This is a genomic window from Bacteroidales bacterium (genome assembly GCA_013141385.1).
Lineage (GTDB): Bacteria > Bacteroidota > Bacteroidia > Bacteroidales > Tenuifilaceae > UBA8529.
The window spans coordinates 1-51,051 of record JABFRB010000051.1 but is presented as its reverse complement, the minus strand read 5'-3'; the positions used below and the strand labels follow the sequence as shown (position 1 = coordinate 51,051).

The window sequence follows — 51,051 nt, the reverse complement described above, 5'->3', positions numbered from 1 at the left end:
TGCGTAGGCGTACTTTGCGCTTGCGCTTGTCGTTCAGAATTTTCTTTATACATTGCCATTGGCTATTGGTTAGGCTGGTTTGGTATTTTATCATCGCTTGTTCAAATTGGAGTTTGTGCAAGCTCAGAAAAATTGATCGGATTAGCTAATCAATAGCCTTATTTCTAGTAAATTAAATTTAAACAGGCTCTAAATTCCATTGAACTTCAAACCGAAACTTAAATTAATGGGTTATTTTTGTATAATAACTTGAATAATATGACGCAGGATACGGCAATAAAACTATTCAATGACAAGCAAATACGCACTCTTTGGGATGATACACATGAGAAATGGTATTTTTCTATTGTGGATGTTGTGGGTGTATTAGCCGAAAGTAGTAATCCTCAAACTTACTGGAGAGTACTCAAAAAGAGACTTTTAGATGAGGGAAATGAAACCGTTACAAATTGTAACGCTTTGAAAATGCTCGCTGCTGATGGCAAAATGAGATTGACCGATGTAGCTGACACAGAACAACTATTCCGCTTGATTCAAAGTATTCCATCTCCTAAGGCAGAGCCATTTAAAATGTGGTTAGCACAAGTTGGAAGAGAACGAATAGACGAAATTGAAGATCCCGAAATTGGCATAGACCGATTGATGGAAACTTACCTTCGAAAAGGGTATAGTAAAGAGTGGATAAATCAACGACTCAAAAGCATCGAAATTCGAAAGGAACTTACAGATGAATGGGATAACAGAAATGTTAAGAAGGGGCAAGAATATGCAATTTTAACAGATGAAATAACAAAAGCGTGGAGTGGTCTTACAACAAAACAATACAAGGGCTATAAAAACCTAAAAAAAGAAAACCTTCGTGACCACATGACCAATCTTGAATTAGTATTGAATATGTTAGCGGAAGCTTCTACCACCGAAATCTCAAAGAAAAAAGAACCTAAAACCTTTCACGAAAACAAAGTAGTTGCTCAAAAAGGCGGGAATGTTGCAAAAGCAGCACGTTTGCAATTAGAAAAAACAACAGGGGAAAAGGTAGTAACAAAGTTAAATGCCAAAAACTTAGATAATCCTATGTTGAATGCCAGTAATGATGAGGAATAAACAACGAAGCACATCGTATTTGACTGATAACGCATTTGGAGTTCTTATCACTTTTTGGTAGTTTTACTAACATGTGATAAGAAAGCAGTTTCAACCTTACAAACACAACAAATACGCGGAACGTTGTACACAAACATCTGAACAAGCCATCATCGTTTATTAGTATTTTTAGAAATTGTTGTATATTTGACTCAAGTTCAGATTGATGAAATGAACAAGATACTGACTGATAGGATAACTGACTTAAAGAAACTTTGTGAAATTTACAAGGTAAGGACGATGTATGCCTTTGGCTCTGTATGTACTGACCAATTCAATGAGAGCAGTGACATTGATCTTTTAATCTCTTTCGACAATTTATCAATCGACCAATACACCGACAACTATTTTGATTTACACTACAAACTTCAGGATTTATTTAAACGCCGCATCGATTTACTTACTGAAAACTCTCTTTCAAACCCATATTTCATAAAAGGTATTGAACAAACAAAACAGCTAATTTATGCAGCTTGAAATCCAAAAATTTTTGTTCGACATCAAAACCTCGATAGATTCGATTAATGAATCTTGGTGAGAATAGAGATTTCAACGCATACAAAACCAATAAACTTCTTAAACGGGGAATAGAACGAGAGTTTGAGATTATTGGAGAAGCAGCTAGTCGAATTCTAAAAATTGATTCCACCTTCCCGATTGACGATGCAAGAAAGATAGTTGATTTGCGAAATTGGGTAATCCATGGTTATGACAGAATAGATGATGTAATAATTTGGGGAATAATCTCAAAACAACTTCCAATCCTTCAAAAGCAAGTTGAGTCCTTATTAAAGGACGAATAAGAGCTTGTGTACAACAGTGTATTTATTGGCTCCACCGAACTCACACAAAACGCTCGGTTGCATTTGGGCAGATGCCACATTTGGAGTTCTTAACGCTTTTTGGTAGTTTTATTAACGAAAGTTAAGACACCAGTTTCAACCGAAAGTCCTTTATAAGTTCAGCAAATCTAACAGACCGAAGGGAACTCAACAAAGTCAAACTCTAAACAAAACAATTAAGCAAAATGCTGTGTTTAATATTATGGACATAATCGTTACCACGAAATATTATCTCACTATTTAAAAGAAGCATTATGACAATTTTAGATGAGCAAATAAAGAATTGTTTAAACCTTGGATTTCATAAACACCTTGGTTTATCGGAGCAAGAGTATAAGGATTCTTTTCGCACAAAAGCTATTCAACCAGTGGAATATAAAGGAATATTTGATTATCCTGTATTGGTAGAAACTCGTATTCCGGTAAAGGATCTGTTAATGCTTTCAAAAATAGGTGATTTTATAAATGTTGGAAATATTAAGCATCAAACTGATGAAAATAAAACTCCTTACATATTCTGGACTCATGATTTAATGCGATATAAAGGCAATACAATATCCGAAACACAATCAAAATGTTTGGATTTTGAAATTGGATGTAGCATAATCGAAGTAGTTTCCTTTGCAATCCAATACCCTCATTTATGTAAGGGTAAAGCAATAGACTCTCCAATAACAATTTTCAAAGGAGATTATTTTGCAAGTTTGATAGTTCACCAGGAAAAAACAGAACTTGCATCTCACTGGATAAATGATAGAACCGAAGGTTTTTATTCTTTAACCCGTGGTAAATAGATAATTAGCCTAACATTTGTGCTGACTATAAGATTTAAAAGAAAAAAAACTACATACAGCACGCAACCATAAAACATTACCAGTAATTTTACGAATCGGAATAAAATTAAAAACATGAAAAGAACATTGATTTTTATAATAATTGGATTTATTCAATTTTATGGGTATTCCCAAGGGTTTGATACAATTAAAGTTACAAAGGATATTGAGCTAATAAAAATCTCACCATCAGCTTATGTTCATATTTCATATAAGGATGTGCCGAGTTATGGCCGAGTACCAGCAAATGGTATGATTTTAATCAACAATAATGAGGCTTTTATATTTGATACGCCTTGGACAGATTCATTGACAAACGATCTGCTTCAATGGATTAAAAATAAAATGCAACTAAAAATTGTTGGATTTATACCAAACGATTGGCATTGGGACAGTATGGGAGGTTTAAAGCTAATAAATGATTTAGGTGTGCCGACTTATGCAAATGAGATGACTAAAGAACTCGCCCAAAAGAAAGGATTACCAGTTCCCAAAAATGGTTTTATAGATTCATTGGCATTAAAATTTGGCAAGTTTGATATATGTTGTTATTATTTTGGAGCAGCTCACACTATTGATAATATTGTGGTATGGATACCTTCCGAAAAGATATTATTTGCAGATTGTATGATAAAAGAGTTAAAAGCAAAAGACCTTGGGTTTACTGGCGATGGAGATGTAAACTCTTATGGGATAACAGTAAAAAGAGTTATGGATAAATTTAAAAGCATCAAATATGTTGTTCCGGGACATGGGGATATAGGGGGAAAAGATTTGATTGAACACACATTAGAGCTAACAAAAAAGAAATAAACACAGCAACTAACAAGCGATTATAAAATATATAGATTCTATTGAGCTTTCGAGCATTCCGTCTCGCATGATAACAGATGAATCCTCCCGATTCAGCGCATTTCGCACCACAAAACATTAACCATAAGATCAATAAATTTTTGAATGAAATGAATCAAACTTTTAAAATATAAAAATGCAACTGAATATTGAAAAATTACAACATCTGATAGGGAAAAACTCCCAGTCATATGGCTCACCAGTAATGAAGTGGCTTAATCCAACTCTTATAAGTGTTAACGAAAAAGGGCTAACATATAAATATCTTATCCGGAATGAAATGACAAATCCATCTGGAAAATTGCACGGAGGAATATCCGCTTTAATTATCGATGATGCTATTGGAGCAACTATGATTGCTTTTAATGAAAATTTTATTTTTGTTACTGTCAATAATAATATTGATTATAAAAGTGCTGTAGATGAAGGGGAAACCATTATTGCTGAGACCTCAATATTAGAAAGTGAGAATAGGATAATAACTGTTCAATGTGATATTTGGAATGAAGATAAAAGCAAAATAGTTGCAAAAGGCACATCAAAACTATTAAAGAGGCCGAGATAAATTAACTTGAAGGGTTTCACAACAAAACATATAAAACAAAGCAACAGCGATGGATTTTCAAGCAATCCTGTCTGCATCAATACAAACGTAGCTCCACAATCCGTTTCATTTCAAATAAGCAACCCTTACCAAGTCAATAAAACTCCTACCTAATCCTGTCAATGTAAATTAAACTGGTAAACCAGCCCCACATTAACTCCAAAACACTTGGGTTTAAATGGGGTATCACCAACCCCTTTCAGGTACCACTTAAAGTAAGGCTCTATCCACAAATTCCAACGTTCCCCTAAACGATATCGATATTCAAGACCCAATGTCAGGTTTCCGAAAATATTATAATCTGAATAAGGCTTGGGTTCTTTCTTCTGAGAATTTGTTGTTTGGCCAATTATCCTATCGTACTGATATTTTTCACTCTGCATAATAACAGCCGCAATTGAGGTATTTAGAATAATTTCCGATCTATCCTTATGCAAAAAATGTAAACCAATCTCAATTGGTACTTCAAAGTAATTCCAAGTACCTTTATTAACATGAATTGAATCAATCACATATTTTGACGTGTCCGAACCTCCTATTTCTAAGGATTGAAATACCTTTTCGTTTTGCCAATTGTACTGTCGTTTATAAAAACCAATCCCAACCGATAAACCTTTAGAAATTGGCCCCTCTAGCATTATACCAGCACCTTGGCTAATACCTCTTTTGCTTTGAAAACTTCCAAAAACCAATTCGGGGGAGTAACCCAATTTTACCCTGTCTGGTCCAATAAAATTCTTATATAAATCATCCTGCATATTAAACGATAAGTTGAGTTTTCCCCAATCAAACAGTTTTCTTCTCGATTTATCCTCATTCTTAGCCAACCTAATTACTGAATTATTATGATTTCGATTAATCCTTAATTCCTTCTCATAAACTGGTTTTATAATAATACCTGTACTTGAAGTTCTTAATGGTTGAATTGGTTGAATGTCTGTATTTACAAATATGGCAATTGAGCCTGAATCATTAATGGGAACCTTTGATTGTTCTTCCATTTCATCAACAAAAACTTGTCTAGTCTGATACTTAGCAATAATCTCAGGTTCAATATTAATTTTCTGAGCAATACTTGAACTATTCGAGGAGTTCAAATTCGATTCTGATAATTCAGGAATACCTGAGTTTGCTAATTTTTGTTTTTTAAAATTTGGTCTGGTATTAGATTGAAAAGTATTACTTGTTGAATTAGTGGCCGTATAGATCTTATTTTGCTCAATTGTGTTAGAATTTGAATAGAAGAAAATATAATATGAACCCATAAATATTATTGATATTATAATACCACACGTAAACCCATTGAGCCAGGTTTTCCATTTACCAGATTTTGGAATAGCTGTTTGCTGATCGAGCAGGGCAGACATTCTTTCCCAGCTCTGATGAGTGCATTGAGGTTGATACTCCTCAAGCGTCGATCGTATTTGATCCATTATATGTTTATCGTCAGGATTTTGCATACAAACGGTGCTTTTCAACAAGTTCAACAACTCTTTCTTTAGCTCTGCTCAAATTTGAACGGGATGTGTTAATGCTAATATCAAGCATTTGAGCAATCTCTTCGTGTGAGTACCCCTCCATAACGTAAAGGTTAAAAACCAATCGATACATCGGGGACAATTTCTGAAGTAAATCTATTATCTCTTCTGCATGAGGAAATTCAAAACCCTCATCAACAGCATCGTGCTTTTCCTCAATGAGTTCAATGGTGTCGAAATTTCTCAACTCTTTCCTATTATAATCAAGTGCAGTATTCACAACTATTTTTCGTACCCAAGCTTTAAAACTTTTATCGGTATTGTGACTTTCAACCTTTGTAAAAACCTTTAGAAATGAATCATTCACTATCTCCTCAGCCATTACACGTGATCCTGAGAAACGAAGGGCAATACTCATAGTATAGCCATAGTATGAGTAGTAAAGGTGTTCCTGCGCTTTTCTATCGCCACGGGAACACCTTTTTAATAATTTATTTAGCTGTTTCTGCTCGTCCAACCCCTCGTTTTTTACTTATAATCAGTCTATTTCATCTTTTCTAATGCCTTAATATTGATAATTTCAACAACCTTACCTTGCCATGAACCACATATATTTGTTGAATCAGCAAGCCAAGTACGTTCATAGGTAATTTTAAGTTTATCATTTAAAGCAGGTGTATAAACAATGCCACTCTCAATGATCTTCGGAAGAAAACAGGTATCACTGCTAACGCCCTTTAACCATAAACTACCCCACGCACCCTTATCGCATTCTTGGGATACAACCTGAACCTCTTTTTTGAACCGGGTTGGGTTAGTGATTGTTCCCCCATTGTTTCCTCCATCATTAGAGTATACAGCAGGAACTACTATAACATTAGATAAGTCTGATGAATTTATTACATTAAAATACAAACTTTTATCATTCCTCAAACCATCTGAGATATTTAAACTGCTAATATCCAAAAGTAAAGAATCTGCAATAAGTGTTGTTCCATCGTCAACAGTATTTCCATGAAAAACCTTAAGATCGATAAACTTCTTGGCATTAATATCTTGAACATTGCCATCCCAAGTTACAAAAAACTCATGACCAACCTTACCCCCTGTATATGTTATTCCCATATACAGGTACTTATCATATACACCTGCATAGCTGATTGTAAAAGGTTTTGAATTAACATCAGCAGGACTTGGGTTAACTACCGAGAATCTTAAACTCGATTCATTCTTTTGATTTACATCGTTTTCTTTTTTGCAAGCAGATAAGAAAACAAAAACAACGAGCGTTGTTAGTGGTAATAATGCTAAACTTTTCATATTGTTTGTTTTTATTTACCTGCCAAGACGTATTATTTTTAAAAAACGATGCGAGTGAAATAATATTTTTATAAAAAAACTTAAACTCTATTTTTTTGATTTCACTATTTTGATAGCTTTAAAAGAAAATATTAGAATTATAAACCAACTCCATTTTATATTAGCAATTTAATTGATAAATGTAAAAGCTATGGAACTCCACTCAATACACAACAAATCTGAAATTCTTAAATTCTTAATGTCCAACCCTGAACTACAGGTATATTCAATTGGCGACTTGGATGAATTTTTCTGGCCCAAAACAATTTGGTACTCACTTAAAGAAAATGACGAAATAAAAGCATTGGCATTGCTTTACATCGGCATGTCAACTCCTACCCTACTTGCTATATACGATAAAGATTTTAGTGCTTTCAGAGAACTTATTGAGAGGTTAAAACCTATACTTCCAACAAAGTTCTATGCACACCTAAGCCCTGGTTTAGTTGATATTTTCGGCAAAAACAATATCATTCAGAATTTTGGAAACAATATTAAAATGGCTCTTAGACCCCCCCCTTTGCAGATAAATGATAATAACATTCGAAAACTAGTTGTTGATGATATCCAATTAATCGAAGAATTCTATAAAAAATCTTATCCCGATAACTGGTTTGATAAAAGGATGATAGAAACAGAAAAGTACTTAGGCTATTTTATCAATAATATGTTAGTTGGAATTGCTGGGATTCATGTCTATTCAAAGGAATACAAAGTAGCAGCATTAGGAAATATTGCCACGCACCCCGATTATAGGGGAAAAGGAATAGGGTTTAAGCTAACATCAGCCCTTTGTTCGGATTTGAAAAAAACCGTGGATCATATCGGATTAAACGTAAAATCAAACAACGATACGGCAATTAGCTGTTACAAAAAGATTGGGTTTGAAATCATCGGAAACTATGATGAATGTTTAATTAAAAATGGATAAGCATACCCAAGTATAAAACTTAATAACTTCGTTCATCACTATTATTTCATTTAAACTTTCATAATTCATTAAAATTTACTAAGAATCCTTCTTTTAAATTGACAATTCTATCCCTTTAAATTCTGCTTGGTATTATTGTTGTGCTAAATTATGCTAAATTCTTACAGTTGGAAATAAAAACCTTTTCAAAAATCATTCGTAAATAAATCATTTTCTTATACCTTTGAACCCAATAATTTAAAATTATCAAAACCATGAAAAAGATATTACTTTCACTATCAGCACTTTTTATTGCCGGAATGCTACACGCACAAACCACTGAGGTTCAACAAAAGGCAGACAAAGCAAATATTACATTTACAAGTTTGGAGCATAACTATGGTACTGTTGAGTGGGACTCTAACGGCACATGTGAGTTTGAATTTACAAATAATGGCAAAGAAGTTCTTACTTTAACCAACGTTCAAGCTTCTTGCGGTTGCACAGCTCCCGAGTGGTCAAAAGAGCCTATTAAACCAGGAGAAAAAGGGAAGATAACCGTTAAGTACAATACAAAGATTCCTGGAGTATTCCAGAAACATATAAGAGTTTCATCCAACGCAACTGAAGAGCCTATTGTTTTAACAATAAAAGGAGAAGTTAAGCCACAAACTCAACCTCAAGAACAACCAAAGAAATAGTTTTTCTAAAAAAACTTTATAATGCCTATAATCTCCGATAAAGGTAAAGCGATGCCAGCTTCACCTATTAGAAAATTAGTTCCTTTTGCCGAAGAAGCAAAACGTAAGGGTCGTAAGGTATATCACCTAAATATTGGTCAACCCGATATACCAACACCAAAAATTGCTTTAGATGCAATAAAGAACAATCCTTTAAACGTAGTAGAGTATAGCCATTCTGCTGGTAACGAGAGTTATCGTAAAGGGCTAGCAAACTACTACAAAACTATTGGCATAAACATAACTCCAAACGATATTATCACAACCACGGGCGGTTCAGAGGCTATCACAATTGCCTTTATGACCTGTTTAAATCCTGATGATGAGGTAATTATCCCAGAACCCTTCTATGCAAATTATAATAGTTTTGCATTACAGGCTGGAGTTGTAGTAAAACCAATAACATCATATATCGAGAGCGATTTTGCTTTACCTCCAGTTGCCGAATTTGAGAAGTTAATTACTCCAAAAACAAAGGGAATTGTAATTTGTAACCCCAATAACCCTACTGGTTATCTATACTCTCAGGCAGAATTAGAGCAGTTAGCAACCATTATCAAAAAACACGATTTGTACCTATTCTCCGATGAGGTTTATCGTGAGTTTTGTTACGATGGGGAAACCCATTTCTCTGCTATGATGCTTAAGGGTCTTGAGAACAATGTAATTCTTTTGGATTCCGTTTCGAAGCGTTATAGCATGTGTGGTGTTAGAATTGGAGCTTTAATATCGCTCAACAAAGAGGTAGTTGCCTCGGCATTAAGATTTGCACAGGCAAGACTTTCACCACCATCATACGGTCAAATTGCAGCGGAAGCCGCATTAGCAACTCCAAAGGAATATTTCACCGAAGTTTACAACGAGTATATCGAGCGTCGTAACTATATGGTTGATGCGCTTAACAGGATGGAAGGTGTTTACTGCCCAAAACCAAAGGGTGCTTTCTACACTGTAGTTAAGCTACCTATTGATGATTCCGATAAATTTGCTCAATGGTTACTCGACAGTTTTGAATACAACAATCAAACTGTTATGCTTGCCCCTGCTACAGGTTTTTACTCAACATGTGGTTATGGCAAAAACGAGGTTCGTATTGCATACGTTCTTAAGATTGACGATTTAAAGAACGCTATGAAGTGTTTAGAAGAAGCATTGAAACAATATCCGGGTAGGACTATTTAGTAAGACCAAATATTAATTTAAAAAAATGTCATGGTATTGGCCATGACATTTTTTATGCCCTTTTATCTCTTAAAAAGTTACCCGATTTGGTAACTTTTATTATCTTTGCAGAGTATGGGAATAGTAAAGGAGAAAACGTTAACCGAGTACTGCAAACTTAATAGATACAAGCAAGCTGAGGAATCTATTAAGGCTTGGATCTTCGAGGTTAGATTCTCAACCTGGAACAACGCTAATGAGCTTAAATTGAAGTACGGCAACGCTAGCATAATTAACTCGAAAAGGGTTGTATTTAACATCAAAGGCAACGATTACCGATTAATAGTTGATGTAGAGTACAAACTAAAGGTTGTTTTTATCGTGTGGTTCGGCACACATAAGGAGTACGATAGAATAGACGCTAAAACAGTGAACTATGAAAACTAAAATACTAAAGACGAAAAAGGAGTACAACGCAGCCTGCGAAAGGATTTATAGTCTTATCCACAGCTCCGAAAACCCCATTGAACCAAATAGTTCGGAGGGTGAAGAGATGGAACTCCTATCATTGCTGGTTGAAAAGTACGAGCAAGAGCACTATCAGCTTGGCACACCCAACCCCATTGAGGCGATTAAGTTCAGAATGGAACAGATGAACCTTAAGCAAACTGATATCGCCCCGCTATTTGGAGGAAAGACAAGGGTATCAGAGGTGTTAAACGGCAAAAGACCGTTAACACTAAAGATGATAACCTTACTCAACAGATATCTAGGAATTCCATTGGAGTCATTGGTTAGTGGTAATAAGGATATAAAACTGGAACCTGCAAAACGGGAACGAATTCTAGGCATAGCCTCTATTAGAGACTATGTAAAGGGTAGTCATGTAGCCATGATCTAATCCACCACGTTCATCGGAAACTGTAAGTAAAAATAAAAAATGAATGGGTTCTGCTGTCAACTCCCGCAAAAGTGTGGAACAAGTTGTATCGCCATCGGGCTATAGTAAACAGGCTGTGCCTGCAATATAAAGGATTAGAAAACCCATCTCACAGCGAGTTTTGCTTTTATATGAAGATAAGTTGATTGCGTTGGTTAGAATGACTATATAGTGATTTGCGGCAATAAGAATCTTTTTACAACCCAAAACCAGAGATGTCTTCTTTTTCTTAAAAAACCATTTTCTACCCCAAATTGCTTTAATTTGCATGAATTTGTATACTTTAGTAAAGAATATTTTACAAGATTGATGAAACACACTCTATATGCTATAGCAATTGTTCTGCTCCTTGCTAATCCCATTTATGCACAGCTAGATACAATTTCGACTGGGGCAGAACAAACCGAATTGTACATCCCTAAAATCAGCCATAAGAAGATTGCAGTGGTGGCAAATCACTCCTCAACCATAGGAAAGGTTTATTTAGTTGATAGTTTAATATCCTTGAAAATCAGAATCAAAAAGATTTTTTGCCCCGAACATGGTTTTCGTGGTGAGGGCGATGCTGGGGAATTCATTAGGAACTATACCGATAAAAAAACTGGTTTACCAGTTATATCGCTTTACGGAAGCCATAAAAAACCATTGGTTAAAGATTTAAAGGGTATTGAGATTGTAGTATTCGATATGCAGGATGTTGGAGTTCGCTTTTATACCTACATCTCCACAATGCATTATGTGATGGAGGCTTGTGCCGAGCAGGGCGTCACATTAATTATCCTTGATAGGCCAAATCCCAATGGGTTTTATGTTGATGGCCCAATACTCGATACCACCTACCGTTCCTTTGTTGGACTTCACCCTGTTCCACTGGTACACGGAATGACCATTGGTGAATATGCTCAAATGATTAATGGCGAAAAATGGCTAAAAAATGGCATTCAATGCAACATTGTGGTTATTCCTTGTAAGGACTATACTCATAAAATGATGTACTCTCTGCCAGTACGACCATCTCCAAATCTACCAAACCAAACCTCCGTTTTACTATACCCATCACTTGGATTTTTCGAAGGAACACGTATAAGTGTTGGGCGAGGAACCGATTTCCCTTTTCAAATTTTTGGACACCCCTCTCTCCCAAATACTGGATTTTCTTACATTCCTGTTGAAAAAATTGGAGCTAGTAAAAATCCTCCATTTAAAAACGAACAGTGTAATGGGTTCGATTTACGTGAATATTCAGCAAAGTACTTTAAAGATAATCCAAAAATTAATCTTGATTGGCTTCTTTTCGCATACAAAATGTTTAACGATAAAAAATCATTCTTCAATAACTTTTTTGTTAACCTTTCGGGAACACCAGAACTAAAGAAACAGATTGAGCAAGGGCTCGATGCTGATGCAATTAGTAAAAGTTGGGAGAAACGGCTTAATGACTTTAAAAAGGTTAGAAAGAAATATCTTTTGTATCCCGATTTTGAGTAAAACAACAAATCAAAAAAGATAAATGCCTAAAGTAAGTAAGTTTTATGTAGTGTGGTCGGGGCTAAAACCGGGCATTTACGAATCGTGGGATGAGTGTCAAAAACAGATAAAGAACTACCCCAACGCAAAATACAAAGGGTTTCCGACCCGAGTTGCAGCCGAAAAAGCCTACGATGGAAACTATGAGGAGTTTAAGAAAAAAACATCGAAAGAGCAAACACTGTTAGGTCTTCCAGAAGATCAGCCTAAGCCTGTTTTCCCTTCAATTGCAGTTGATGCTGCTTGTAATACAGTAACAGGTGATATGGAATATCAGGGGGTAGATGCAAAATCCAAAAGGTTAATTTTCCATCAGGGGCCATACCGCGACGGAACCAATAATATCGGCGAGTTTTTAGCAATAGTTCATGCGCTCGCAATACTAAAACGAGAGAAAAGTAGTTTACCCATCTACACCGATTCAATGACGGCCATATCATGGGTTAGAAATCGAAAAGCGAATACAAAACTTGCAAAATCACCCGAAAATGAATTTCTTTTCGAATTACTGGAAAGAGCAGAAAAATGGCTAAAGGAGAATATTTGGAAAAATCCAATCTTGAAATGGGAAACTACCATATGGGGCGAAATCCCTGCCGATTTTGGAAGAAAATAGTTAGAATTAATCAATAACATTTATCTTAGCATGCGAATTGAGTGGCAAACAAAAAGCGGCAAGTGGTGTACGAAAAGAGAAAAGTATTGGGTAGCATATTAACTTACTAACTTATTAACTTGTCAAAGTGAATCTTGAGAATTTCATAGCAAAGCGTTTGATGAGTAAGGATGGCGGAAATGGAACCCTATCTCGACCGTTCATTCGTATTACCACCATTGCCGTGGCGTTAAGTTTGGCTATTATGATTATAGCTATTGCTGTGGTTACAGGATTTAAAAAGGAGATAAGCGAAAAAACAATAGGTTTCGGTAGCCATATCCAACTCATAAATTACGATAGTAATCGCTCATACGAAACCAAACCAATTAGCAAAAATCAGGATTGTATTCCTAAGATAAAAGCGATTAAAGGCATTCGTCATATTCAAGTATTCGCTTTAAAACCAGGAATCATAAGAACAGATACTGATATTCAAGGTGTTGTACTTAAAGGAATTGGTCCGGATTTCGACTGGAGCTTCTTCAAAAAAAGTCTTGTTGAAGGAAATATCTTTGAACTCTCTGATACATCAACAACAAATAACACCCTAATTTCGAAATCCCTTGCTCGCTTACTTAAATTGAAGGTTGGCGATAAGATCGATATGTTTTTCGTGCAAGAGCCCCCGAGAGTAAGAAGGTTTACCATTTCTGGAATTTACGATACAAAAATGGGTGAATTCGATAAAACATTTATACTTGTTGATATTAGGCATATTCGTAAACTGAATAACTGGAAGGATGATCAAATATCAGGATTCGAGATACTTGTTGATGATTTTGATCGTATTGAGGATTTGGCTTTACAAGTAGATGATATCTCTGGATTTATCTTTTTTGATGATGGTTCCAAACTCAAAGTGCAAAGCATAATTGAGAAATATCCCACCATTTTCGATTGGCTCGGGCTTCAAGATATAAACGCGGTTATCCTAATAGTTATAATGATTCTAGTTGCTGGAATTAATATGATTTCTGGTCTTCTAATTATAATTCTTGAACGAATTAAAATGATAGGTATTCTAAAAGCAATGGGAGCAGCAAATCCTTTAGTTCGAAGAATCTTTCTTATTCAATCGGGTTTTATTGTTTTACGTGGACTATTTTTCGGAAACCTTATTGGCTTAGCAATTTGTATTGTCCAAAAAGAATTTGGAATTATCAAATTAGATGAAGCAAGTTACTACCTATCAACCGTTCCAATATACCTCAACGCTATCCATATTCTCCTACTTAACATTGGTACATTTCTGGTTACCATTGCAATGCTTGTAGTTCCATCAATGGTTATTTCTAGGATAAGTCCTGAAAAAACAATCAGATTCGATTAGAAGCTATTATCCAAAATTACTTTTGACTCTTTGGACGGATTCTTAATTTTCCTATTAATTTGGTTGATATCAATCTCCTGATCAAAATTCTTAATAAACTTCAGCCTTGTATCCGTAGTTACACCTGTTGAAATATTCAAAATCTTAACCCTGAATGGGTTTGAAAGGAATAGATAAATCTCATTATCGCTCTTCCATGTAACAAACTCTGGCACAAAATTTAGCAGATAAGAGAAAAGAGTATTTTTAGAAGCGTAATCATCAATCACTAATTTATTTTTAATACAATATGCCATCAACAATCCATTCTGTGTAAATGCAGGCAAACCACTCTCTTTTGAATACCGTTTGAATTTATTGTTTTTTAAATTATACAGATAAATTCCATTAATGGAATCGACTTGAGTTACATTTATTATACCAATGCCAATGTAGGAACTATTCTTATCCAACCGGGTTGAATACCTAGAAGGCCATCCAACTACCTTTCCAATTTTTGTAACTAAAATAGTTGAATTGGTTAAAGTATCTGTTTTAAAAAGTCCAAAAAGATAACGAACATCTCTTGACATACCTCCATCAGGGAAAGTGCTAATGCCTTTTGGCATCTGAAACTCTCTTGCATTGGCAAGATAGTAGTATGAGGAGCCAGAAATAACTCCTCCAGAGGATGTATCAAAGGAATAATGCAACTCCCTATGGTAACAAGATGAAAGTGCGCATAAAGCAATTAATACAAAAAGGTTTTTTATGATATTAAACATAGTCAATAGTTTATCACAAAATACTTCGAGTCAAATTTATGAAAATTAAGTAATTATGTCTTTTTTATCAAATAATATTTCAATGAATTAACAATTAGTTGATAATTTGTTTTTTGTCTTCCGTTTCACATTTTGGAATCATCGGAAACAAAGCTAATTTAGGGCTGCCATTTTAAGGGCATTTTTACAGGATTTACTTTGCATTCAGCATATAACTTTTGTGCCACAGACATTAGTATTTTAGGGCACGATAAGCTAGATATTGAATCATAAGATTAAAAGTTTGCTATAGTTAATTTCTTTAATTTTGTTGGTTTCGCTGAACCCATAAGGGTTCATCAGATCTGAAAAATAACTAAAATTTATACGCGTGAAACATCCATGATATTAGCCTTAACGCACAAGAGAATGACTATCCTATGGATGTTCCATCTGCACCTTATAAAAACAAAAGAATAGACAGATGAAAAAAGGTTCAACACCAACTAAGAAGTTCGATCCACATAAGAACTACCAAACCACCATGAAATCTATCGGCTACGTAGTTCGTAAGAAAGCTACAGTAGAAGATTATCAGCGGATAGGCTTCAAATCAGGCCTTGAGGTACATCAGCAACTTAAAACAAAAAAGAAACTCTTCTGTCGTTGCCCTGCGGGCATATTTCACGATAGTAACGACTACCATGCAGAACTAATCCGTCACATGCGTCCAACTCTGAGCGAGATGGGTGAATATGATGGTACTGCGCTAATGGAATTCAAAACTCGCAAGGAGATTACTTATCGTATTCACAACCAAACTACCTGTACATACGAAATTGATGATACCCCACCATTTCCAGTTAACCGTGAGGCATTAGAAATCGCTTTAGAAATCTCACTACTTAGCAAACTCAACATTGTTGGTGAGGTTCATATCACCCGCAAACAATACCTTGATGGTTCAATTCCAACAGGATTTCAACGTACAGCCATTTTAGGAGTTGAGGGTGCAATTCAACTTAAAAACAAAAAGGTTGGTCTAATTCAGCTAAGTATTGAGGAAGATTCTTGTAGAGAAATCTCCGATATTGGTCATCAACGTATCTATAAAACCGATAGGTTGGGAATGCCACTTATCGAAACTGTAACTCACCCTCATTGCCTTACCCCCGATGAACTTCGCGAAGCAGGTGAATACATTCGTTTTCTAAATCGCAGTACTGGTAAGGTTCGCACTGGAATGGGAGCAGCCAGACAGGATACAAATGTAAGCTGCGAGGGAGGTACAAGGGTTGAGATTAAAGGTGTTTCGCATCTAAAATGGATTCCAGAATTATCGCACAATGAGTGCTTCCGTCAATGGGCATTATTGAATATTCGTAAATTACTACTTGAAAAAGTAAAAACATCTGCCAATTGGCAGTTAAGACATATTGAGATTGATCCACGTGACATTGGACTAGAATATCAGTCAGCAATCAATTATGCTGATGTTGGTTATAAAGTTTATGCTATTTGCTTACCAGAGTTTAAAGGTATCCTATCACATTTTACGCAACCTGGAAAGAGTTTTACCAATGAGCTAAGCGATAGGTTAAAAGTTATTGCAGGGATAGAAAAACCTAACATCACTAGCACTGAGGACTTAGTTGCGCCTTTAAATGCAAAAGATTTCAATACCCTCTCAATTCCACTAAAAGCTACAGAGGATGATGCAATTATCCTAATTTGGGGGCCTGCAGATGATATGAAAACTGCATTGGAAACCATACAGGAGCGTTGTATGATGGCATTTGATGGAGTTCCCAGAGAAACACGTAGACCATTGGAAGATGGAACTACACTATTTGAAAGGGTTTTACCGGGTGCTGATCGTATGTATCCTGATACCGACTCTGCTCCTATTCCACTGGAAGAAAGCTATATCGACATGCTTAAAACGCGTATCCAAATGGATATTGCCGATAGGTATAAGCAGATGAAAGACTGGAAGATTCCTTCTGATACTTACACATATCTCCTAAAGAAAAACCTTGTTCCTGTTATTGAGCAACTAGTTAAATTAGGTGTTTCAGGTCGATTTGCAGGCACTTTCTTAGGTCATCAGCTAAAATTTGTTGAGGGAAAGATCGAAAAACACAACGATTTTACTTATAACCGAATCATCGAGATGTTTGAGTTTCTTAATAAACAAAAACTACAACCATCCATTGCTAAGATGATGCTTCCAATTATCTATCAACACCCCAATATGGATTTCGATTCAGTACTTACTAGCTTAAACTTTAAACGACGTACAAAGGATGATCTTTTGGCTCCGGTTGATTACCTACTTGAGAAATTCCGTGAGATTAGAGTTTCAAAAAGCAGTTCACCTGATGTAGCCTTAAACTGGGCTATGGGTCAGTTAAACCGTCAAGCTTTAGGGAATGTTGATCTAAAGGATTTAAAGAAGAGCATCGAGAAAAAGCTTGTTAAGTAGATTTAGTCATAATTAGAAATATTAGACACAATGGAAGATATTTTTCAAGGTTATAAAGGCAAAGCGCTAGAGGTGCTTAAAAAATATAATGTTCGTGTTTGGGGTAAAGCGGTTATCGATACTACACGTGGTGAATTTAAAGGAACTGTTCTCCCTCGTTCTGAGAATGATGACGATCAACATATCGTGCTAAAAATCGAGACCGGATATAATATTGGAATAGACATCGTTACCATCAAAGGGATGAAGGAAACTGGATACTTTAAAGCCACCTATAAGATCCCTGAAAAAGAGTTTCCGGTTACTCCAAACCTACCAAAAGTTAAGCTTTTAGGAACTGGCGGTACAATCGCATCACGCCTTGATTATAGAACAGGTGCGGTAATTCCTGCTTTTTCACCAGGAGAATTATATGGTGCAGTTCCTGAACTTGCAGATATTTGCAACCTAACTACCGAGAAACTTTTCGCTGTATTCAGCGAGAATATGGGTCCCGAACAGTACAAGGCATTGGCAATTGCCATTGGAAAAGAGATTGAGAACGGTATTGATGGTATTATAATTGGACATGGAACTGATACCCTGAGTCATACCGCAGCGGCACTTACCTTTATGGTGCAAAATTCTCCAGTTCCAATTGTACTAGTTGGTTCACAACGTAGCTCCGACCGACCGAGTAGCGATGCTGCTTTAAACCTAATGCACGCAACAACCGCAGCGGGTCATTCGGATATTGCAGAGGTGATGGTTTGTATGTTTGGCCCAACTTCGGATGAGTACGGATTTTTGCACAGAGGAACACGTGTACGTAAGATGCACTCCTCCTACCGTAGTACATTCCGTACAATTGGTGATACTCCACTTGCCACGGTTAGCCGCAGCGGAGTAAAACCCATAAAGGAGGATTACAACCATCGTCGTAAGGATAGAAAGGTTAAGATTCTTCCATATTTTGAGGAGAAAGTAACGATTGTTTACTACTACCCAAACATGCAACCCGATATTATTGATTCGTTGGTGGAGAGTGGGTATAAAGGGATTATTATTGCAGGAACTGGACTTGGTCATATCAACAAACCGCTTTATCCTGCAATTGAACGTGCCTATAAAAAAGGTGTTCATGTATTTATGACAGTACAAACTCTATGGGGATTTGTTCATATGTACGTTTACGATACCGGTCGAGACCTAATGGCTAAAGGAATTATCCCTCTTGAGAATATGATCCCCGAAACAGCCTACATTAAGTTGGGTTGGGTTTTAGGTCAAACCAACGATCGTGAGGAGATAAAGCGGCTAATGCTTACCCCAATAAATGATGAGATTACGCAAAGGGAACCATATAATGGATATTTGATTTATCAAGGTGGTGTTCCAGAGGTGGAAGCATTTATTAGGAGATTTAGGAAGTAGGAAGGCAGATCGACTGATATATATATAATTTCGAATTAAGTTCGCAAAGCATTGATTTAATGACACTTTGCGAACTTTTTAATTTTGGTATAATAATTACAAAACGTACTTTATAACCACAAAACCACCAATAATAAAAGTGGTAAGCCCTAATGCTAAAAGGTTAAAATACTTCTCAATGAATTGCTTAATTCTTGAGCCATATTTCCAGATCAAAAAAGTAACAATAAAAAATCTTGCCCCTTTACCTATAACCGAAGCGAGAAAAAACATCAGTAGGTTCAAATCAAAAACCCCAGCTGTTATAGTAAATACTTTGAAGGGAATTGGGGTAAATCCTGCTGTAAAAATCACCCAAAAACCCCACTGTTCATATAACACTTTGATACTATTATACAAACTAACCGAAAATCCAGGTATATTATCAAAGAAAAAGTTAGCAAATCCTGTAAAACTCCCATCCAATTGTAGCCATGTGAAATATCCTACCGAGTAGCCAACAAGTGCACCTGCCACAGATCCAATAGTACAAATCAAAGCATATTGAAAAGCCTTAACACTACAACCCATCACAAGCAGAATAAGCAACACATCTGCTGGAACAGGAAAAAATATCGATTCGGCAAATGCCAAAACAAATAAAGCTATTGATCCATAAGGAGTTTTAGCCCAATGTGAAACCCATCTATATAATCTTTTGAATAAAGTCATAACTGTTTTATAATCAATAAGAAATATTTTAGTTAATACGAAATAAAGATGCTGTCTAAAAAGAAAGGTTCACGCTAAGAACGCAAAGTAAATTATTCGTTATTTCAACACTTTGCGATCTTAGCGTTTTTCCTTTGAGGGCTTTGCGAGAACTAATTTTGACTTTTCAGACAGCCTCTTCCACCTTAACTAACAAAAAACTAAAACCGAAAGAACTCATATTTGTTTAGTCGAAAAGTTCCGACAAGAAATTCTTTTTCCGTCCGTATTTATTATAGCCATGTGAATCGTGACCATCGTGATGCTTTTCGTAACGGTGGCTTTCACCACCAAGAAAAGAATCTGATTGGTTCTCAAGGGCATAGGATCTTTCAATAATTTTCTCCAATTCTCCTCTATCGAGCCAAACGCCCCTACACTGAGGGCAATAATCTATTTCAACACCTTGCTTATCAGTCATAAGAAGGGTTACATTACATTTTGGACAATTCATAGCATTCATTTTTAAATTATTTTTACTTGTCTCTTATTACAAATTATTGGTCGATACGCTTTTTATTTCCCTGTTCCATTCCAAAGCTTTTCAACAAAACTGGTTATACTACTAAATATGCCTTGTACACCATTTTGCATTATATAATCAAGCAATTTAAAAAGCAAGGGGATCAGAGCAACTATCAGTAGAATCACTATTAATACTAAAATGATGACAAGCACAATAACTGCAACTCGTAGTTTCTTATTACTCCAAATTTTATTTAAGAGATAATCGTGAAACTGATATTTGCGTAGGTAGTATTCCGAGCTTCTACCTGCATAGTCATAGTCATCGTGGTTATAACTATTCTTTCCGTAGCTCCCGTGGCTTCTATGTTTATCATGGTGTTCGAATAACTCATCAAATCCCATATTGTTATCATTAAGATAATTATTAAGAATCATTTTCTTTAATCAAATGGTTCGGTATGAACTGTAATATCACACCTATCAATCTCTTTACAAATCACCCGCTCAAGTTTATTGCATATTTCATGTACCTCACCTAGTGTCAATCTTGAGTCTAATAGGATGGTTACTTTTACGAAGGTGTCAGCCCCCGCAGTTCTAACACATAAGTTCTTGTAACTATTAACTTCAGAGACAGTATTAATAAGAGCTTCGATTTTGGCTACATTATCCTTAGGTGCATGATCAAGTAATTCATTCATTGAACGTTTGCCTAACCTATAGGAAATTACTATTACAATTAATGCAACTACTAATGCAGCAACCGAGTCGGCAAAAAAGAAACCAAAATTTGCACAAATCAACCCTACAAGAACAACAGCAGAACTCCAGATATCAGTTGAAAAATGAAGTGCATCAGCCTCTAATGCTTGACTATTATACTTTTTAGCTACACGATACAACGCTCTTGAGCGTGATATATCAACCACTATTGAGGTTACAACTACGATATAACTCCATACATTTATCTCAATATCAGTATTGCCTGTGATCAGTCGATGCAACGCTTCATAGATAATCCAGGCACAAGTAATTAAAAGCAGAATGGTTTCGAGGAATGCGGAAAAATTCTCAACCTTACCATGTCCATAATGATGTTTTTTATCTGGAGGCGTATCTGACATCTTAACCGAGAAATAGGTTATCACAGCTGCCACTAGATCCAAACCTGAATGCAAAGCCTCGGAGAGTATACCAAGACTACCAGTAATAATACCAATAACAAGTTTAAAACCTGTTAAGAATAGTGCAGCAAAAACGGAAATACCTGCAACACGTTTTTTTTCATTTATCATAGTAATTATTGGTATAGATGAGTAAAACCGATACCCCATCCGATTTATTTCAGATAAGAACAAATTAATTTTATGAAAGAATTGTTAAACTAACTTGGGTGGTTGCCAAATTGAATTGCACCTTTTCTGTGGAGAAAAAGGGTTAGAAATAATTTGATTCTCCGTTCCTAATTGTGGAATTGTATAATTTAAAGCGTATGGCAAATTCCAATTATCCTCTTCAAGTGAATCAAAAAGATGATTGTTGCTAGAGATTTCAGAATCGTCTATATCCGTCAAATAATGAGTGCAGTATATTTGATGGTTTACGAGAGCAATAGTCTTACCTCCCTCTAAATAAAATAAGGTGATTATAATAAAGATAAATTTAATAACATTTCCCTTTCGCATTCTCATATATATCGCACTCAAAGATAATTGAAAGATGATAGGATAAATTATTGACTATCCATTTTTTTGTTTTTTTAACACTAATGTCAATGGTTCGCTATAGTTTTATTATTGATTTGTAACATATTGTTTTTGTGATATTTTGTGTTTTGGTGGCAAAATTTTATAATAGCCACAAAATCACCAAGGTACCAAAATACACCAAAAAATTTACCGAACTATTGTAATTTAAAACGATGAACTTAATAACTCAATAGATTATGAGAAGTAAGCTCCAATATAATATTCTATTTTCTGGCGAATAATAGGAGTTTCGATTATAATATTTTATGTCATAAAATAGCTTTTAACAGAACCCAATTAAACACTCATTTTATTAATAGATAAAATCCTATTTTTTCATTAATTTAATTATATGTATACTATAAATATCATCGAAATATCATTTTTTTTAATATTACGTTTTAGAAATATATTTATCCACTAATTAATTTAACCTATGAAAAAAATCTTTACTTCATGTCTTATTGTTATGCTTTATTTTTCTGCTGTTGCTCAGCAAACTAATTGGCAGTACTTAGGACAACAAAAAAAAGCAACTGCTGATTTTGAGTTAATCAAATCGAATCAGTCAGAAATCGTTGTAAAATTCTCCCAAAGCGCCTATGGTTTACAAAGTGTAAATACAACCAAAGGCAATGCTTTTGTTGTTTTATCTTACAAAGGAGCTCAAATTCAAAAGAAAGGTGCTCCAGATTTGGGTAAGAATACTCAATCGGTCATTATTCCTGATAGGGATGCTATGGCAATTGAGGTTGTTAGCTCAAAGTTCATTGAGGTGGATAATATTGATATTGCTCCTTCAAAAGGTGTAATATCTAGGGATAAAAACCCTAACAACATCCCCTATGAATATGGCGTAGAGTATCAAACAAATGCTTTTTTCCCAGGTGATATTGCATCTCTAGGAGATCCTTATATTATTAGAGATTTCCGTGGGCAAACAATCATTATGCAACCCTATCAGTATAACCCTGTTACCAAAAAACTTCGTATTTATAGCGAAATTATCGTAAAGGTTATCGCAACTGGAAAAGAGGGTAGAAACGTATTAAACAGACAAAAGGCTTTAAACCAAATTGATGCTGGTTTCAAATCAATCTACTCAAACCACTTTCTCAACTTTACAGCAAGTAAGTATACTCCCTTAAGCGAAGCTAGCAAGAAAATGCTTATTATAAGTTATGATAGCTACGCAAGCGCAGTACAACCACTTGTTACATGGAAAAACTCAATTGGTTTCACAGCTACATTGGTTAACTACTCAACAATCGGCAGCTCTGCTGCTCTTAAAACATACGTACAGAACTTCTACAACACCAACGGGTTAACATATCTGTTAATTGTTGGTGACAATGCTCAGGTTCCAACCTCAAGCACAACAGCCGGTGATTCAGATAATAACTATGGTTATACCGTTGGTACCGACCACTACCTAGATATTTTTGTTGGTCGTTTTTCTGCTGAAAGTGTTGCAAATGTTACAACACAAGTAAATAAAACTATCTACTATGAAAGAGATATGCTATCTTCCGCAACTAACCTTACAAAAGGTGTTGGAATAGCATCAAACGAAGGCGTTGGTGGTGGTGGCGATATGGGTGAAAGCGATGAACAACACATGAATAATATTAAAACCGATTTAACCAACTATGGCTATACAATTACCGACTGCTATCAGAATGGTGGTACAGCAGCTCAACTTACAAGTTTAATTAATACTGGGACAGGTATAATCAACTATGTTGGCCATGGCAGTGAAACCAGTTGGTCTTCAATGCTTTATACCAGTACAAATGTTGCAGCATTAACCAACACCAATAAATACCCATTCATAATCTCTGTTGCTTGTGTTGTTGGTAACTTCAAATCAACTACCTGCTTTGCCGAAACTTGGTTACGTAGCACGGATGGCAGCAGTAACCCAGTTGGTGCAGTTGTTTTCTGCGGATCAACAATTAACCAATCATGGGCTTCACCAATGTTAGCTCAGGATGAAATGAATGACTTACTTGTTGCCAATACATTCAAATCTTACGGTGGAATGTTTGTTAACGGTATGTTCAAAATGATTGATGGTTATGGCACAGACGGTGAAAATATGGCTGATACATGGACTGTATTCGGTGATCCATCATTGTACACAAGAACTCCAGGGCACCTGAATGGCCCAACAGCTAGTAGCGATACGCAGGCTCCAACAGCTCCAACCAATCTTGCATATTCAAATGTTGCACAAACAACTTTAACTTTAAGTTGGACAGCATCAACCGATAACGTAGGTGTAACTGGATATGATGTTTACAGAAATGGCTCATTCTATGCAACTTCAACCACTACAACTTACAATGTTACTGGTTTAACAGCGGGTACAAGCTACTCTTTCTATGTTAAAGCTAAAGATGCCGCTGGAAATGCTTCTGCTGCTAGCAATACTGTAAACGTTACAACACTTAACCCAGTAGCACTTACACTGCCTGTTACTGAAAACTTTGCAGCCTCAACATTACCAGCAAACTGGACAACCCAAAATACAGGAACTGGTATTACTGAGCGTTGGACCATGTCAAATACAGCAACTGCAGGTGGTGCGGCTTATGAGCTAAAATGTACATACCAACAGGTAAACCCAGCAACCACAAGGATTATCACTCCAGCAGTTAATACCGTTGGAGTTAGCCAAGTAACATTCTCCTTCAAACATATGCTTGATGCCTATGCTGCGGGTGTTACTTTACGCCTACAAACTTCGAATGATAAATCAACATGGACAAATACCAGCTGGTCTGTTGCTACATCGGCTACAAATATTGCTGCTGCCACTGTTAATGTTACCGTAACAACGAACCTAAATTCAGCAGCTACCTATTTTGCACTTGTTGCTGATGGTGACTTGTATCAGATTGACTACTGGTATATTGATAATATTTCAATTACTACCGGTGGCTCAACTACTATTCCAACCGTTACAACAACTGCTGCATCAAGCATAACCTCAAGTTCTGCTACAAGTGGCGGTAATGTAACTGCTGATGGTGGTGCTACAGTTACTGAAAGGGGTATATGCTACGCAACAACCGCAAACCCAACCACCGCAAACAGCAAAGTGGTAACTGGTTCGGGTACAGGTACATTTACTTCAAATATGACTGGTTTAGCTGCAAATACTCTTTACTATGTAAGAGCATATGCAATCAATGCAAACGGAACTGCTTATGGTACACAAGTATCTTTCACAACATTAACAGGTGGTGGTGGATCTACTGTTATAATTGGTACTGGAACTGCAACACAGGGTTACCCGCTTAGCTGCTACTATGGCTATGAGAGAAGCGCATCACTTTACACCGTAGCAGAGGTTGGCGCAGCAGGTATAATCAATAAAGTAGAGTGGTATCCAACAATAACATTATCATACAATGTTCCTGTGAAGATTTACATTAAGCATACTACTGCCACTACAATTACTGCTTCAACTTGGGCAACAGCAATTTCGGGTGCTACATTGGTTTATAACGGAACAATGGCAGGAACAACCGCTAACACTTGGAAAGCATTTGCACTAACAACAAATTTCAGCTATACGGCCGGATCGAATAACGTATTGGTTCTAGTTGAAACTAACTACACTGGAACTGGTGCAGGTACAAGTACAGGTCCAGCTTGTCAATACACATCTGCAACTAGCAAGCACATGTATATCAGAGCTGATAATACTGCACCAACAGGTACAGCAACTGTTTCAAGTTATCGTCCAAATATTAGACTTACATTCGCAAATAGAGGTGTAACTCCTCAACTCGATGAGACTAGAGAAGTTCCTAGTACTTTCGGAATTAGCGTATACCCAAATCCTACCGATGGTGAATTTAAACTTCAAATTAATTCTGAGTATACTGGATCAGTTCAAGTTACAATATACAATACTATTGGTCAGGTAATTAAAACCTTACCATTCAACAAATCAAACGTAAACGAAGAGAGACAAATAAATCTAGCAAATCTTCCTGCTGGTATTTATATCGTTAATGTTAGAATGAATGGTGAAACTATGAACAGCCAAATTGTACTGAAATAGTCTTTAATTTCAAAAAATAACCTTTATAGGTTATCGGTTTTAACTTAATTAATGAGAGGTTGATGAAATATTCAACCTCTCATTTTAATCTAACATCTACTCAAATAAAGAGAGTCCATTGATTCTGCCCATCTCTCATTATAAAATCTTGTCAATCTAAGAATCTATGCTCAACCTCCTCAGAAGGTATCATACAGTTCTCCTTTTTACCAAACAGCCTATATCTTGATTTGGCAATCGCATTATAAATTAAATCACGTAGGAATCTTGGGATTACAATTAGTAAAAAAAACATCATCCAAAGCCCTTTTAAGTCTTTTAAAGCATATAGAACAGCACTTGATCTAATAAAGCATTTATCACCCCGGATGTAAACAACAGAATCAATATCTCCCTGTTGTATATTAAAATGGCTCAGTAAAGATTTCCCAACCTCGGATTGGATAGGTGCAAATTTAAAGAGCCCTCTCCTATCCCATCGAATAATAAATTGGATAAAATAGTTACAAAGATTACAAACCCCATCGAATAGTATAATATTCACCTTTTTAAAGTACCTGTTTATGACTGAAACAATAATAGAGAGATGTTGTTAATGTAATCGAATAAAATATCCGCAATGAAAGCAGGAAGATAGCGTTTCAAAAATACCTTTTAAGTCATTTTCCCTCTGTCTATCTCTGTATTCTAACTCTTTTTTCCTTTGTATTAAATTTCTTCTTATTTTAGAGGAATCTAAACAGATTACTGTAATAAAACACCTAACTAAAATACTAAATGGTAAAATAAACATTAAGGAAATGAAAAAACTAATTCTAACCCTTCTCATTGCCGTTAGCACAATTGCTACTCAGGCTTATAATACAATTAACGTAGAACGTTTTGGAAAAGGCTCACCAATTTTAATTATCCCCGGATTGGGAGGTGCAGAAGTATGGAAAAGTGCTATTCAGGCTCTCTCCTCAAGCAATACGTGCTATGTGGTTTCAATCAAAGGAATTGCTGGCGACAAAAATCCCAACGATCCTAATTTTGCTGATGTTCAGAAAGAAATTCTAAACTACATTCAAAAAGAGAAAATATCAAATCCTATACTTATGGGTCATGGACTTGGTGGTTTTATTGCGGAACAAATAGCAATAAACAACCCAACAATCTTTAAAAAACTTATTCTGATTGACTCTTACCCCTTTGCAATGGTAATCCATAACCCAGCCTTTACCACAGAAATAGGCATTAAGCAAGCCGAAGCGTTTAAAAATCAAATAGCTAATCTTTCAGATAAGAATTATTCTGATGTATGGACTCAAAGAACAACGGATATGACAACCGATTCCTCAACCCAAAAAATAGTGTATAAATCTATTATTAATTCCGAGAAGAGGTACATCGTAGAAGCTCAAAAACTAATGCTAACAACCGATTTAAGGGAAAAAATAAAAGAAGTTAAATGTCCAGTTATAGTATTTTGCACTTCGTATTTATTTAAGAGAAATGGGTTGACCGATGATGTTATAAAACAAAGAATTGACGAACAGTTTAGTGGTGTTAAGGAACGTAAAATTTTTATATACGATAATGTAAAACAATATATTATGCTAGATTCCAAAGATTGGTTTATTGAGAATCTTAAAAAATTCATTTAACACGATGGATTTAAACGAAAAAGAGAGGCTTTTCTCTGATATATACAAATCTTTTAGGAGTAAAATATATCGTATCTGTTACGGTTATATATATGAGAAAGAGCAGGTTGACGATCTGTTTCAGGAGATAATGATTAATATCTGGAATAGTATAGATCGGTTTAGGGGCGAATCGCAGATTGGGACTTGGATTTATAAGGTTGCCGTAAATACGGCACTTATACACAACAAGAAAACAAAAACCTACCAAAGAGCAAAAGTTTCTCTTTACGAATCAAATCCAATTGATGGAACAGATTCAGATGATTACAGGGCTAAAGAGGAACAATTGAACAAACTTGCCCTTTGTATCTCAAAACTCGATAAGGAGGATAGGCTAATAATAACAATGATACTTGAGGATCTGTCGTACGAACAGGTTTCGGAGATTGTGGGAATATCCCCTAACTATGTTGGAGTTAAGGTGAATAGAATTAAGAAAAGACTTTTTACAATGCTAAACGAGAGTAACCATGAATGATATAGCCGAACTTCAAAAAATATGGATGACGAAGGGCGATAGGGCAGTAAATGATGCCAAACAAACTAGCCCCGACACACTTATGAAAAAACTAAAGTCATTGGAAAACACTCAGAGTAGGATTAACATTATTAAAGTTATTGTAATAAGTTCCCTCCTAATCCTGATGTTCACTCTATTCCCAAAATCAAAAGCTATTTCAATATTTGCCTACATTGGTTTTACGATTATTTTCCTAAGTATTGTGGTATTTATGATCTACTACCTAAAAAATCAATTTAACACCTCAAAACTTAATTTCACTTACGGAAGCCTTGAATTTACCAATCAAACAATAAACCTTCTCCAAAAACAAAATGCAATTTTCAGGAAACCATTTCTGATTTTCTTCATATCCATGGCCTTTGGCTTAAACCTAATGCTAATAGGTGCATCAGCTGATTCAACGGCCAAAGAGTTACTTTTACTACTCCTAATTGAAAACACCTCATTAGTTGTTTTCACCTTTATAGGATACAGGATAAGAGTTTGGAGAATAAAAAGGGAGGTTACACCGCTAATTGATGAGCTAACAAAAGCCAAAGAGAGCTTGAGTTCGGAGAGATAAAATCTGCAATTGTAACCACAAATAACACAAGAAAGATATTGGTATATTACAAACACGGCCATGGTTTTGAACCCTGACCGTGTTATATATGTGGCTAAGAAAAAAATCATAGAATGAATCTTTGAGCTTTACTTTGTGCCCTTGGTGGTTAACATTTTATAAATAACCCTACACCATTTCCCAAATCCCACATTAAAATTCTACCATTATTGATTACATTGCGTAGTACCTTATTTAAATATAAATTACATTAACCATACTACCCGCACACCATGACCGATCTTGAACGTATCCATTTTATAGAAAAAACCTTTGGTTTTAAGCTATACCATGTGCCGATTGAGAAGTTGGCAACCGAAAAAAATTTTTATACTGTATCCCTAATATTCTATAGTCTTTCGGACATTGAGGATGAGAATTTTTTTTACAAAGGAACCCGTAATTATAGCACAGATTCTAACGGCAATGTCATTGGTCTTGCCCTCGATTTTTCACCCTATTATTTACTCCCTGAAAATTTTTTATCTGGCTTTCGGTTTCTCAAACACCTAAGGCTTAAAAATGTTCTTTTAAGCGATGTCTCATTTCTTAAAGAACTCAAGAACATTACTTTGCTCGATTTAAGTTCCAATAATTTAAGCGATGCATCGTTTCTTAGGGAGTTTAAGGGGTTAACTTCGCTAAATTTAAGCTCCAATAATTTAAGCGATGTATCGTTTCTTAGGGAATTTAAGGGGTTAACTTCGCTAAATTTAAGCTCCAACATTTTACGCGATGTATCGTTTCTTAAGGAGCTTAAGGGAATTACTTCGCTAAACTTAAATTCCAATATTTTAAGCGATGTATCGTTTCTTAGGGAGCTTAAGGGAATTACTTCGCTAAACTTAAATTCCAACATTTTAAGCGATGTATCGTTTCTTAGGGAGCTTAAGGGAATTACTTCGCTCGATTTAAGCTCCAATATTCTAGGCGATGTATCGTTTCTTAGGGAGCTTAAGGGAATTACTTCGCTCGATTTAAGCTCCAATATTCTAGGCGATGTATCGTTTCTTAGGGAGCTTAAGGGAATTACTTCGCTATATTTAAGTTCCAGTAGGTTAAGCGATGTATCGTTTCTTAGGGAGCTAAAGGGAATTACTTCGCTAAATTTAAGTTCCAATAGTTTAATCGATGTCTCTTTTCTTAGAGAGTTAAAGGGAATAACTTCGCTATATTTAAGTTTCAATAAGCTAAGCGATGTATCATTTCTTAGGGAGCTAAAGGGAATTACTTCGCTCGATTTAAGGAACAATACCTTAAGCGATGTATCCTTTCTTAGGGAGCTAAAGGGAATTACTTCGCTCGATTTAAGGAACAATACCTTAAGCGATGTATCCTTTCTTAGGGAGCTAAAGGGAATTACTTCGCTATATTTAAGTGAAAATAATTTAAATGATGTCTCATCTCTTAAGGAGTTAAAGGGAATAACTTCGCTCGATTTAAGGAACAATACCTTAAGCGATGTATCGTTCCTTAGTGAGTTAAAGGGAATAACTTCGCTCGATTTAAGCGACAATAATTTAAGCGATGTATCGTTTCTTCGGGAGCTAAAGGGAATCGCTTCCCTATATTTAAGTTCCAATACCTTAAGCGATGTATCGTTTCTTAAGGAACTTAAGGGAATTACTTCGCTCGATTTAAGAAACAATACCTTAAGCGATGTATCGTTTCTTAAGGAACTTAAGGGAATTACTTCGCTCGATTTAAGCGACAATCCTATAGTAAACCCGCCTATAAGTATTGTGGATGGTGGGATTGAGGCAATACAGGAGTATTTTAGGCAGTCCGAAAAATATGAAATTGAAAAGGCTTACGAAGCCAAAATACTTATTGTTGGTGAGTCGGGCGTAGGCAAAACCACCCTAATGGAGTTGCTATTTAACTCAAAACATCCCGTTCCTTCACCCGAAAGCGCACAACCCTCAACGTTGGGTGTTGTGATAAAGCCTGACAGATTATTTAAACATCCCGATAAAAAATTACCCGATATTAAAACACATATATGGGATTTCGGCGGACAGGATATTCAACACATGCTTCACCAGTACTTCCTTACCGATGACTGTATGTATATTCTGCTAGCCGATGAGAGTACCGATAGTGCCCATTACGAGTATTGGTTTCATGTAATAAATTTATCGGGCAAAAACAGCCCTATACTGGTGCTTCTAAACAGGCACAGAGGGCAGAATGCCGTTATACCCTTCGATGCCAAGCTGTATAAAGAGACCTTCCCAAATCTGAAAATTCTAGATTTAGGAGAGATTGATTTAGGAAATCTAGACCACAGGTGGGATGATCTTATAAACGAATTGGCATTTAATCTATCTAAATTACCAATTGTTGGTCAGCAAACACTTAAGCCATGGAAAACAATTCGTGAAGAGATTGAAAAATTACGACCAAAAAAATATATTCTCCTAGAGGATTTCGATGAAATTTGTTACCGTAATGGGCTAGAAGAGCAAAGAGACGCTCGGTTTCTTCTCAACTACTTACATAAAATAGGCTTTGTGCTAAACTTCGAGGAGGAGACCCTGCAAAACACCGTTTTCCTAGACCCTAACTGGATTACCCATGCTATTTACGATGTCCTAAGCGATGCTGTAATTATTAATAAAAATGGTAAGTTTAAAAAAGACCAGCTTTACGAGCACTGGCAAAGCAATCCTTGTGATAAGAAACATACAAAAGCCTATTCACAAGATGAATGCAACTACCTTCTAAATTTAATGCTAAAGAACCATTTTGAGGTATGTTACCCACTGGAGAGCAAACCAAGTTACTACATTGTTCCGACGAAACTGCCAAATAGAAAACCTGAACACGAATTTGGAGCACCAAATAGTTTGCGTTTCCGTTACCTGTACCCCTTTATACCCGAGGGGTTGCTTAGCCGTTTAATTGTACGTATGCACGAGTATATTGAGGAGGAAAAGGTGTGGCTTACAGGAGCCATATTCCATGAGGATGGGTGCAAAGCAGTGGTACTGCAACATGAAACAGCGCAGGAAGGTGCTAAATACATTGGGATTAGCATCAATGGAGCAGAACTATACAAATGCCAAAGATTCCTGCGCAACATACGCCGTGAAATAGAGCATATTCATAGAAGTACATTCCCATACATTAAGTACTCCGAGATGGTGGTTTGTAACTGCCCTGTATGCAAAAATCACCAAACGCCAAACTCCTACGCTTATGAGAATTTGCAAACATACCTAGATGAAAAGGAAAAGGAGATATTCTGCACAGTGGGCAAACAAAAGGTTGATATTCGCCGAATGATTGATGAAGTATATCTCCCCGAGGATTTCGACAAGGACGGACAAAAAAAACTTATTGCGCCAAAACCTGAGATAAAAAAGAAAACCATAAAAATATTTTTAGCCTCCTCCTTTGAACTATCGAAGGATAGAAAGGAGTTTGAAATATTCATTAATCGCAAAAACAAAGAATATCAGAAGCAAGGAATATTCTTAAAGTTGGTAGTATGTGAAGACTTTATTGATACAATGCCCGCAAACCGCCTGCAAGAAGAGTATAACAAAGCTATCGCAGTTTGTGATATTTTTGTAAGCCTCTTCCATATCAAAGTTGGGAAAAATACTAATGAGGAGTTCGAAAAAGCTTTTGGTAATTTTAAAAGCAATGGAAAGCCATTAGCTTACACCTTCTTCAACGATACAGCAGTAAACATAAGTAAAATTACCCCCGAAATAATCACGCTTTTAAATTTCAAGCAAAAACTTAGCGACTTAGGGCATTTCCATACAATTTATAACAACATAGATGATTTGAAGAATAAGTTTGTGGAGCAGCTCGAAAAAGTAATGGAAAGGCTATAGACACGAAGGGTTCAGAAAGAACATAAAAGAAATGTTGTTGTATTGTATTAGTAAGAGTTCCGAACTTTTAAAAAGTTCGGAACTCTTGGCTTTATTAACCCCTCCAATTAGCTTACAATAGCAAGTCATTCATTTAGTATCCTTTTATCATTACTGTACAACTAAAATATTATATAATTCATGAAATACTTGATATTACTACATTTAATATATAGATCACCCCTTACGGGGCTTGATTTTCGGTTTAATTAAAATTACTACAAATAGGTCGTCGCACTGCGACTTTAAAAAGCAGTATTGCTGCGACCTATTTGTAGAATAGATTATGATGTTTTAGCTGGAAGCAGCATCGCTGAGACCTATTGATTTTGGATTTTTTCTCAGTTAATAATGATATTTTATTTGTATTTCATCCCTACAGGATTTGTTTTTAGGAATGGTTTTATGCTTTTTAAAAAGCAGCATCGCTGCGAACTATTTGTAGAATAGATTATGATGTTTTAGCTGGAAGCAGCATCGCTGCGACCTATTGATTTTGGATTTTTTCTCGGTTAATAATGATATTTTATTTGTATTTCATCCCTACAGGATTTGTTTTTAGGAATGGTTTTATGCTTTTACCAATATTTCGCCCCGATGGGGATATTGGTAAAGGGGATGGGATGAATGGTATTTGAATTCTGACAATTGGGTTGCTAAAAATTCAACCCTTTTCATTTTTTTTATCGTCCCTAAAAAGTTCCATAGGAACGAAATATTGGTAGAGAATAAATAATGTCAATTTTTAAGCTCCGTAGGAGCGACATATGATACATTGATTTATATTTCGCTCCTACGGAGCTTAAATACATAATGCGTTTTTTTTCTACAAATATTACGCAACTACGTTGCTAGAAAAGAACGAACATTTTTTTAAATACGTTATCATTTTTAACACTCCGCTTGATAGTGTTATATATGTGGCTATGGCAAATATTATAGATTAAACCTTTGTACTGTAATTTTGGTAAGAGTTCCGAACTTTTAAAAAGTTCGGAACTCTAGGGTTTAATTTAACCCTTGTTCCCCTTTACGCTCAAACTCTGCGACCTTTGCGGTTAATCTTTGCGCCCCTTTGCGGTTAAATTCCCCCAACCCCACATTAAAATTTCAACATTATTGTTTACATTGCGTAGCACCCTTTTAAACAAAAATTATAATAACCATACTACCCGCACACCATGACCGACCTTGAACGTATCCACTTTATAGAAGAAACCTTTGGGTTTAAACTACACCAAGTGCCAATTGAGAAACTAGCAACTCAAAATAAATTCTACACTATTCCATTATTTTATATAAGTATATCAGAAATTGATCATGTTGAATATTTTTTTAAAGGAACACGTAATTATAGTATAAATAAAGAAAGTAACGTAACCGGATTGGCTCTCAATTTCTTATCTTTATCCCTTCTCCCCGACAATTTTATTTCTGAATTCCAGCATCTTAAAGAATTGCAACTTAGAAATATGTCTTTAAACGACATATCATTTATCCAGGAATTCAAAGAACTTACCATGCTTGATTTAAGTAACAATGAGCAAATCAGAGACTATTCATTCCTGAAAAAACTTAAAAATCTTACTGTACTTGATTTAAGGGGAAATAATCTAAAAGATGTTTCATTTTTATCGGAACTTGAAGGTCTTAAAGCACTTTATTTAAGTGATTCAAAAATTCTAGATTATTCTTTCCTGAAAAAATTCAAAAAACTTTCTATTCTCTGCTTAAGGGGAAATATGTTGAGCGATATATCTTTTCTAAAAGACCTTAAAGAACTTGATACGCTCTATTTAACAAACAATAGTCAAATTAAGGATTATTCCTTTCTTAAGGAACTCAAAAAATTAACTAAAATCTACTTAAATGCCAATGATTTAACTGAAATATCATTTCTCAAAGAACTTAAATGGCTAACAGATATCGATTTATGTAACAACAAGTTAAGTGATATTTCTCCTCTTATAGAGATCGACAGTCTTAATTCACTCTATTTAGGAAAGAATAATTTAAATAATGTTTCATTTCTAAGGAAATTAAAGGGACTCTCCGGGCTCAATTTAAATTTTAATAAACAAATAGATGATTATTCCTTTTTAAGAGATCTTGAGCATCTTAATTTTCTTGATTTAAAGGGGAACAATTTAAGTGATATTAGATTACTAAAGGGATTCAAAAAACTTACTGCGTTGGATTTAAGTTTCAATAATTTAAAAGATGTTTCTTTTCTTAAAGAGAATAAAGATCTCTCTATGCTCTATTTAAGGGGAAATAAATTAAATGATATTTCATTTCTCAAAGAATTCAAAGGTCTGACAATATTATCTTTAAGCTCAAATAATTTAGGCGACATTTCATTTCTAAGAGACCACAAAAAACTCATTTCACTTGACTTAAGCAACAACCATTTAAACGATGTTTCTTTTCTGAAAGATAACAGAGGAATTACTTCACTTGACTTAAGCAACAACCATTTAAAAGATATTTCTTTTCTGAAAGATAACACAGAAATTACCTCTCTCAGTTTAGGTAACAATGATTTAAGCGATGTCTCATTTCTTAAGGAGCTCAAGGGCATCACTTCGCTCGATTTAAGGAACAATAATTTAAGCGATGTCTCATTTCTTAAGGAGCTCAAGGGCATCACTTCGCTCTATTTAAGTGAGAATCCTATTATAATTCCCCCCAAAGAGATTGTGGATGGGGGGATTGAAGCCATACATGAATACTTTAGACAGGCGGAAAAGTATGAAACGGAAAAGGCTTACGAAGCCAAAGTACTTATTGTGGGTGAACCAGGTGCAGGTAAAACCACCCTAATGGAGCTGCTATTCAACCCAAAACACCCAGTTCCTTCGCCTGAAAATTCTCAACCCTCAACGTTGGGTGTAGAAATAAAGCCTAACAGGTCATTCAAACATCCTTTAGAGGGTTTGCCAGAAATAAAAGCGCATATATGGGATTTTGGCGGGCAGGATATACAATATATGCTACACCAGTACTTCCTAACCGATGATTCGGTGTATATTCTACTAACCGATGGGCGCAGTGGCAATACCCGATACGAGTACTGGTTTCATATTATAGGGTTATTGGGCAAAAACAGCCCTATTCTGGTACTACTTAACAGGCACAAGGGACAGGAAACCGTTGTACCTTTCGATGCTAAGCTTTACAAAGAGACCTTCCCAAATCTGAAAATTCTAGATTTTGGCGAGATTAATTTCGGAAACCTAAACCATAGGTGGGATAACCTAATAAATGAATTGGCAGATAATCTATCGAAACTACCAATAGTTGGCCAGCAAACACTAAAACCTTGGAGACCGATTCGAGAAGAGATAGAGAAATTACAACCCAAAAAACATATTACCCTAGATGAATTCGAAGAAATATGTTACCAAAACGGGCTTGAAGAGGCAAAAGAAGTCCGATTTCTTCTCGACTACTTCCACAAAATAGGCTTTGTTGTAAATTATAATGATGAAACCCTACAAAACACTGTTTTCCTAGACCCTAACTGGATTATCCATGCTATTTACGATGCCCTAAGCGATTCCATAATTATTGATGGAAATGGGCAGTTTCATAAAGACCATCTTTACGATCACTGGCAGAAGAAAGTTTGTGATAAAAAACATAAACTGGCCTACACCCGAACGGAGTGTAACTACCTACTAAACCTGATGCTAAAGAACCGCTTTGAGGTGTGCTACCCTCTGGAAAGTAAGCCGGGTTACTATATTGTTCCATTGAAACTGCCGGATAGAAGACCTGATTATGATTTTGAAACATCAAATAGTTTGCGTTTCCGATACCAGTACCCCTTTATGCCCGAGGGGCTACTTAGCCGTTTAATTGTCCGTATGCACGAGTACATTGAGGAGGGAAAAGTATGGCTTACGGGTGCTCTTTTCCGTGAGGCTGGATGCATTGCAGAGGTACTACAGCACGAGACAACGCAGGAGGGTATTAAGTACATTGGAATACGCATAAATGGCACAGAACTTCACAAACGCCAAAGATTCCTACGTGATATACGCCGTGAGGTTGAGCATATCCATAGAAGTACATTCCCATACATTAAGTTTTCCGAAATGGTGGTTTGCAACTGCCCTGTATGCGAAAAACACCAAACACCAAACTATTACGCTTATGAGGATTTACAAACCTACCTTGAGGCACGGGAAAGGGATATATTCTGCACTATAGGCAAGCAAAGGGTAGATATTCGCCAAATGATAGATGAGGTATTTCTCCCCGAGGATTTCGATAGGGATGGGCAGAAAAAACCTATTGAACCTAAGTTTGAAATAAAAAAGAAAACGATAAAAATCTTTTTAGCATCCTCCTCTGAACTATCGGAGGATAGAAGGGAGTTTGAGATATTTATTAGTCGCAAGAAAGATGAATATGAGAGTAAAGGAATTTCCTTAAAACTAATACTTTGGGAAAACTTTATTGATGCAATGTCCGCAACCCGCTTGCAGGATGAGTATAACAAAGCTATCGCAGTTTGTGATATTTTTGTAAGCCTTTTCCATACTAAGGTTGGGAAATATACTAATGAGGAGTTCGAAGTGGCTTTAGAATCCTTTAAAGCTAAGGGAAAGCCATTAATTTACACCTACTTTAGTAAAGCAACTATTGATCCCACCGAATTAAAACATGAATTTACAACTCTGCTCAACTTCCGAGAAAAACTAGATAAGTTAGGGCATTTCCCTACAACCTATAAAAACATAGATGATTTCAAAAATCAATTTGGGGAGCAGCTTGTAAAGGTTATGGATAGGTTATAGTAACGTGATTTCGATATAATATATCGCAAATTGCGATATTGTTGTAAGGGCGTGCTAGCAGGGTATACTCCTTTCCGTTTAATTTTTTTGCCAATTGTTTTATGTGCTGGGTTTGATATTTCGGTGCGATGCATCTTATCTCCTAGGATTATGTTTTGGGCTACAAATATTACTCGGCTCTGCCGCTTAAAAACTAGAGTTCCAAACCTTTTAAAAAGTTCGGAACTCTAAGGTTTTCTAAGTAAAATATTGTAAATTAAACCTTTATGCTGCACTTTGTGCTCTTTGCGGTTAATAAAATCCCAAACAGTAATTTACTGCTCCTCAACCATCAAACCTTCATTCATCTTTAAAAACTCGTCAATTGGAATAGCTAGTTTATCGGGATTAGCATCTACCCATGCGGTAACTGCATCGTACTGTTCCTTTTCAAGGTCAAAATCAATAATGGGGTAATTCTTATCCATTTGGGGAATGCTAACGTAAATATTCTTTGCCATTTTCTGCCCATTATAGGTCCAAGCGTTAAGTGCTTTAAGGAATCCCATAAATGTGTTCATGGAAATATTTTTCAAATGCTCCATCAGCCCTGAAAGATCCAAGCCATCCATTTTTTGCTCTTTCAATTTCACCATAATTTCCTCCCGTTCAGCTTTTGCCGTTTGGCGCATAGGGCTTATAATATACATGTTATCGAATGGCTCGTTTTGTCTTACGTATTGACCTAAGTAGGTGTCAAATCTATCAAAGGTTCCGTGTGTACCACCATCGGCAAAGTGACCCTTAGGGAAATCACGCTGCTGCCCTGATTCAGAGCTTATCTCCTGCCAAGGGAATAGAATTGGTATAGCAGTGGATGACATAAAGGTATCGGTGATATTCAGGTACTCATCGCCAGGGTTTTGACTGCATGCCCATAGCGTTTTGATATCTCTATACGAAAAGGTAATTATGTATGAGTAAAAGGCCAAGTCCCCTACCTTTTTGCAATTCATCTTATCAACAAATTTCTGAATTGTATTGCGTAAGGGTGTAGTATCAAAAGGAGGGAATTTTACTTTGTAAACATCGCTGTTAGTGAGTGGAAATAAAACCGTTTGCTTGTAGTAGGTATCCCAACCAAGTTGGCTTCCTGTGCTAAAACAAGCATTAATGGCTGCTAGGTTTAGGGATCCTGAACTAAATCCTGCAACCAGCGTATCATCCTGCGATATTTTAAGTCCACATCCCTTTAGATCCATCAGTTTATCAAGCATTGCTACTTCTTGAGAAATTCGCGCTGCTGCTCCTGTTAGGAGAACTGCTGTTTTTAGTTTCTGAGTCATTTGTTTTGAAGTTTTAGGTTTTTTCTATAAAACTACTAATTTACAAACTGAATATAAGAAATGATATAACCCTTTCGGTTATTATTCGTAAAAAAATTCGCTGACATTCAGTATCTCGGAAATGTTTATTCATATATACCTAAATGGCAAAGTATCAGAATAATCTATAAGGTTATATCAAGTATCTGAAATAAAGATATTCAACCGTCTAAACAAAAGCAAAAATTAGCTGTTGAATGTTTTTAAGTAAAAAAGAATATTTTTACACATTAAGAATCGCAAGTTAAAGAATTAGGTGATGGATAATAAGTTCATGGCAATTGTTTTGGGTTTTAAGAACTACGCCTTTCAGAATAAAGAGATTGAGGAGCTTGCTTTATCAAGAGCTAGGATATGTGCGGAGTGTCCATTTGCTGTTGAAACTATGTTTAAACAAATGTTACCCGATAATAGCATAAAACAGATTGAGGGTTTGAAATGCTCCGATTGTGGTTGTATACTTTCTGCAAAAGTTCGGCAAATTATTGATAGCTGTCCTCAGAATAAATGGTAATCAAGGTTATTAGATTTTCCATAATACAACAAAAGAAATTTAACTGATAGGTAAAATAGTTTAAAAGCCCTTCATTAAATAAAAATCAAAACCTCAGACTACAGATTAGTCTGAGGTTTTTTGATTACTTGGCTAATCTTTAATTCCCATAAAACTCATTGGGTTATCGTGCATTATGAATTTTAATTCATCCTCGGTAAAGGTTGATTTAAAATTGTTATAGTAACTTTCCATTGTAACCTTACCAGTAAAGTACATAACATCAAAGTCGGTTCCGAACATCAGCCTATTCTTTAACTTTGGATTATCTTTCCAAAATTTCATCATCGGTTTTAGCTCATCGGTACTAACATAGCACGATAAATCAGTATAAACATTATCATTCTCCTTAACCAATCGGCTAACAGTTTCTGCCCATTTGTAGGTATCATCGGTGCTACCCATGTGGGCAAAATCGATTTTTAGGTTAGGGTATTTTTTAATTATTGGCTCAAAGTTTAACGGATTGCCATATTTAGTGTATTTCCAATCTGTGCCTGGAGGAAATCCACCCATTCCACAATGGTAAGTAATGGGAATACTATTATCGCTACAGTATTTATAAACCGCATCCAAAGGCTTGCATTGTGGATCGTAACCCATGCGTGGGTAAAGTTTTACTCCATAAAACCGTTTATCGCCAGTGAAAAAGCTACCACTTAAAAGAGTATCGATTATTCCAGGACGCCGAGGATCGATGGCAACAAATGGGTATAGCTGACCATTTCGGTTTCCAACTAGTTCCATTAGCTTATCCATGTGATAACAATATCCATCGGTATGGTAGAATCGTTGAGTATCGGCTGATTTTAATGCACTTGCTTTTAGCGTAAGTGTCCCTTTAACCGATTTTTCCTCCTCAATTATTTTTAATACCTGATCGATTTTAACATCCGCTCCTCCCCCTTTAGAACCTCTAAGAGTAGCGTTTTGGGATTGTACATAACCCTTAAAATCTTCAAGTATATCAGTCCAAGCCTCCTGAAACTCTTTCTCGTTTACTGATGCAGCTTTTAACCCTTTAATCAGTTGTGGTTCCTCATCTTTATCGAGTGGGTAAGCAAGCATGTAAAATACATCCATCATCAAAGGGATAATTCTATAGCTATCATTAGGGAAAGCCTTTTTGGCTTCATCGAGTAAGAAGTCTAAGTTTTCATCCTCTGAGCCACAGGAAGAGCGGATTATCTCATAAAGTTGTCGGAGTAAATTCTTAATTTCCTTCCATTTCCCTGTGGAGCCGAGTAATCCTTTTTCTACTTTAGGCTCCTTCCATGGGTAAGTTCTGTTAAGTATATCGTGCAAAAGGCTTTTCACCTCCTTCATAATATACTTCAATGTAAAGATGTGGCAATGCGCATCGTAACGGTAATAGTTTCCCATATCTATAAATTTAAGTGTATCAATTTTTATATTGCTAATTTAGTTGAAGTAATTCAAAATTCATATAAATCCCCAATGTTCTTATAGTAAAAAAGGCACTTTCAGGTTCCGGAATAAAAATTAAATTTTGGCTTGCTTCTTGTTATTAGAATGCTTAACTAGCTAAAATGGTTAACATTAATCGTAAATATTTAATCCGCTAATAATAACACCATGAAGAATTTACTTTTTATTGCATGTCTACTTGTAGCAATTAGCTCAAGCGCACAAGATTTTGTTGATTCAATCCCAGCATGGTTCAACAACCCACCAACTTCAAGCAAAAAGTTTTATGGAGTTGGTGAGGGGAAATCAAGAAGTATGGGTATTGCAGATTCGAAAGCAATGCTTAGCGCAAATCTTCAAATAGCCGAACAGGTTGAACCTGCAAAGGTTAAGGATATTAAAATTAAATCGACTTCGGTTGATGGTAAAATCAGCGAGGAGATTATTCAACGAGAAATAGTAAACGTGAACTTATCCGATGTAAGGGTTGTTAAAAAAGCCTATATGCAAGCTGGCGATACGTTTACCGTATATGTGCTGCTTGAGATGAAAAGGAAAAAATAGGACACAATAACCCTCCACTTGTTGCCCAGCTACAAACAACACGTGCAAGGTTAATGAGAAAATATGTAGAAAATATCACAAGACTAGATGCTAAAATACAAATCTGCTTCGGCATTTCGCCTTGCAACTAATTCGGGCAACCTCAAAGCATCCTCGAATATCCATTTAATGAATTCATTACGAATCGAAGGATCATTTGGGTTCGAGTTAACTTTTCTAAGCAGCATTGATGATCTTAACGCACCAATACCAATGTTGTAGGCAAAACTAATCAAGGAATCAAACTGATTCTGATTAATAGAATCGATGGTTAAAGCATCAACTTGATCTTCGGTATAAATTAGGTCGTTCCGCAAGTAGTGATAGGCCTGTTCTCTTGTACAAACATCGCCTTCCTTCACTTTCTTGCCATTTGGGTAAATTGTAGTTCCAAAACCTATTGTCCACACTCCTGCAGGGCATTTATAGGCTTTCAGGTAATTCTCTACATTACCGCTGCATTCAAACTGCTCAATCAGCTGAATACCTTTTGGAGATACTAATGCAACTTTTGCCATATGATATATTATTTACTATTAGGCTTATGCTAATTTCCAATTTTTACCGTGTTCGTTGGAACTAATGTAACACATTTTGCATCAAATTCAAATAGCTAAATGGGCAATATTTTTTAGTTTAAATTAGCACTATAACAACACATATTGATTTTCTTTTTATTACATTAATCGGAATACAATCCAAATACATCTAAATTCTATTTTTTTATAATTATAACTCATAATTGCACACATCTAGCATGATTTAATGACATTAAACAGGTTTTCCTCTTAATTTTTTTTACACAAACTATCCAAAATATAGTGAATTTCTTTATTTTATTGAATAGAATATGCCTATCAGAATCATACTGGAGCGGGAATCTATTCTTAGCCATACAATATTTCAAATTCAAAGCATATTTTTTGATACAAACTGATTCTACCATACCTCAAATGCATCAACGGCTATGCATCAATTCAGCTTATATTATTTGATAATTACTTTGGCTAAAATTCTCCATCTACTCCATCATTCCATCTCTATATAGCCCTGAAATTAAACATCTTACTATTTCACTTAGCTCGATTCTTCGTTAAATATTGTATTGGGGTTTTCAAGGTATTTATGTCTTGTTGCTCTTTGCTGCGTGGGTGCTGGTTTTTTAGGTGTGTGTTATATTTTTGGGGTACAAAAATTATCGCAAAATACTATAATAACACTCGGTTTTTTATGGGGTTTGTACTATGTGAAGATATTTTAGTCTGGCGATTGTATTTTTCATGCTGGTTTTTGGATGGGGCTGCTGCGGGTTGGTGGTTGTGTTTGCCGTACTGTTCCAGCTGTTTTAATATTGGTGAAGAAAGGAGAAAAAAAGCGTAGTTTGGAGGCTACGCTTTGTGGGGTTGTATTCCAGCTATTATGAAGGGTTATATTTTGATTGGATATTTTTGACTTTGGCGTTTAGACTAGGTCAAATGATCAACATAATCTTATTATAACAATTATTAGATGTATTCACCATTTTCATCTTCAATAATTCTCCATTGTTTTTTAATATAATTTGCTTGGTATTCAAGCTCGGGATACATGCTACCATCATGAATTCCAACTCTTTTTAACTGTTCTCTTATTTTTAATTTGGAATCTCCAGGGATTTTAAAGCACTTTAAAAATTTTCTACTCAGATAGTTAGGTTCATTCTTGATCTCATTATCTAACTCAACGAGACCTTTAGGTTCGTAGAAAATTGAATTTCCGAAATTTTTTACAATTTCTTTATCATAAGCCTTTCCGCCAGATAAAGTAAATACACTAAGTTGATTGGCCATCCTATCGTTTTTTCGAGCAGGAAAAAAAGCAATTGGTAATGAAAGTTTGACTATCAAATCCTTGACATTTCCCTCCAGTACTAAATCATTATTATATGTTTTAAATCCTTTTAATTTTTTGATAAGATCTAAATCTGTTATATTTTCACATACATAATTCAATAGATTTTTCTTTCTTAAGTTAGATATTAGAGTTTTCAAACTGTGGGCATTCGATAGTTCAGCTCTTAGAACAACATCAACACTATCGGGAGTACATAAAGCCTTCCTAGGTTTTCCAATTCTTGTAATTTTATTAAGTCTTGCACCATTAAGAGCAAAAATATATCCATCACATTCATTTTTTTCTCTTACGGCAAAATATAAAGCAATTAGAATACTTTCTGTCCAATCCAACAACCTTGTTGGAATCCCATGATGTTGCATTAAACAAAGCCAATCAAGAGTAGAGTCAATTTTTAAATAGTCGATATTTGATCTTAACATAAAATGCTTAAGCATGCTAGTTTCAGTATAGTATGAAAGGGTTCTGATCCCATCAATACAATTTGTGTTTTTAATTCTATCGCGACATACTAACTCTTTATAAACTTTTTCGCGAAACAAGGTTGGTTCTAAATTAAAGCAACATCTAGGTTGTCCTCTAAACCAAATTCCATAAGGAAATTTATACCTTACTCTAATATTCTCATCTAGTTTTCCTTTATTTATGCCTGTGGTAATATCTTTTAATGCATTAGGCACAGGCGGAAATGAATGAACTTCTTCATCTAGATCCTCATTTAATATGTTTATTGCTATGTTGATATCATCTATTACATAGTCTTTGTTAAATTCAAACATACTGTCTAAGTTTAATAGTTGAAATGTGTTACCCTGTTGTTCTAAAATGCCCTATATACAATTGTTGAATCAGGTGTTTTAAACATAGTCGATGACTAACTTGCACAATTGGAATGTTCTGTTGAATTATTGATTATTTTTTCATAATACGCAATAAAATTACGTTCGGCTTCTTGAGGAAAACCAAAATTTTCTGAAAAAACATATTTTGGATCATCAATTCTTTTCCCTTCTGGTCTTAACTTAAAATAAACTTCTGTCCAATCATTAAAATGATCAATCAATTTCAATGCATCTTCTTGAAGGGGTACTGGAATTAAATACCATTTTTCAATAAGCAAATCTCGAATAAAAACGTTACTCCTATAAATCATCTCTTCAATCTTTTCATTTGGCTTTTGATCTTTAGTTGAAATCCATATTCGAAAAGCATTCTTTGTACGATCTAAGTGGATTTTAACAGGTAATAACAATTCTTGAAGTAGCGATAAATCTTCTTTATCAATATCTTTTGCCATATCAACTAGCATAGCAGCCGAAGCTACTTCCAAATTTGTATTTGAAGCAAAAACATCCACAATGTCCATTAATTCTTTGGGAATTTTTTTATTTAATTTTAAGTAATGTAGCGCAATAAGAGCATATTTCTGCTTTTGTTGATTATCACTTGAGAGAGCATCTAGATATGTTGAAAATGTGTCAATCGCATTTTTCTGTTCATCTGATTTTTCCTTTTGCCGAGTAAACCAATAACCTACAAATGCTATGGATATTGGTACTAGTATACCAGCCATAGCATTTATAAGTAGTTCAATGCCAGATTTTGCTTCCATATTATTAATCGGTTTAATGTTAAATTAGTTTTTGCTCCCCCGTTGAGCAAAGGCTTTGCCTTTGTCCAATTATTGCAACAGGCTATAGCCTGTTTTGATATGTTCGGCAGAGCCTAAGTCGAACTGGGGGTTTACTATTATTTAATATCCCTTACATTTATCAGCGTATAGGTAAATACATCGCCCCAGTACTTTGCAGCCTCGGCGCAGAGCAGCATAAACTGATCGAAGTCGAACGAGTTAGCAAATACCTGACATCCTGCCGACCATTTATCAACAGTTATCGAGCGTCCATTGTAAACTGCTCTATGGATGTTGATACCAAAGTAATTTCCTGTCTCCTCTTTTGTAGTTCCATAATCGAGGGTTCCATCAAGATTATAGTCGCGTAAAACAGTTAAATCACCCACTTGCTGTAATGCTTTATAGTTTTTATGAAATCCTATTTTATGGCTACCCGAGTACTGTCCCTCCTTAAGGATTGCAGTTCCTGATGGGTTTTGGGGATGTTGCAGCCAGTATAATCCCGGATCGGTTGTGACCTCATTAACTATGATGCTCCAGTTCCCCTCATATTTCCACATTACCACAATCCAATCGTCAAATGAGTTGGGTTGTCGGTTATCGTTTCTTATCCCTATAATGTTAAGGTTATAGGGATTATTATCTTTTTCGAATACTTTATAATTCTTTCTTTTCAAAGCATTATAAATCGATTCAGCAGTAATTAATGGCATAATTATTTAATGGATTAATAGTTTGTTTTAGCTATGTTCTTCCAATACTTTAAACCCCATTGCCCAATTTTATTACGGTTCTTTGCTATCAATTTCTGTTATAATTAGAGCTTATCTTCAGGTTTGTCTATGTTTACTATACCCAAAGACAAGCTCTAAGGTTTGTGCATCAAATATTCGTTAACACTATTGCAGCCTTCTCTTAATTATATACTTGCCCTTAATTTTGTAATGGGCTGCAACCAAGACAAACTCTCTTTCTTGGAAGTCTAAATTGCTAGTTGGATTCTCACTTAGATTAATTACTTTAGTAAATGCACCCATATAGTCATTGGGATCAGGACTATCCTCTTCGTAACCAGATGTACTCAAAATAATTACATTGCCTGGTTGTTGATTTCTAAACTCCATTGAATTACTGATTGGATAAATATTCCCAGGATCTCCATCCATATCATAGTTTATTACCCATGGTGCATACCCTGAGGCAGTTGTCCTAATATCAATTCTATACTCATCCCGCCTTTTATCCAAATTTTTTGTTGATTCGAATGATATATAGGTTACTGTAACATCATAGATGTATTTACGAACCGTTAATCTTTTCAGAAGAGTATTGTTATCCTCTCGCTTTTCACTAATTAGGTTATTCGGATCAACTTCAACTTTAAAGAGATACTCCCCTGAGTTGTCAATTGAAAAGGAACTGGTGGTGACAATTGCCTGATTAGCCGTTTGGGCTGCAGCAATAACACCCTTGCCAATTGTAGTTTCAATAGGTGTGGTAGGTGGAGTAGAGGTAATTCTGATCTTAAACTCCCTACTAATCTCCTCGGGATGAGAGAAACCAAGTTTAATATCTAACGTTGTTTTAACCTTGTTTGCTGGTTGAATATTCCCAGTCCAAGTCAAATCCATGGGATAAATATCGGGTTTTGGTGCTGGTGGCGGTGGGTTAAAAATTGTTATTAGCTGTGGTGATTCTATCTCTTCCCTACAATTATAGGCAACAATCCCATAATCCCCTTCTGGTAGTAAATATTTTTCAAGGAAGAAGCTTTTTAGTTGAGTTATCAAACGATTTGCTTGATTGACACCCAATATTGTGTTTGCTCTTAATACATTTTGATTATTCTTTTCGTCAACCCTAAAAACATTCAGGTTTGTTGCATAACGTAAACCTGTAATTAAACTTACAGTACTGGGTGTTTCTGTAATTACACTTGGTGTTGTGGGTGCAATATGGGGTACAATAGGGTGAACGGCAGTTGCAGTGGTACTTGCATTCCTAAACATTACATCGTTCGTTTCATCAGCAAATCTAAAGTATCCCTGAGAGGAAACAAGACTTCTTAGCTCAGGATTTATCGCTGTTTTGAAAGATTCGTACGGAAATAGAATCCAATTCACAGTTTTTTTAAAATTGCCCAGAACAATTCGATTCTGCGATTTTACAATAATTGTACTTGCTGGGAAAGTAAATTTTACTTGCTCTCCACTTTTTAGGACTACTCTTAGCGTATCTATTTTATTGAGGTGTTTTCCATATAGAAAAATTTTATCGTTTTTCCCGAATACGAAGGTTTCTGGATAAACACTGGCGATCTTTGGTGAAAGTTTAATTCCATCGTATTTTTTACCAAAATCAAATCCAGCTATAATATTTCCCCTTAACCTTGATGAAAAAATGATAGAAGTAAAAAACCCTAGGTAGATAACCATAAAAACTAATCCGATAATTCTTAAAGTTGTAAGTGAGCGATCCTTACGGAAAAGCATAATTACAAAAATCAAAAGGCCTATAGCAAGAAGAATAACGGATGAAATAATTATTATTGAGTTAACAGCTTTATCGACTAATACGAATGTATTCCCGAAAGTTAACACAATAATATCTTCAACATTTGAGCTGATAAGATTAATATTATTCTGCATCTGCAAGGATATTTGATCAATAATGTTAGGAAGTGATTCATCCAGAATTCCAGTCTTTATTTGATCAAGTAATAGGGAAACATTTTGAAAGACATTATCTATAGTACCATTTGCCCTATCGAAAACAAATCCACCTCCATTCTCAATGGTTGATTCAATAACCTCCGCTAGTTTATCCAATCTACCATCAACTAAATCGGCAAGTTCTTGAGTAATTTCTCCACTCTCAACTTTTGAATCAATCTGGCTAGTAATAGAGTTAATGTTTTCTAGAATGTTATTTGCAGTTTGAGTTAAGTCTTTCAAACCGGAGATCAACCCACAACCATTCAAAAATAGAATGATTAGTAGTAAACGAAGAATTTTAAATTTTTTCATTTTGATTGGGTTTTTTAGGTTTAATAATGAAAACTTATTCAATGACTTATTTTGTCAAAAAAACTTCTTCATAATCATTACAGCTAAAAACTATGATTAGTCTTATGTAAAATACAAATTCGCTTCCGCCTCCCTGCGTCGAATTAAGCCAGGTAGCTTTTTTCCTCCACCGTAAACCCACCGCATAAACTCGTTTCGGATAAAGAGGTCGCTGGGATCAGCGTTCACCTTTTTTAGGAGAGTTGATGATTTTAGGGCGTTCACTCCAACGTTGTAGGCAAAACTTACCAAGGCATCAAACTGATTCTGGTTTATGGCATCGGTGGTGTACGAATCGACCTGCCGCTCGGTAAAAGCAAGATCGTGGCGCAGATAATCATAGGCTTGCGCTGAGGTACATATATCGCCCTGCTTCACCTTTTGCCCATTGGAATAAACTGTAGTTCCGATACCGATTGTCCAGACACCTGCCGGACATAAGTACGCTTTTAGGAAGTTATTCACGTTACCGCTGCATTCAAACTGCTCGATAAGCTGAATCCCTCGTTGCGAAATTGTTGTAATCTTTGGCATGAGTTGTTGGTTGTCGAGTTATTGGGTTTTTGGTTATTAAGTCGTTCGGTTATTAGTTGATCAAAGGGTGTTCTCATTCTTATACTGCCGAGTTGTTATTTTTATATTTTAGTACTCTCTCTGTAAGCGGCTAATCTTTAAAGAAAATTGGTACAACCAATGTGTAAAGAGCAAGGATTATAGAACCGAGCAACCTGGAGAAAACAACATCTCCGCCGATAATGATGAAAGAGTTTCCTAGCGAGAGTACCCAAACTGCGAATCCAACAGTGCAAACAACTAACTGTTTTTTGTTTCTCACATTGGTTACGTAGCGGAGATAGATTGGATTGATAATAAATAGCAACCCAAAAATGATCCAATATAGAAGTGTATATTTACCTCCCTGGTACCCTTCAAGTAGTCCGCTAATAAAAATATAAACACCTATTACCTCTGTTGGGATTAACTTTAGCAACCTACTTTGATAGTTCTCTGACTTTGGTAGATTAGTCTCAACAGTACTCTCAGCCTCGGCTTCGCTTACACCATCAGCTTTAATCTTTTGCATGATGTTTTGCTTCCTATTATCGTACTCTGTTCTTGTTACAATATTTCTCATTGTGTGATATTTTTAGTACTTGCCTACTCTTTTCAGGATTTTCGGCTATCTCCGTTTATCTTATACATTATAAATCAATAATCACGCTGGTGGGGCAATGATCGCTTGCTTCAAGATCGTTCCCTTTCATTGATTCGAGTCGTGTCCCTGTATATTGTTTACAATCTGGAGTCAACCCATTTCTGAAAAAATCTGTTGAAATAACATTCAATTTTTTATCAACCAGAATGTAGTCAAGCCTACTTACCTTATTATCGCTTGAATAGTAATGCGACCATAACTCATCCTCTGGTTTATTCTTAAATGGATCGTCCAATTTTTCGTAATTGTAAATTTCGTTAAGTGAACCATCGTAGTTTTTCTGCTTGATATCTATATTCAGATCACCCAATACTATTGGCATTTTGCCTTCGTTAATTGCTCTTGCTGCAATTTCTTTTACCTTTTTGGATTGCTCCTGCCTTTTCTTTGTAGAGGAGGGTTTCCCATCCTGCGCTTTAAAGTGGTTAACTAAAAGGGTGATGGTTTTTCCGTCTATCTTAATATCTACCTCCAAACAATCCCTAGAAAATATGGCTTCGGCAGTGCTTTTGGTATTTAACCGCGATGATGATTTTAGAGTTTTGCCTCCAAGTGCTTCATCCGCATGCGTTCTAATATTTAGGATTTCAGCATCAAAATCCCTTTTTATTAAAACGCCAACATCAATTCCCCTAGGATCGTTCCCATCTAACAAAATAATTCTGTCAAAGTAGTCATTGCAGTATTTACAGTTAAATAATCGCAGGGTTTGAATATTCTCAATCTCTTGGACGACCAGTATATCGGGCAAGGTTGCTAGTATTGCCTCCGCTGTTGATTTTCTTTGCTTCTCAGTAATTTTCTTTGGTTCTATCGCCCCTTTCCTTCCTCGTTTAAGGGAGATAACGCCAGAGACTTGGATTAGCCTTTCGTACCCATCAGGACGTTCATTCCATGGTTTATCTAAAAACCTGTAACGCCCATATAGATTCTCACAGTTAAATGTGGTAATTTTAATATTTGCCATTTGTCAGCTGTTTAATTTATACTTAAGTCTTTATTGGAAATCCTTGCCAATACTCAACTTTATCTTTGTGATATCGGTATTTGTCATTACAACTGGTCAATACTGCGAAATATTAATTGTGCCATTTATGTTCCTATATTATTTTAAGAGCTAAGTTAAGTCAGGAATTAGCACTTGTAAATAACCCTTTCGGGTGATACGATAATTCTGAGGGAGAATGGTTTATACTCTAAACCCTCTAATACTGGGCAAAGAGTTTGTTCTTGTCTGATTATTATAACGTCAGTTCGATGTAAGAAACAATGTATTAACCTATATATCAACCAATTTAGTTTATTTGAAACAATGGAATACTGGAATAATAGAATAATGGAAGATATAAGCAAGAATCTAACCTCTTGTTACCATTATTCCATCATTCCAACCTTCCATCAGCACGCTAAATAATAATATATCTCTGTAAATAAGCATATTATCTTATTTCTTACATCGAACTCACGTTATTATAACAAAAAATATATTTTCGATTTTGACGAGTAGTCTTACAGAGTTTCATTCTTATCTGGGTTTTAGGGCGAAAGCAAAATAAAAAAGCGTAGCTGGAGGGCTACGCTTAAACGGAATTATTAATTCTTAATTCAATGTCGTTGACTTAAGCTATAAAGGTTTGTAATTCATATAGTAGAGTTTCTTTGGGCGTTTTTTTCTTTCATGCTTTCGGCCAGGGCGAACAATTTCCCTTGTTTGGCTTACAATGGAATCA

At 35.6% G+C, this 51,051-nt stretch carries 42 protein-coding genes and 1 pseudogene; 24 read left to right on the top strand and 19 right to left on the bottom strand.

The window, feature by feature from the left end; translation table 11 throughout:
* Positions 1–258 precede the first annotated feature (258 nt).
* The 6 genes and pseudogenes from HOO91_21505 (at position 259) to HOO91_21480 (ending at position 4,235) form a co-directional block, all read left to right on the top strand.
* Positions 259–1,104: a Bro-N domain-containing protein gene (locus HOO91_21505; GenBank protein ID NOU20141.1), complete on the top strand. Its 846-nt coding sequence runs from the start codon at positions 259–261 to the stop codon at positions 1,102–1,104.
* Positions 1,105–1,314: 210 nt separating this feature from the next.
* Positions 1,315–1,620, top strand: a complete 306-nt coding sequence (locus tag HOO91_21500; GenBank protein ID NOU20140.1) for a nucleotidyltransferase domain-containing protein — start codon at positions 1,315–1,317, stop codon at positions 1,618–1,620.
* Positions 1,610–1,946 (top strand): annotated as a pseudogene (locus HOO91_21495) (DUF86 domain-containing protein). The gene HOO91_21500 and the pseudogene HOO91_21495 overlap by 11 nt, the downstream one beginning before the upstream one ends.
* Before the next feature lie 293 nt (positions 1,947–2,239).
* A complete protein-coding gene (locus tag HOO91_21490) occupies positions 2,240–2,779 on the top strand; it encodes a hypothetical protein (GenBank protein NOU20139.1) in 540 nt (179 codons plus the stop codon).
* 114 nt (positions 2,780–2,893) lie between these two features.
* Complete coding sequence (gene bla / locus HOO91_21485; protein ID NOU20138.1) at positions 2,894–3,631, top strand: subclass B1 metallo-beta-lactamase; 738 nt, start codon at positions 2,894–2,896, stop codon at positions 3,629–3,631.
* Positions 3,632–3,806: 175 nt separating this feature from the next.
* Positions 3,807–4,235 (top strand): PaaI family thioesterase, encoded by a 429-nt coding sequence (locus HOO91_21480; GenBank protein ID NOU20137.1) that lies wholly within the window; start codon positions 3,807–3,809, stop codon positions 4,233–4,235.
* A gap of 158 nt (positions 4,236–4,393) precedes the next feature.
* Here the strand turns inward: HOO91_21480 and HOO91_21475 are convergent, their stop codons facing one another.
* Genes HOO91_21475 through HOO91_21465 form a run of 3 tightly spaced genes read right to left on the bottom strand, consistent with a single transcriptional unit; the run spans position 4,394 to position 7,072 of the window.
* Entirely contained in the window at positions 4,394–5,734 is a 1,341-nt protein-coding gene (locus HOO91_21475) for a hypothetical protein (GenBank protein NOU20136.1), read from the bottom strand.
* The gene (locus tag HOO91_21470; protein ID NOU20135.1) at positions 5,721–6,269 is read right to left on the bottom strand and encodes an RNA polymerase sigma factor; all 549 of its coding nucleotides are present in this window, start codon (positions 6,267–6,269) and stop codon (positions 5,721–5,723) included. Before HOO91_21470 ends, HOO91_21475 begins: the two co-directional genes overlap by 14 nt.
* 26 nt (positions 6,270–6,295) lie before the next feature.
* Positions 6,296–7,072, bottom strand: a complete 777-nt coding sequence (locus HOO91_21465; protein ID NOU20134.1) for a hypothetical protein — start codon at positions 7,070–7,072, stop codon at positions 6,296–6,298.
* A 190-nt stretch (positions 7,073–7,262) separates the two neighbouring features.
* Between HOO91_21465 and HOO91_21460 the strand changes: the two genes are divergently transcribed.
* The 8 genes from HOO91_21460 to HOO91_21425 all read left to right on the top strand — a co-directional run bounded on the left by HOO91_21460 (position 7,263) and on the right by HOO91_21425 (position 14,377).
* Positions 7,263–8,042, top strand: a complete 780-nt coding sequence (locus HOO91_21460) for a GNAT family N-acetyltransferase (GenBank protein ID NOU20133.1) — start codon at positions 7,263–7,265, stop codon at positions 8,040–8,042.
* Between the two features lie 299 nt (positions 8,043–8,341).
* Positions 8,342–8,722: a DUF1573 domain-containing protein gene (locus HOO91_21455; GenBank protein ID NOU20132.1), complete on the top strand. Its 381-nt coding sequence runs from the start codon at positions 8,342–8,344 to the stop codon at positions 8,720–8,722.
* A 21-nt stretch (positions 8,723–8,743) separates the two neighbouring features.
* Positions 8,744–9,943 (top strand): pyridoxal phosphate-dependent aminotransferase, encoded by a 1,200-nt coding sequence (locus tag HOO91_21450; protein NOU20131.1) that lies wholly within the window; start codon positions 8,744–8,746, stop codon positions 9,941–9,943.
* Positions 9,944–10,057: 114 nt separating this feature from the next.
* On the top strand, positions 10,058–10,369 hold the full coding sequence (locus tag HOO91_21445) for a type II toxin-antitoxin system HigB family toxin (GenBank protein NOU20130.1): 312 nt from the start codon (positions 10,058–10,060) through the stop codon (positions 10,367–10,369).
* Positions 10,359–10,823, top strand: coding sequence for a helix-turn-helix domain-containing protein (locus HOO91_21440; GenBank protein NOU20129.1), 465 nt, complete (start codon positions 10,359–10,361; stop codon positions 10,821–10,823). Before HOO91_21445 ends, HOO91_21440 begins: the two co-directional genes overlap by 11 nt.
* Before the next feature lie 348 nt (positions 10,824–11,171).
* Positions 11,172–12,350: a DUF1343 domain-containing protein gene (locus HOO91_21435; GenBank protein NOU20128.1), complete on the top strand. Its 1,179-nt coding sequence runs from the start codon at positions 11,172–11,174 to the stop codon at positions 12,348–12,350.
* Between the two features lie 22 nt (positions 12,351–12,372).
* Positions 12,373–13,005 carry a ribonuclease H gene (locus tag HOO91_21430; GenBank protein ID NOU20127.1) on the top strand — a complete coding sequence of 211 codons (633 nt, stop codon included), beginning with the start codon at positions 12,373–12,375 and terminating at the stop codon, positions 13,003–13,005.
* A 127-nt stretch (positions 13,006–13,132) separates the two neighbouring features.
* Positions 13,133–14,377: an ABC transporter permease gene (locus HOO91_21425; protein ID NOU20126.1), complete on the top strand. Its 1,245-nt coding sequence runs from the start codon at positions 13,133–13,135 to the stop codon at positions 14,375–14,377.
* On the opposite strand, the gene HOO91_21420 is transcribed toward HOO91_21425, so the two are convergent.
* Complete coding sequence (locus HOO91_21420) at positions 14,374–15,141, bottom strand: hypothetical protein (protein ID NOU20125.1); 768 nt, start codon at positions 15,139–15,141, stop codon at positions 14,374–14,376. The two genes, HOO91_21425 and HOO91_21420, sit on opposite strands and share 4 nt — an antisense overlap.
* 463 nt (positions 15,142–15,604) lie before the next feature.
* Between HOO91_21420 and gatE the strand changes: the two genes are divergently transcribed.
* Together gatE and gatD are read left to right on the top strand one after the other, a co-directional pair.
* Positions 15,605–17,605, top strand: coding sequence for a Glu-tRNA(Gln) amidotransferase subunit GatE (gene gatE / locus HOO91_21415; protein NOU20124.1), 2,001 nt, complete (start codon positions 15,605–15,607; stop codon positions 17,603–17,605).
* A gap of 30 nt (positions 17,606–17,635) precedes the next feature.
* Positions 17,636–19,018 (top strand): Glu-tRNA(Gln) amidotransferase subunit GatD, encoded by a 1,383-nt coding sequence (gene gatD, locus HOO91_21410; protein NOU20123.1) that lies wholly within the window; start codon positions 17,636–17,638, stop codon positions 19,016–19,018.
* A 96-nt stretch (positions 19,019–19,114) separates the two neighbouring features.
* Here gatD and HOO91_21405 read toward each other — a convergent pair whose 3' ends face one another.
* The 4 genes from HOO91_21405 to HOO91_21390 all read right to left on the bottom strand — a co-directional run bounded on the left by HOO91_21405 (position 19,115) and on the right by HOO91_21390 (position 21,531).
* Positions 19,115–19,729, bottom strand: a complete 615-nt coding sequence (locus HOO91_21405) for a DedA family protein (GenBank protein ID NOU20122.1) — start codon at positions 19,727–19,729, stop codon at positions 19,115–19,117.
* 226 nt (positions 19,730–19,955) lie between these two features.
* Positions 19,956–20,222: a hypothetical protein gene (locus HOO91_21400; protein ID NOU20121.1), complete on the bottom strand. Its 267-nt coding sequence runs from the start codon at positions 20,220–20,222 to the stop codon at positions 19,956–19,958.
* Positions 20,223–20,284: 62 nt separating this feature from the next.
* On the bottom strand, positions 20,285–20,671 hold the full coding sequence (locus HOO91_21395) for a hypothetical protein (GenBank protein NOU20120.1): 387 nt from the start codon (positions 20,669–20,671) through the stop codon (positions 20,285–20,287).
* Between the two features lie 5 nt (positions 20,672–20,676).
* Positions 20,677–21,531, bottom strand: coding sequence for a cation transporter (locus HOO91_21390; GenBank protein NOU20119.1), 855 nt, complete (start codon positions 21,529–21,531; stop codon positions 20,677–20,679).
* Between the two features lie 889 nt (positions 21,532–22,420).
* Here HOO91_21390 and HOO91_21385 point away from each other — a divergent pair.
* Entirely contained in the window at positions 22,421–26,059 is a 3,639-nt protein-coding gene (locus HOO91_21385; protein NOU20118.1) for a T9SS type A sorting domain-containing protein, read from the top strand.
* A 151-nt stretch (positions 26,060–26,210) separates the two neighbouring features.
* On the opposite strand, the gene HOO91_21380 is transcribed toward HOO91_21385, so the two are convergent.
* The gene (locus HOO91_21380; protein ID NOU20117.1) at positions 26,211–26,603 is read right to left on the bottom strand and encodes a DUF393 domain-containing protein; all 393 of its coding nucleotides are present in this window, start codon (positions 26,601–26,603) and stop codon (positions 26,211–26,213) included.
* Positions 26,604–26,859: 256 nt separating this feature from the next.
* Here HOO91_21380 and HOO91_21375 point away from each other — a divergent pair, with 256 nt between their 5' ends.
* From HOO91_21375 to HOO91_21355, 5 genes are all read left to right on the top strand, one after another.
* Positions 26,860–27,705 carry an alpha/beta hydrolase gene (locus HOO91_21375; protein ID NOU20116.1) on the top strand — a complete coding sequence of 282 codons (846 nt, stop codon included), beginning with the start codon at positions 26,860–26,862 and terminating at the stop codon, positions 27,703–27,705.
* Between the two features lie 4 nt (positions 27,706–27,709).
* Positions 27,710–28,225, top strand: a complete 516-nt coding sequence (locus HOO91_21370) for a sigma-70 family RNA polymerase sigma factor (protein ID NOU20115.1) — start codon at positions 27,710–27,712, stop codon at positions 28,223–28,225.
* The gene (locus HOO91_21365; GenBank protein ID NOU20114.1) at positions 28,218–28,832 is read left to right on the top strand and encodes a hypothetical protein; all 615 of its coding nucleotides are present in this window, start codon (positions 28,218–28,220) and stop codon (positions 28,830–28,832) included. The genes HOO91_21370 and HOO91_21365 overlap by 8 nt, the downstream gene beginning before the upstream one ends.
* A 272-nt stretch (positions 28,833–29,104) precedes the next feature.
* Positions 29,105–32,719 (top strand): hypothetical protein, encoded by a 3,615-nt coding sequence (locus HOO91_21360; GenBank protein NOU20113.1) that lies wholly within the window; start codon positions 29,105–29,107, stop codon positions 32,717–32,719.
* A 1,220-nt stretch (positions 32,720–33,939) separates the two neighbouring features.
* Positions 33,940–37,563 carry a hypothetical protein gene (locus tag HOO91_21355; GenBank protein NOU20112.1) on the top strand — a complete coding sequence of 1,208 codons (3,624 nt, stop codon included), beginning with the start codon at positions 33,940–33,942 and terminating at the stop codon, positions 37,561–37,563.
* A 314-nt stretch (positions 37,564–37,877) separates the two neighbouring features.
* On the opposite strand, the gene HOO91_21350 is transcribed toward HOO91_21355, so the two are convergent.
* On the bottom strand, positions 37,878–38,888 hold the full coding sequence (locus HOO91_21350; GenBank protein NOU20111.1) for a hypothetical protein: 1,011 nt from the start codon (positions 38,886–38,888) through the stop codon (positions 37,878–37,880).
* A 298-nt stretch (positions 38,889–39,186) separates the two neighbouring features.
* On the opposite strand from HOO91_21350, the gene HOO91_21345 reads away from it, so the two are divergent.
* Complete coding sequence (locus tag HOO91_21345; protein ID NOU20110.1) at positions 39,187–39,441, top strand: hypothetical protein; 255 nt, start codon at positions 39,187–39,189, stop codon at positions 39,439–39,441.
* 132 nt (positions 39,442–39,573) lie between these two features.
* On the opposite strand, the gene HOO91_21340 is transcribed toward HOO91_21345, so the two are convergent.
* A complete protein-coding gene (locus HOO91_21340; protein NOU20109.1) occupies positions 39,574–40,863 on the bottom strand; it encodes an amidohydrolase family protein in 1,290 nt (429 codons plus the stop codon).
* 213 nt (positions 40,864–41,076) lie between these two features.
* Here HOO91_21340 and HOO91_21335 point away from each other — a divergent pair, with 213 nt between their 5' ends.
* On the top strand, positions 41,077–41,472 hold the full coding sequence (locus HOO91_21335) for an LPP20 family lipoprotein (protein NOU20108.1): 396 nt from the start codon (positions 41,077–41,079) through the stop codon (positions 41,470–41,472).
* Between the two features lie 83 nt (positions 41,473–41,555).
* Here HOO91_21335 and HOO91_21330 read toward each other — a convergent pair whose 3' ends face one another.
* The 8 genes from HOO91_21330 to HOO91_21295 form a co-directional block, all read right to left on the bottom strand.
* Positions 41,556–42,029, bottom strand: coding sequence for a lysozyme (locus HOO91_21330; GenBank protein ID NOU20107.1), 474 nt, complete (start codon positions 42,027–42,029; stop codon positions 41,556–41,558).
* Between the two features lie 987 nt (positions 42,030–43,016).
* Positions 43,017–44,183 (bottom strand): FRG domain-containing protein, encoded by a 1,167-nt coding sequence (locus HOO91_21325; GenBank protein ID NOU20106.1) that lies wholly within the window; start codon positions 44,181–44,183, stop codon positions 43,017–43,019.
* A gap of 95 nt (positions 44,184–44,278) precedes the next feature.
* Positions 44,279–45,016, bottom strand: coding sequence for a hypothetical protein (locus HOO91_21320; GenBank protein NOU20105.1), 738 nt, complete (start codon positions 45,014–45,016; stop codon positions 44,279–44,281).
* 137 nt (positions 45,017–45,153) lie between these two features.
* Entirely contained in the window at positions 45,154–45,753 is a 600-nt protein-coding gene (locus HOO91_21315) for a hypothetical protein (protein ID NOU20104.1), read from the bottom strand.
* Positions 45,754–45,939: 186 nt separating this feature from the next.
* Positions 45,940–48,066 (bottom strand): hypothetical protein, encoded by a 2,127-nt coding sequence (locus tag HOO91_21310; GenBank protein NOU20103.1) that lies wholly within the window; start codon positions 48,064–48,066, stop codon positions 45,940–45,942.
* Between the two features lie 102 nt (positions 48,067–48,168).
* On the bottom strand, positions 48,169–48,639 hold the full coding sequence (locus HOO91_21305; GenBank protein ID NOU20102.1) for a lysozyme: 471 nt from the start codon (positions 48,637–48,639) through the stop codon (positions 48,169–48,171).
* 130 nt (positions 48,640–48,769) lie between these two features.
* Positions 48,770–49,240, bottom strand: a complete 471-nt coding sequence (locus tag HOO91_21300) for a hypothetical protein (protein ID NOU20101.1) — start codon at positions 49,238–49,240, stop codon at positions 48,770–48,772.
* Between the two features lie 67 nt (positions 49,241–49,307).
* Positions 49,308–50,288: an endonuclease/exonuclease/phosphatase family protein gene (locus HOO91_21295; GenBank protein NOU20100.1), complete on the bottom strand. Its 981-nt coding sequence runs from the start codon at positions 50,286–50,288 to the stop codon at positions 49,308–49,310.
* Between the last annotated feature and the right edge of the window lie 763 nt (positions 50,289–51,051).

What these genes read in the sequence shown, in the direction of transcription:
- HOO91_21475 (NOU20136.1), bottom strand. Translation starts at nt 5,734, where the DNA reads ATGCAAAATCCTGACGATAAACATATAATGGATCAAATACGATCGACG.
- gatE (NOU20124.1), top strand. Translation starts at nt 15,605, where the DNA reads ATGAAAAAAGGTTCAACACCAACTAAGAAGTTCGATCCACATAAGAAC.
- HOO91_21450 (NOU20131.1), top strand. Translation starts at nt 8,744, where the DNA reads ATGCCTATAATCTCCGATAAAGGTAAAGCGATGCCAGCTTCACCTATT.
- HOO91_21295 (NOU20100.1), bottom strand. Translation starts at nt 50,288, where the DNA reads ATGGCAAATATTAAAATTACCACATTTAACTGTGAGAATCTATATGGG.
- HOO91_21375 (NOU20116.1), top strand. Translation starts at nt 26,860, where the DNA reads ATGAAAAAACTAATTCTAACCCTTCTCATTGCCGTTAGCACAATTGCT.
- HOO91_21345 (NOU20110.1), top strand. Translation starts at nt 39,187, where the DNA reads ATGGATAATAAGTTCATGGCAATTGTTTTGGGTTTTAAGAACTACGCC.
- HOO91_21460 (NOU20133.1), top strand. Translation starts at nt 7,263, where the DNA reads ATGGAACTCCACTCAATACACAACAAATCTGAAATTCTTAAATTCTTA.
- gatD (NOU20123.1), top strand. Translation starts at nt 17,636, where the DNA reads ATGGAAGATATTTTTCAAGGTTATAAAGGCAAAGCGCTAGAGGTGCTT.
- HOO91_21305 (NOU20102.1), bottom strand. Translation starts at nt 48,639, where the DNA reads ATGCCAAAGATTACAACAATTTCGCAACGAGGGATTCAGCTTATCGAG.
- HOO91_21330 (NOU20107.1), bottom strand. Translation starts at nt 42,029, where the DNA reads ATGGCAAAAGTTGCATTAGTATCTCCAAAAGGTATTCAGCTGATTGAG.
- HOO91_21350 (NOU20111.1), bottom strand. Translation starts at nt 38,888, where the DNA reads ATGACTCAGAAACTAAAAACAGCAGTTCTCCTAACAGGAGCAGCAGCG.
- HOO91_21500 (NOU20140.1), top strand. Translation starts at nt 1,315, where the DNA reads ATGAACAAGATACTGACTGATAGGATAACTGACTTAAAGAAACTTTGT.
- HOO91_21430 (NOU20127.1), top strand. Translation starts at nt 12,373, where the DNA reads ATGCCTAAAGTAAGTAAGTTTTATGTAGTGTGGTCGGGGCTAAAACCG.
- HOO91_21420 (NOU20125.1), bottom strand. Translation starts at nt 15,141, where the DNA reads ATGTTTAATATCATAAAAAACCTTTTTGTATTAATTGCTTTATGCGCA.
- HOO91_21365 (NOU20114.1), top strand. Translation starts at nt 28,218, where the DNA reads ATGAATGATATAGCCGAACTTCAAAAAATATGGATGACGAAGGGCGAT.
- HOO91_21355 (NOU20112.1), top strand. Translation starts at nt 33,940, where the DNA reads ATGACCGACCTTGAACGTATCCACTTTATAGAAGAAACCTTTGGGTTT.
- HOO91_21405 (NOU20122.1), bottom strand. Translation starts at nt 19,729, where the DNA reads ATGACTTTATTCAAAAGATTATATAGATGGGTTTCACATTGGGCTAAA.
- HOO91_21335 (NOU20108.1), top strand. Translation starts at nt 41,077, where the DNA reads ATGAAGAATTTACTTTTTATTGCATGTCTACTTGTAGCAATTAGCTCA.
- HOO91_21400 (NOU20121.1), bottom strand. Translation starts at nt 20,222, where the DNA reads ATGAATTGTCCAAAATGTAATGTAACCCTTCTTATGACTGATAAGCAA.
- HOO91_21340 (NOU20109.1), bottom strand. Translation starts at nt 40,863, where the DNA reads ATGGGAAACTATTACCGTTACGATGCGCATTGCCACATCTTTACATTG.
- HOO91_21435 (NOU20128.1), top strand. Translation starts at nt 11,172, where the DNA reads ATGAAACACACTCTATATGCTATAGCAATTGTTCTGCTCCTTGCTAAT.
- HOO91_21315 (NOU20104.1), bottom strand. Translation starts at nt 45,753, where the DNA reads ATGCCATTAATTACTGCTGAATCGATTTATAATGCTTTGAAAAGAAAG.
- HOO91_21385 (NOU20118.1), top strand. Translation starts at nt 22,421, where the DNA reads ATGAAAAAAATCTTTACTTCATGTCTTATTGTTATGCTTTATTTTTCT.
- HOO91_21440 (NOU20129.1), top strand. Translation starts at nt 10,359, where the DNA reads ATGAAAACTAAAATACTAAAGACGAAAAAGGAGTACAACGCAGCCTGC.
- HOO91_21325 (NOU20106.1), bottom strand. Translation starts at nt 44,183, where the DNA reads ATGTTTGAATTTAACAAAGACTATGTAATAGATGATATCAACATAGCA.
- HOO91_21320 (NOU20105.1), bottom strand. Translation starts at nt 45,016, where the DNA reads ATGGAAGCAAAATCTGGCATTGAACTACTTATAAATGCTATGGCTGGT.
- HOO91_21455 (NOU20132.1), top strand. Translation starts at nt 8,342, where the DNA reads ATGCTACACGCACAAACCACTGAGGTTCAACAAAAGGCAGACAAAGCA.
- HOO91_21300 (NOU20101.1), bottom strand. Translation starts at nt 49,240, where the DNA reads ATGAGAAATATTGTAACAAGAACAGAGTACGATAATAGGAAGCAAAAC.
- HOO91_21445 (NOU20130.1), top strand. Translation starts at nt 10,058, where the DNA reads ATGGGAATAGTAAAGGAGAAAACGTTAACCGAGTACTGCAAACTTAAT.
- HOO91_21395 (NOU20120.1), bottom strand. Translation starts at nt 20,671, where the DNA reads ATGATTCTTAATAATTATCTTAATGATAACAATATGGGATTTGATGAG.
- HOO91_21370 (NOU20115.1), top strand. Translation starts at nt 27,710, where the DNA reads ATGGATTTAAACGAAAAAGAGAGGCTTTTCTCTGATATATACAAATCT.
- HOO91_21465 (NOU20134.1), bottom strand. Translation starts at nt 7,072, where the DNA reads ATGAAAAGTTTAGCATTATTACCACTAACAACGCTCGTTGTTTTTGTT.
- HOO91_21490 (NOU20139.1), top strand. Translation starts at nt 2,240, where the DNA reads ATGACAATTTTAGATGAGCAAATAAAGAATTGTTTAAACCTTGGATTT.
- bla (NOU20138.1), top strand. Translation starts at nt 2,894, where the DNA reads ATGAAAAGAACATTGATTTTTATAATAATTGGATTTATTCAATTTTAT.
- HOO91_21310 (NOU20103.1), bottom strand. Translation starts at nt 48,066, where the DNA reads ATGAAAAAATTTAAAATTCTTCGTTTACTACTAATCATTCTATTTTTG.
- HOO91_21480 (NOU20137.1), top strand. Translation starts at nt 3,807, where the DNA reads ATGCAACTGAATATTGAAAAATTACAACATCTGATAGGGAAAAACTCC.
- HOO91_21390 (NOU20119.1), bottom strand. Translation starts at nt 21,531, where the DNA reads ATGATAAATGAAAAAAAACGTGTTGCAGGTATTTCCGTTTTTGCTGCA.
- HOO91_21505 (NOU20141.1), top strand. Translation starts at nt 259, where the DNA reads ATGACGCAGGATACGGCAATAAAACTATTCAATGACAAGCAAATACGC.
- HOO91_21360 (NOU20113.1), top strand. Translation starts at nt 29,105, where the DNA reads ATGACCGATCTTGAACGTATCCATTTTATAGAAAAAACCTTTGGTTTT.